Genomic DNA, 48,387 nt, shown 5'->3' on the forward strand with positions numbered 1-48,387 from the left:
AGAAATCGCTATTACGGGAATTTTTGCCCACTTATCGCCGTTTTTGCTCATCATGCCTGTGTGCGGAAAACGGTGAGAATCAGAACCTACAGAGCGAATAATTAATGCGCTTGCACCACCTCTTTCTGCATGTTGCCAACCGATGCGACGTTTTTGATTAGATGGACCATAGCCCGCACCTGTTTGGCTTTTGACCATAGGCTCACCGTCGACAAAGGCGACTTTGCCCTGCAATGTGCCATCTTCAATGGCTGTTAGCGCGTGAATATCTCTAAAGTATACGATAGGAGCATTGATTTCTTTTTTGCTCGGCGCCGCGCCGCCCAAAGCAGAACCGTATAGTGCTTGGTTGTATGGTGATGTTAATGCGATATGTAAATGGCCACGATCCCAAAACGGCATGGTAAACTCTTCAATCCATGCTTTATCAAAACCTAATTCGTTACCTAACTTTACACCCCAGTCACGTGCTCGCTTCTCGGCTTCAGACCCACCTAATCGCGGACCTATTTCTGTTGTTAATGATTCGACGATATTAAATCCAAGATCGCTTTTGAGCGCAGATGCCATCAATTGTTGAGCCGTTGCCTTTTGTTCAGGCGTGATGGGTGACTCGTCAGCGAACAGCGGCATACTTATTACCGATAAGAAAGTGCTCAGTATCACACTATTGAATAATTTCATTATTGCTCCATGAGTGAAATATGTTTTGGGGTACATGTTGGTCCGCAAATCTTAAATCTTTCCAATCATTTACGCCAATGTTTTTGCTATTACTGCGATGAATCGATTGAAAGTTTCAGTTAGCTGTTAGACTTGATATTACTTGGACGTTTTGTAAACGCTTTACTTTCTGTGTTAGCTTGTCATTACCTACATAACGATAATATAAAAGCGTAAAATAACACTATGGCAGGTTTGTTTGTTGTCTTTATTATTTCTTGGTTTTTACTTGTTAAATTAAAAGGTGAGTCAATAGAGGCCATTGGCTTATTGCCGACAAAGCAAAGGTTAGTCGAGTTTTTTGCAGGGATGTTTTTCATGGCATCTATCGCAGTGATTAATTTTGTATGGCAAGCAGACCTAAAAGGCATCAGCTATTCTCTAAATCCTGATTACACCAGCTGGGAGTTACTAAACGGGACTTTTTGGGTCTTCAGAGCGGTAATGTTTGAAGAGCTTGTCTTTAGAGGCGCTTTACTCTATTTGCTCATTTCTCGACTCGGTGTGGTAAAGGCTTGTTTAATTAGCTCGGTCATTTTTGGCGTATATCATTGGTTTAGTTACGATATCTTTGGATCACGCCTGATTTTAATGGCGTATATCTTTTTAGTCACAGGCGCTGGTGGCTGGATGTTTGCGTATGCGTTTGCAAAGACTAAGTCATTATATGCCCCAGTAGGCCTGCATTTAGGTTGGAACTTGGTGACTGCAATCGTGTTTTCATCGGGGCCAATTGGCAATCAACTACTAATTCAGCAAGGTGAGGGGAATTATAGTAGTGAATGGGCGACCTTACTCTTTTTCTCTTTGCAAGCGGTCGTTGCACCGGGGATTGTCACTTGGTATTTGCACCGTAAGCGGAAATCAGCAAACGATTGATGGATTGAAGAAATGACTAAATAAATAGTCATTTCTTCAATTAATACCTTAAAAGCCAAACTTTCCGTTATTGTTTTTCCATGCTGACTTTTCAGGAATATTCTCAATGGTGTCCCAATGTTCAACAATCTTACCGTTATCTATTCGAAATAAATCATAAAATGCGACGTCGTTGTTGAGAAACACTCCTTCACTGATAGCTAAAACAAAGTTACCTTGGCCAAGTACCTTGTGATTACGCTTGTAAATCATTGGCATGCCTTTCTCAGCAAGTGCAGACAATGCTTGTCCTAAGCCAGATAAACCGTCTGCAACCATTGGGTTATGCTGAATATAATCAGCTTTATTTGGGCCGATATATAGGCTAATTTTTTCCATTTCTCCTTTGATTAGAATAGCGTCAACAAAGCTTGAAACCAGGGTTTTATTGGCTTGTGTTTTGTCTAAATCAAGGATTTCAGTTGGTCCATCAAGTTGTGTGCGACCACTTGGGTTCTTGGGTGCTATTTCCTGAAGATTATCCCAGTGTTCGACTATTTTGTTGTTTTCAAACCGAAAAACATCGAAGCCCACTTTTGGACCGAAAAAATTGTATTCGGTATGCAGAACAACAAATTCGCCATCTTGAAACGCACGTTTTACTGTTGCTTTGGCACTACCGGGAGGAAGCATACTCAGTACTTCACCAAAACCGGCTAAGCCATCCGCTACCGCTAAGTTATGTTGAATATATTTATTAGGGTTTATGTAACTAACAGGTTCTGGGTTACCCGTCTCAATGCTTTCAATGAGTGCGACGGCTTTTTCTGTGTGTGTCATGTTTGTTTTTTCCTCTGCAACGGCTGATAAAGCGAACATTGCGCCGAGTAATATGGTCGACTGAGCAATGCGCTTAAAGAGCAATTTTTTCATTACGTTCTCCTCTTGATTCACTAAGTGCTATCTTAGTGAAGCAATGGCAAACGTTGCAGAGTGAATTTAGGCTGAAAAATGGTAAATCTTGAACCCTACAAGTCCTATTGTTTGGTTAAGTTAGCTGTAAGATATTGTTTTCGAAATTGACTTGGGGTCAATTGCGTGTGGTTTTTAAAATACTTCACAAAGTTACTTGCATCTTCAAACCCGTGATCAAATGCAATTTGTTGAGTGGTAACACTACTCACGAGCAATATGCGTTTTAATTCTAAAATCGTATATGCATCTATTAGCTGCTTAGTTGTCAGCCCTGTCGCTAATTTACAGATGTGATTTAGTGTTTTGTAGGTTGTGTTGATCTGAAGTGCATACCAGTTTGCATCCCTGACACTCTGGTAGCGTTCGAAGAGCAACTCGATAAAACGAGCAAACTTAATATTTTGTGATTGCGATAACTTATCAATTTTTAGCGCGGGTCTTAAACGGTGTAAAAGTAATGATAATGTTGAAAACAAATACATGATAATAAGTGGGTCAGAGTTAGGCTCGCAGACTTCGGTTGATATTTGATTGATTAGCGCTTGGCAACGGTCGTGATTATGTTCATCAAGCAAGATGCTCGGCGTATATTCGCTGTTTAAATGGGTTGGGGTATATCTTGGCAACCGCATGTTCGCATGAACTTTATCCAAAAATCCTTGCGTAAATAAAATGACTTTTCCTTTAGGTTTGTTTGTAAAGTCGTATGCATGCACTTGTTCACGCTGAACAAAGATAAAGCTACCTGCTTGAAATGGATATTCTTTAAAGTCCACCATGTGCTTACCGTGACCGTTCGCCACATAAATTAAATTGAAAAATTTTACTTTGTGAGGAACTTCAGGATGACTGTGGCTATATTGACGACTATATAAGTCTTCTAAATCAAAGATCTCAAACTCTTCGTTATTGGTTTTGTTGTAGTCAAAATTAACGTTAGGTATTTTCATCGTACAAGGAGTTTAACTTTTGTTGTTCATGCCGCTGGTTATTTAAGTTAGCGTATAGCTTGATCTGCAAGCAAGCTTTTCGCTTAGGTTATTGTCTAAAAACGAGAAGGCAGCTAATAAAAAAGGAGCCGTTAAGCTCCTTTACTAAGTTGTAGGTGTGCACTAAACACCTACATAGATTGAGTGATGATTAGTCTTTCTTGTAGCTGTCGTGACATGAACCACAAGTTTTACCCATTTTACCTAGGGCTTTTTTTACGTCTGCTTCAGAGCCTGTTAATGCAATTTTGCTTACACGTTCAGAAGCTAGCACCAATGCTTTAATTTTCTCTGCGTAGTCATCTTTGTCTTTCCAGATAGCCGGAAGAGCTTCGGTATCAACATTGAACTTAGATGTGTCAACTTTTGACGTATCTGCGATCATTTTTGCAAGTTGATTGATGTTTGTTGATTTTTCTTTAACAACTTCAGCGTTAAATGGAACTTTGCCTTTTAACATACCACCTAATGGTCCCATGTTGTGACCTAATAATGTGAAGTTAGCTTTGCGCACTTTAGTTGCCCAGCCAGCGTGTTTTTCATTAGCTGCTGGTTGTGCAATAGCGAATGTTGAAGCAACAAGACCAGCTAGTGCTAGTGAAATGACGGTACGTTTCATAACATTTCCTTTTTGTAATAGTAATTTTTCTGTACTTTTATTAGCAGTACATTTGTTAATAGTAATAATATTCTTCGATAACTGGCGCGTTGACAACTACCAGCCAATAAATAAATACGGCGACCAATACCGCAACGACCAATGCAATGAGTAGCTTTGAGTGCTTAATTGACGATGCTTCGGTGACATCTTCTGATGACTTTTTGCCTGTAAACATTGGTTTGACTAAATTAGTTTTTTTCACGACTTTATAAAAAATGATGGCAGCAACGTGCAGTGCGACGAACGCTTGTAACAGCGTAAAGCCAAGATCATGCACACGATTAGCAAGCTTTTGCCAATCTCCTTCTAACACACCATTGTAAGGACCTGATGTAAAAACGTCATCAGTAATAAATAAGCCGCTCACAGCTTGTGCAAGTAATAAGCTCAACATCAAGAAGACCATTATTGCACCCATCGGATTATGACCCGCTACTTTATTATTTTCTTTCGACGATTTTGGGGCTAAGTAATTTTTAACACGTGATAACGTTGGAAAAAAGTTAATAAACTTTGCATGAGTCGTTCCAACAAGCCCCCAAATCACTCTAAAGCCAAGCAAAAACAGCATGAAGTAACCGCAATACATGTGGTATTCCATGTATTCACTACCAAGCTCCGCTGTTAACCAAAGCGCGCCAAAAGTTAACACGAGTAGCCAATGGAATAATCTTAAGGGTAGGTCCCAAATTAAATAATCTTTTTTCATGCCACAAAATCAATACAACAAATAATCCAAACCGTTATATCGCTTTACCCCTTATTGTTCAACCGTAGGATGTAAACAATGCGTTAAACACCTCAATTTTAGAGGTGTAATTCCTTATCGTGAGTCACATGGTCATCCAGTGTAAAGTTGTGTAAATGATAAAATGACTATGCTGAACTGCATAAGCCGTCATAGTGACCGCCCGTCAATAGGAAGTTAATTATTAATATAAAGTTAATTCTGATTTTTAACTTGCCTAGTTTATTTAGTTAATGTTGTGTAATAAGTTTGCGTTATACGATTGTGGCAATACTGCCAACGATCATTTATGGAGCGTATTACATGACTACAGCTAACACATCAGACGTAAAACGTGCGTCATCTTCACTTGAGCAAGCTCGTGAGCTGACATTTCCTTCTCGGAAGGAAATGTTAGAAAGAGCACCTACTGTTGATCGATTTTGGCAGAATAATAGTGGCCTGCTGCAAAATGCATGGCAGCACTGGGAAGCATCTCGAGATGATGAATTGCCCAACCTAGACGAAGTTTTAATTGATAAATCATTGCGTGAGGCGATTAATCGCGCTTGGGTCAACCCGAATAAAGAGGGGGCAGTTAAAGACCTTTGGCATGAAGTAGCGCCAGGGGTTTATAAAGCACAATTTTTTGATGTAGAAGAAATAGCGAAGCTACGTAACTATTTTGATCAAGCATCAGATGCAGGGATTCCATTAAAACCGCCATATGGCATTGTGTTAAATCGCTTTGGTGGCATGTTAGATAAACGTTCTACAGGGTACTTAGCGGCACCAAATTTTCAGGCGTTTTATCAAATGCTTCATGATAAATACATGCGCCCGATCGCACGCTTATTGATGCCTGAAGTTTATGGTTTTGACTCGCAAACGTTTGGCTTTTCGATTAAGTACCAAGCTGGTGTAGATACTTCGCTACGTCTTCACACAGATGCGTCTGCAGCGACAATGAATATAAATATGAACCTGCAAAGAGAGACTTATAAAGGCTCGCAAGTAGATTTTTATGATTCACAATCAGGTCGAGTCAATCGACTTGTTTTTGAGCCTGGAACGGCGATGATCCACCGTGGTAATGTTGCGCATGCAGCACAAGCGATCACCGAAGGAGAGCGATCGAATATTGTGATGTGGTTATACGGTAAAGGCATGACCATCCCTCATCATCAAAATGGTGAGGATATTTCACCCGAACAACGATGGACTGTACCAAACGAAGAGCAAGATGCGTACGCTCCTTTTTAACTGAAATCGACAAAAAAGCCACAAACATAATTGTTTGTGGCTTTTTTATTGGTTAAGTTTTTAAGCATTCAATAACATCTGGTAAAGCATGTCTTTTAATTGAGCACGTTCTTGCTTTAATTGGTGTATCGCGTTGTCACCAATTGGTGAATTAGCTGTTTCTAACGATCTTATTTCTGCATCTAATTGATGATATCTTGCGGCTTTGCTCGCAAACAATTCATTTTCTTGATTGAGTTTGTCTATGGTTTCTTTAAATTGTGGAAAATCACAGACTAACGAATGGTCTTCACCTAACATAATTATCTCACTTATTCATTGTAACGTAATGGGGTAGAGCAGTTAGTTTGATTATTAAACAAAGGGTTCAATAATTTCATCTAGTTGCACTGTTATTGCTTGTGTTTTTTGTGGGTTTAACGCGTCTTGGTGCGGTGGCGAAAACTGTCCAATATCGTTATCAAAGTATCGTCCGTTTGCATGACTAAACTCTTCTGATAGAGCCGCTCTTACTAAAATGTCTGCGCCAATTTGCAAGTCTCCGCCTTTAACGCCATAGGCTTGCTCAACCATTTTACTTCCTAAAAATGACTTAGGATTGATAGCAACGATTACAGGGCCTTTGTTATCGAGTGACTTTGCTAAATCAAAGGACCACATAGTCAATGCAAGTTTACTTTTTGCATAGACCGCGTTGTCTGACAGAACGCTTGTTGATGATAGTTCTGCTGGCGTAACTGATGTTTGTGCCGCTGATGACAAATTAACTACACGGCCATTTTTTGGCATGATGCCAAGTAATTTTTTCGTCAATAAATAAGGGGCTATTGTGTTAACTGCAAACCGTGTATCAAAGTGATCAATGGATCGGGTATCTTGTGTTACAAAGACACCAGCATTGTTAATTAACACATCTAAAGCAGGGTGGTTTTCAAGCACTTTGTTGGCTAAGGCGTTTACTTCTGTTAGTGAAGATAGATCCGCTTGGTAGCTAATTACGTTGCAATCAGGGTTTAATGACTTTAATAAGGCTATCGTTTTTTCAAGCTTATCTTTGTTACGGCCATGAATCAGCAAGTTTACCTGAGGCTTCGCAAGAACTTTTGCGGTTTCCAGGCCAATGCCATCAGTGGCTCCAGTCAATAAGATGGTTTTTTCAATCATAGAATGTCAACCTCTAAAAGGTATAAGGAAAGGTAGTGAGCAATGCGTGATCACTACCTGATTATTTGGGTTAGAGAGATTAGTTAATGTCTTGAACATTCATCACAAGTTCATTCCAATTGCGTTGATTCTCAATGTCATGCTCTAAGCCTTGTTCGTCGGCAATCGTGAATCGTTTTATTGCTGGTGTTTTGCTCGTTGCTTGATATAACCAATAGGCTTCAGCTTTAAGAGCTTCATCAATTGGTTTATCAATTGATTCATAAACGGCTTGTTTACACGCATTAATAGATTCAGCTGGGAATTTTGCGATTCGTTTGGCTAACTTTTCAACGTATGGACCAATTTCATCTGGCGCTAATGCTTTATTAATCGTGCCGTACGCTTCTGCTTCGTCAGCATCAAAATCTCTTGCACTAAGAATAATTTCCAGTGCTCTACCCAAACCTGTTTGTCGTGCCATTCTTGATGCACCACCGCCGCATGGTAAAATCCCCATGCCAACTTCCATTTGCATGAACTTAAATTTACCACGTGCGGCAAATCTCATATCCAATGCAAGAGCAAGCTCATGTCCACCGCCACGGGCAAAACCTTCAAGTTTTGCAATGGTAGCTTGTGGTACTTTGCTGATGCGTTCACACACTGACTGCAAATCTAAAAGCTGTGCATCTTCTCGAGACACCGCTTCTTCAGACATATCTTTTAATAATTCGGTGTCGTAATGACATACCCATATCTCAGGGTTAGCTGATTGGAAAACAACAACTTTTGTGTCACGGTCGCGTTCTAGGCGCATCGCTAAACTGTTGAGGTCAGCAAGCATCTCTTGCCCTTGAACATTGACCGAACCAAAGTCGAAAGTAACCGTCAAAACGCCATTATCTTGGTGTGTTGTAAACGTCTGAAAGCCTGCATATTTCATAATAAACTCTCCTAATCTCGTGTAATTTTTATCATCTCAAAGTGGGACTGTTTAGGTTTGAAACGAGTTACACCTTGGAAATTACATACTAGATTAGTTTTGATAAGTTTATTATTGCCCTCAATGTTTAATTAGTTTTAAATTTTTGTTAATAATTGTTTTATTAATTTTGTTGATGCGATTCAATATTGTTTTTAAGAATGATGGCACCACTTCCCTGCGTTGATAGCTCGTCCTCAGGATTGTAGATAGGGCAACTACTTAACGATAAGCAACCACAGCCAATACAACTGCTAATTGAATCTCGCATAACTTCTAGCGCTTTTATGCGCTCATTGAGTAACTCATGCCAGCGGCTACTCAACTTTTCCCAATCTTTTTTGTCAGGCGTGCGGTTGTTGGGCAAACTCAATAGGGCTGTTTTGATGTCTTCCAAACTCACTCCCATCTTCTGTGCTGCTTTAATTACGGAAATTCGGCGCATGACCTCGGGTTTATAGCGACGTTGATTGCCGTTGTTACGCCAACTTCTGATCAGCCCTTTCTCTTCATAAAAGTGGAGCGTTGATACTTTTATTCCACATCGCTTTGCAACTTTGCCAATACTAAGGTTTGCTTCTTGGGTCATGTTTTCCCCCATTTATAAAGTTTTTTTTAATTTACGTAAAAAAATGCTTTACCTCAAGTTAACTTGAGGTTTTATGCTTGGTTTTAATTAACCGATTGAATAACAAAATGAATGATGAAGGAGACAACAATGATTCAATTAGAACATATCAACCTTATTGTAAAAGACATGGATGAAACGTTAACTTTTTATCAAGCTGCATTTCCACATTGGTGGGTGAGAGGTAATGGCTTTGATGAATGGTACGGCAATCCAAGACAATGGTTGCATTTTGGTGATGATTATCAATATCTAGCTTTTAGCGACAATGGGCAAGGTGAGAATAGAGATTTAAAAACATTGAATCTAGGTTTGGCTCATTTTGCTTTCGTAGTTGGAGATTTGGATGCTTTAGTTACTCGATTAGCCGATGCCGGCTTTAATGTTGATAAGCAGGGCGCTGAAAACCCATATCGTAGAAATTTTTATTATATAGACCCGAACGGATTTGAAATAGAATTTGTTGAGTATTTAACTGATTTACCAAAAGAAAGGAATCACTATCATGACTAACACTGCAATAATTCTCGGTTCGGCGCGCTCAGACGGTAATACTGGACAATTGGTGAAACAAGTTGCACAGAAGCTCAATGCGGATGTGTTTGATTTGAATGTATACAAAGTACTTCCTTATGATTATCAGGGAAATAGTGATGATGACTTTCAAGTGCTTTCAAACCAACTCCTTGATTACGATCGACTTGTTTTTGCCACGCCAATGTATTGGTACAGTGCAAGTGCGCAGATGAAAGCCTTTCTAGATAGACTGACCGACTTATTGCGAGAAGAGAAAGATAAGGGACGACAATTGCGTGGTAAAAATGCTTTTTTACTGGCGACAGGAGCAACAAGTGAACCAGCGTCATGTTTCGTCGACATGTTTACGTTAACCTTTAAATATCTGGGAATGAATGACACAGGAATGCTTTATTGTGATTGTACTAATGGATTTAGCGAGGCCTTGCATAAACCGATTATTGATGAATATTTATCGACGTTAGTTGAAAAGGATGCTTTATATGCATAAATATTCATAAAATATGACGAATTATTTTCAATAGACGTCTAAAAGGCTATTGCAATTGTGTGTTGAATCCGTTTTAATAGCGCACGTTGTTAATGGTCGATACCATTAACTCCAGAAGAGGTGCGATAGCTAGGTATATGGTGCGAAGAACCACAATTCTTTTGACCATCATAGAGGGAGACTATCGCCGAGAGTTTTGCGCCTGTGGGGCAATAGACTCGGTCACTGAAGGTTGAATCCTCAGGACTGTCACCAATATGGTGGAGAGCTTCTGGCTGAAATGTCTCATTTTATAGCCTTTGCTAAGTACGACGGCAAAGCTGCTCATATCAGTCGGCTCTTCCTTGTTTTTATTTAGCATGAATTTAGCAATATGCTATTTAGGGAGACAATATGTTTTTCAAATCAAATCAATATATGTTTGGGTCTAGATATCCAATGGTAGGAGGCGCTAATGGCTAATATCGCTGTAGCTAAGTTTGGTGGAACGTCTGTGGCTAATCATCAAGCCATGTCACGTTGTGCTTCTATCATTAAGAATAAATCAACTGGCAGTTTAGTTGTTGTCTCAGCACCCGCAGGTGTCACTAATCATTTGGTTAGATTGAGCCAAAGCGGTTTAAACCCTCAAGAGCAAAGCGAAACGATTCAAGCAATTCGTGATATTGCGTTTAATATCGTTGATGAGTTAACGGATCGTAGTGCTGCAAATCTGATAGGCGACCATGTCGATACAATTTTGGCTGATTTAACGACCCGTTGCGCAAGTCAGTCAGTACAGTTTGATGCTCAAAATGCTGATAGTATTTTAGCGTGTGGGGAGCAGATTAGCTCTGTGATTTTTGCACAAGTTTTATGTGAACTTGGTGTGCCAGCGAAAAGTTTTGATGTTCGTCAGGTGATGAAGACCAATAGTCTTTATTCAAAAGCGGTCGTTGATATTGAGCAAGTTGCCAGCTTGTCTCAGTCACAATTATTACCATTGCTCGAATCAGATGTAATTGTGACTCAGGGCTTCATTGGCCAGGACGGCTTGGGGAACACGACCACGTTAGGCCGTGGCGGCTCAGATTATAGTGCGGCAATTTTGGCAGAGGCGCTTGAAGCCGAAAATCTTGAGATTTGGACGGACGTTGAAGGGATCTTTACTACAGATCCGAGAATTACTGCACAAGCGAAATCTATTCCAGAAATTAGTTTTGGAGAAGCCGCAGAAATGGCGACTTTTGGTGCAAAAATTTTGCATCCAGCGACACTTATTCCTGCAATGCGTAAAAATATCCCGGTGTTTGTCGGCTCAAGTAAGGCGCCAGAAAAGGGCGGTACACGAATTCAACAAACGGTTGAGTCAAATCCAACGTATCGTTCTATTGCATTGCGTCGAGAGCAATCACTCGTAACGGTTAAATCACCAGAAATGTTACATGCAAGTGGCTTTTTGGCGAAAGTATTCAGTATTTTAGCTAAGCACGAGCTATCGGTGGATTTAATCACGACGAGTGAAATTTCTGTCGCGATGACATTCGACAACCCAACGTCAAATGCTCAAGCACTGATTACTCATGAAGTCGTACGAGAATTGGAGCAATTGTGTGAAGTGAGTGTTGAACATGGATTATCGCTGGTTGCTGTTATTGGTAATGGGCTACATGCAGCAAAAGAGCTTGGAACGAGCATTTTCGAGAAGATTAACGACTTTAATATTCGCCTTATCTGCCACGGTGCAAGTGCAAATAATATTTGCTTTTTAGTACCAGAGAATGATGCTAACTCTGTTGTATCACAGTTGCATAATACTTTATTCGATTAAAGGTAAGTTATTAAAAAGTATACTCTTTGTTTGGCTTTTGAACGAAATGAATAAAAAAACCACCTTAATTGGTGGTTTTTTATTTTTTGATACTCGAGTGTTGATTTTATTTTGATCAACACAAATGGATCATCACAGGTAGTGACTAACCAAGGTGTTAATCTTGGTTATAACTATCATTATGAACACTCATTACAGCACGACCAGAAGGGTCAGCCATTTTCTTGAAGTTTTCATCCCAAGCTAATGCTTGTGGCGTACTACATGCGACTGACTTACCTCCTGGAACACATTCAGCTGCCGATGGGAGCGGGAAGTGCTCTTCAAAGATCTCACGATAGAAATAAGCTTCTTTGGTATCTGGTGTGTTGTGTGGAAACTTAAATTGAGCATTTGCAAGCTGCTGATCACTTACTTGGCTCTCAATGAACTCTTTTAAGCTGTCAATCCATGAGTAGCCAACGCCATCTGAGAACTGCTCTTTTTGACGCCATAAAATTTCTTCAGGTAAGTAACCTTCAAACGCAGAGCGCAATACGCCTTTTTCAATTTTCCCGTTACCACACATTTTGTCTTCAGGGTTGATGCGCATTGCAACATCCATAAAGTTTTTATCCAAAAATGGTACTCGAGCCTCTATGCCCCAAGCAGACATTGACTTGTTCGCACGTAAGCAATCAAACATATGAAGTTTATCAAGTTTGCGTAGCAACTCTTCATGAAACTCTTGGGCGTTAGGTGCTTTATGGAAGTATAAATAACCACCAAAGATTTCATCGGCACCCTCACCAGAGAGTACCATTTTGATACCCATCGCTTTGATTTTTCTTGCCATCAAATACATTGGTGTTGAGGCACGAACTGTGGTTACATCATAAGTTTCAAGGTGATAAATAACCTCTTTTAACGCATCTATACCTTCTTGTTCTGTAAACAAAACACTGTGGTGGATTGTACCAATACTATCCGCTACTTTTTGTGCAGCCTCTAAATCAGGAGAACCTTCTAAACCACAAGCAAAGGAGTGAACTTTTGGCCACCAAGCTTCTGATAAGTCATTCTCTTCAACACGTCGAGATGCAAACTTTTGAGTAATTGCAGACACTAGAGAAGAATCTAAACCACCTGATAGCAACACGCCGTAAGGAACGTCTGTCATTAAGTGTGATTTAACCGAGTCTTCTAATGCTTCACGTAATTTTGTTTTACTTGTAAAGTTGTCTTTTATTGCAGAGTATTGCTGCCAGTTGCGTTGGTAATACTTTTGAATACTGCCAACTTTGCTGTCGAGCATATGACCAGGAGGAAACTCACTAACTGTTTTACACACAGGCATCAACGCTTTCATTTCAGAAGCGACGTAGAAGTTTCCGTGCTCATCGTAGCCAGTGTAAAGTGGAATAATACCGATGTGATCTCGTGCGATAAGGTAACTATTGTCTTCTGCATTGTATAAACAAAATGCAAACATACCTTGTAATTTATCAACGAAGTCAGTGCCGTGTTCTTTGTATAACGGTAGAATAACTTCGCAGTCTGAATGAGTTTTAAACGTGTAATCTACGGTAAGCGTTTCTTCTAACGTTTTATGGTTATATATTTCGCCGTTTACCGCTAAAACGTGAGTTTTGTCTTCGTTATAAAGTGGTTGTGCACCGTTTTCGGTATCAACGATAGCTAGGCGTTCGTGAACGAGGATGGCGTTTTCGTTGTGGTAAACACCTGACCAGTCAGGACCACGATGACGTAATAAGCGAGAACATTCTATCGCCGTTGAACGTAACTCATCGGCGTTGTTTTTTATATCTAAAATACTAAAGATCGAACACATTGAAGCGCTACTCCTTTTTTATTTTCCAAATTGTCAATTAAATCATTGCTGATTTATCCCAAGTTGCGGGCAAATTTCTAGCACCAAAGAATAGGTCATAGAGAGGAAATTTGAATTGAATACTTTACAATTAATTATCACAACTTCGTTACTTACTCTGCCTATAAATATTTAAATTGCAATAGCTTGGCGTAGAATTTTTACTCTAACTTAGATGGGTTTGTTATAAACCTCATAAAATCAGGATGTTAGTTAACATACTTAATATTTAAAATATTTTGTGTATACTGGACTGAACACAATTTAAGAGCCTGTTTACGCTTTGAAAACGCTAACGAAATATTCTTTTGCATGGATTGCTACTTGCTGTTTATTCTCAGTACCTAGTTTTGCAAATTATACCCAATCAACCGTTGAAGAGCTTCGAATCAATAAAGCGAAGCAGAAAATGCCATCTGTAGTTAACCGTTTAAATGCACGTGTTAGTGAGTTCGACGATCAAATCAATAAAGCTCGCAAGTACACCACACTAATGCAGCTGGTATTGCGTCATGGTGATCTGCTTTGGCAAGATGCTGTTACAAGCTACAAGGATAGTGGTGATCAAGACGATAGAGCATTGTATTGGGCGAGATTACAAATGACGTCGTCTTTACGTCAGGCACGCGCGTTTAAGTCCTTGTTGCCAGATCAACAAGCTAAGTTACTCTGGCAATTTGAGCTGCTCTCTCGCGGTCAAGCTGATGTTAAGTTTGATCGAAACACTCAAAAGCGCATATTAGTGACAGGTTTTGATCCTTTCTTTTTAGACAGGCATCTTGACCAATCAAATCCTTCTGGCGCGAACGCATTAGCGCTTGATGATGTAGTAATAAGCGCCAACGGTATTAGCGCAGAGATTGAAACGTTGATCGTGCCTGTGCGATTTAAAGACTTCGATCAAGGAATGATAGAAACCCTTTTAACGCCATACTTTGCAAAGCAAAATGTCGATATGGTCGTAACCGTTAGTATGGGGCGTGAAGATTTTGATCTCGAACATTTTCCTGGTCTACGACGCAGTGCTAAGGCGCCGGATAACTTAAATGTTTTCACGGGTGCTGATGCTGAAACGCCACTCGCACCTTTATTGAACAATAAACCGCTAAATGGTCCTGAGTTTGTTAGGTTTTCTTTACCTTACAAAGCAATGCAAAATGCGACAGGGCAATACAAAGTGAACGATAACCGGTTTGTTCAAACAGTTGCTAAAGGAGAGTTTTATCCGCAGCGCTTAGATGAGTTAAGGAATGAAACTTCAGTGCAGGGCTCAGGCGGTGGTTATTTATCAAATGAAATATCTTACCGAAGTATTTTGTTGCGAAATGATTATGCACCTGTGATGCCTGTAGGTCATATCCACACACCTAGAATTAAGGCTTACGAGCCAGAGAAAACTCAAGCAATCATAGAACAAATTAAGCGTATGTTAGGTCTCGCCATTACTGAGATTTAATCCTACACATCAGGTGATGCAATTAAAGGAGTACTATGCGTCTAACTGTAATCGCACTAACATTGGCTTCGCTCATAGGGTGCAATGCTACACACGTTGAGCCAAGCCAACCTAAACCTCAAATTAGTTTTAACCAAACACTATACCCTACAGCCAATATTGACGTTATTGATGAACAAGCGCTGTTTTCGTTAACGCCTGAGCAACAAGCGTCATTTTTGATCTATGTTGATAACAAGCTCGCAAAAGGCAAACTCAAACATGAAGCGATCAGTGACTTTCTCATTGAGCGTTTGGCAAATTTTACTTATTTTGGCGATACCTTGTCCGCTTCTCAAGCGTTAGCGCAAAATCAAGGTAATTGCATGAGCTTGGCCATATTGACAACCGCGCTTGCTAAACTTATCGGCATCGAATATGCCTATCGAGAAGTCATCACGATGCCTGTTTTTGAAAAACAAAATAATATTTTGTTATCGTCAATTCATGTCCAAACTAAATTATTTAATGAAAGTACTAATGATATGGGCATCCCTGGTATAGTGAGTCGCCCTGGCATTGTAATTGACTACTTTCCTGAGCCAGACAACATAAAAAGTAAATACCTTCGTTACCCGCAATTTCTAGCGATGTACTACAAGAATATTGCATCAGACGCATTGATAGCCAATCAAAGTGATAAAGCGTTTGCTTATGCAAAAAGGGCATTTGAACTAGATGAACACAACCCTGAAATTTTAAACTTGATGGCGATTATTCATCGAAGAGCAGGTGATGAGGCGACGGCAGAGTCTATCTATAAAACTGCGATGTCCCTGGATGACAGTAATATTTCTTTATTATCTAATTATATTGTTTTACTTAACGCACAAGGTCGAAAAACGGAAGCCATGGTGTTGAAAGATCAGTTAACACAATTAGACGATACCAACCCTTATGCTTGGCTAGATTTAGCTTATGTTGCTCATCAAAATGGCGAGCTTAATCGTGCAGAGAAGTTCTATAAAAAAGCGATATTTATCGCGCCATATGTTCGAGCTGCACACATAGGTTTATTCAACATTTACGACGCTCAAGGCCGTGAACAGATGGCTGAAGATGCATTACTTGATGCATTGGAATGGGCGAATGGTAAAAAAGAGCGTAAACAAATTAAATACAAACTATATGGGCGAAACCAAGCAATTGAAGCTAACGTAAACGAAGAATAAATATCATTAAAAAGAAAAGGGAGCATCGAAGTGCTCCCTTTTTACGTAGATTCAATTGTACCTGAGGTTAAATGCTGTTTGTTACATCGACAGATAGTTTGAGCATTTGGCCAGGCTGTAAATAGTCTTTACGACTAATACTATTCCAGCGCTCAATTTCTTTGATGCTGACGTTAAATTTATTCGCGATTCTCGAGAACGAATCACCTTTACGAACACGGTATGTAATATTACGCATTACCGCTTTCTCAGTTTCTAAATGCTTGTTATTTGTTGATTTCTTCCAAATTACGAGCTTTTGTCCTGGTTTGATATAGTCTCTAGGAGCCATACCATTCCATTTTGCAATGCTCTTGGTTGATACCTTAAACTCTTTCGCTATATCCCACAATGTATCGCCAGATTGAACTGTGTAATTGATTTTCGTTCCGGCGCGCGTGCGGTTCTGCTTTGTTGCTAATCGTTGCTCTTGGCTCAGTATGTAGCTATCAAGTGATTGAGTTGCAACGGGAATCAATAAGTATTTACCCGCTCTTATCTGAGAGCCATTGATGTTATTTACTTGTTGAATAAGCGTAACGTTCGTATCAAATTTGTTGGCGATTTTAATTAGGCTATCACCATTTTTGATTTTATAGCGCTGCCAAGCTAAGCGTTCTTTATTTGTTAATTTGGCTAACCCTTTATTAAAGTCTTCAACTTTAGTTTCAGGTAAAAGCAGATAGTGTGGGCCATCAGGATCTGTTGCCCAACGGTTAAACCCAGGGTTTAAGCGCTGCAACTCACCGAGTGACAGATCGGCAAGTTGTGCTGCTTTAGCTAAATCTAGTTGTGAACCTATATCGACTTTAGTTAACACGCTCTTGTTTTCTATTTCATATAGTTTCACGCCAAAATGTTCTGGACGTTTGACAATATCAGCCAATGCCAGCAATTTCGGAACATAAGCACGTGTTTCTTTTGGTAAATCTAGGGACCAAAAATCTGTTGGCTTGTTCTTACGAGCATTGTTACGCATAGCTCGACGAACACGGCCTTCGCCTGAATTATATGCGGCTAAAGCTAATAACCAATCACCATCAAAAAACTTATGTAGATACTTGAGGTAGGCGATAGCACCTTCCGTTGATGCGATAACATCGCGACGGCCGTCATACCACCAGTTTTGCTTCATACCAAAGCGTTTACCTGTACCTGGTACAAATTGCCACATACCTGAAGCACGACCATGAGAATAGGCAAAAGGATCAAATGCGCTTTCAACGATAGGCAGTAATGCTATTTCTATTGGCATATCGTTTTTTTCAAGCTCTTCAACAATATAAAACAAGAATGGCTCAGCTCTTTTCGCCACTCTGTCTAGATAAGAAGGGTGTCTAGCATACCAATTGCGTTGTGCCACAAGTCTTTTATTTTCTTCAACTGGAAATGTTAAGCCTGCTCTTATGCGTTGCCAGATATCGTTGGTAACATCAACATCTTGGTCAGCGATAGAAAATTCAATATCAGCAACAGGGTGAATAACGTTTGCAGTTGGATCGGCTAATATTGCTTGGTTTATTTCGTTAGGGCTAGCAATATCAACTAGTTCATCTTGATGATCAGGTTCATTGCTTGCCGTATTAAATGGTGTTGTTTGACAACCAGTGAGTAACATTGCTGCAGCAATCGTTACTTTTAAAGGGGAATTTAAATACTTCATTGATGTTTTTATCATTGTTTTATCACAGCAAGTGTTACTGATTTGTTTCATGAATTCAAGATGCATAATTTGAATAAAATGCTAAGCATTATCTTTCCATCGCCTAATAGCTGCAAATGCCTCTATTTCATTATTTACTGGATTATTCACGTATTCACTCGCAATGGCATGAATATGAGGTAGATGGCATCGCAAAAACGGGTTAATTTTCTTTTCAAGACCAATGGTTGATGGAATCGTCATTTGATCTTGTTCGCGTAATTCAACAACTTGATTAAAGTAATTGAGTAAATCCACGTTTTCCGGCTCGACCATTAATGCAAAGTGCAGATTAGCCAACGTGTACTCGTGGCTGCAATAAACCTTGGTGGAGTTACTAAGCTTTGTTAATTTAGCGAGTGAGTCACTCATTTGTTCCGGCGAGCCTTCAAAAAGCCGACCACAGCCACCTGAAAATAGTGTGTCACCACAAAATAATACATCGTGGTTGAAATAAGCGATGTGGCCCAAAGTGTGGCCTGGCACATCAATCACTTCAAAGCTTACGTTAAGTTTATCCAAGGTAATAATTTCATTGCCAGATAAAGCCGTTGTAGTGCCAGCAATATTATTTTTAGCGGGTGCGTAGACATTTGTCGTTAACCCAAGAGCCTCGTTATGATCGATTAACTTAGTTAAACCACCGATGTGGTCTGGGTGATGATGAGTGATTAAAATGTCTGTTAGGATGACATTGTGGCGAGCAATATAATCCAAGCAAACGCTGGCGTCGCCAGGGTCGACAATAGCGATATGTTGTTGATTTTTCAGTACCCAAATATAATTATCATTGAAAGCTTTGATAACATCGATACTGTAATTTGGTTGCGACATAAACTATCCTCACACGGTGTAGCACGATATTATACCCAATAATGCTTTTGGGGTAAGGCAAATAAAGTTAAAAGAGATAATTTCAAACATTATGATGAAACCAGCGCTATCATACAGAACGCCTATTCGCCCACATTCATGGCAAGATATGCCAAATGGTGAGACGATTTTGTTTGAAATTAATAAGGCGTTATCGCCTTGGTGGCAGCGTTTTTTTGGTTATCATCTGTTAAAAATAGGTGCATTAAGTGGCGATGTCTCAACCAAGGGGTGTGCAATAAAAAATCAATTGACCGTCAGTCCTACGACAGACAATGCTCAAGTAGTTGGTGACTTAGACGAGTTGCCGTTTGTTCAGCACTCTGTCGATGTCTGTGTGTTAGCGCATGCTTTAGAGTTTAGCGTTGATCCTCATCATGTTGTGCGCGAAGCGTCTCGTGTACTTATCCCTAATGGTTATTTAGTTATCACCGGTTTTAATGCGCTTAGTTTGGCGGGGTTGAATTGCTATTTGCCGGTTAGGCGTCAAAAGTCACCTTGGAATGGTAGGTTTTTCACGCCGATGCGAGTTAAAGACTGGTTAAATTTGATGGGGTTTGAAATCTTGTCAGACGAGCGTATTTTGCATTCTTCACTGGCATCTGAATTAAGTAATCATGGCTTAGCGAAAAAATGGCAACAATTGATGCACTATATTTTGCCAAGTTTTGGTTCAGTCTATGTGATTGTTGCGAAGAAAAGAGAGTGGCCATTAACGCCAATTAAGCCTAAAGTTCGTATTCGGCCAAGCTTTTCTCCAGTGAAAGTTTCGACGATGAACCCACCTCAGTGCAAGAAGTAATCTTCAATAAAAAACGCGAATATTCGCTACGGAGCAAATATTCGCGCAATGGTTTGTCTTTGACTAGTGGTTACACGATTTTCTTCTACAAAGACTGTAATTTCGCCAATGTGAATAAGCCAGAATTGCGGTTGCAACTACGGTAATAATTTTTTCACCTGCCTCACCCAACAAGTCATGACCAAATACTGCCGCCATGACTAGTGTGATGATACCTGTAATGATACCGATCATTACTGTCATGTCTCGATGTTTCTTACAGCCAATAAATGCTGCCGCCAAACTTAATGGCACAATCAATACTACCAGCGCCATATGGAAGGTGTGATCACTGCTTGGTAAAAATGAAAGTACGGGAAATACGGCTAGCGCGATGGGCAGAAAAGCGCAATGTAGGGCACATAATACTGATGCGCCAATTGATAATTTGTCTAAAAACGTTTGTTTATCTATGCTCATGGGATTAACGTAACTTCTTTCTTGATACGTTATAATATAACAATAATTCGCATTCTCATATAGCAAATAAATAATTTATTAGATAAAAAAATAGGGGCTTAAAGTAAGCCCCTATTTTATGGCGTAGCTAAGGATTAAAATTTGTAGCTAGCTTTTAGGTAAGCAAAGCGGCCTTGACCACTATGAACATTAACAGCAAACCCCATGAAGTCATGGTAAGCCATTGGTGGTTCTTCATTAAACAGATTTGTTGCACCTAACGTTAGTACCGTGTTTTCAATACCAAAGTAGTTAATTGCTGCATCTACTGTCGTCATTGAACCAACTTTTGGCATACCCGCAGTTTGTACAGACGCTTCTTGTTCAAAAGAATCAATGTAGTTTACTGCCATCGTTGCATTAAAGTCGTTTTGTGTCCAATCAACTGATGCCGTCCAGCGGAATTCTGGTTGTTCGAAATCGCCTTCTTGCGCGTCGATACGTGTGCCGCCGTTTTCACCAGGGCGTTTATCTTCGTATTCAAGTACGTAGTTAAGCACATAACCAAATCTAAACTCACCGTAATCAGAGTTTAGTAAGTAGCGTAGGTCTAAATCTAAGCCTGACGTATCTAAATCACCAATGTTTTGGAAGCTATCGTTAATTGTTACAACTTGGCCTGGATCGCCTGCGATAGCCGTTGGGATACGAACAACGACATTTGGATCTAAGCCTTGAGTGTCCATTAAGAACTGTGTATCTGAATCAATAATATCTTCAATTGAGTAGCTGTAGTAATCAAGTGAGAAATTAAGGTTATCAGTTACGTTGTAAACGATACCTAAGTTATAGCTTTCAGATTCTTCTGGTTGAAGATCTGGGTTACCTTCAAATATTGCTGTGTATTCTTGTGGTTCACAAGCACGATCTTGGTTACCAATTGCCGCACAACGTAATGTATCAACTAGGTTAGGGGATTCATCAGTTCGGCCAAGACCCATTTGATGTAATGAAGGCGCTCTAAACGCAGTACCCCATGAACCACGAAGGTTTACGTCTTCAGTTGGTGTCCATAAGAAAGACACTTTTGGATTTGTAGTAGAACCAAAGTCTGAGTAATCTTCATAGCGCAATGCCATTTGAACTTCTAGTTCATCAAGCACAGGCACCGCTAATTCACCGAAAATAGACATGTTGTCTCGAGAACCATTGGCTTGGGTAGCCTCAGTACCAAATACTTCACCACGTAAGAATTGGTCGTCTGGGTTATCAGAGATTGATTCTTCACGGTACTCGGCACCAACCGCTAGTAAAAGATCACCATGCGACATCTCCATTAATGGGCCAGTGAATTTTACATCTAGTGTACGGTTTGTTGATTTACCAACACGTGTCGTTGTTGTCTCGATAAAGTCTAATGCTTCTTGAGAATTACTTGATGGCTCAAACGGGTTCCATAAACCAGAATCAATAGCTTCTTGTGTACGACGAGAGTTAGGGAAACCATCTACACCGCGCTCAACCGATTCACTTTTAATGTAACTATATGCCGCTTCCCAGCTCCACTCATTGATTTCACCTTGAAGACCAATAATCGCGCGGTAGTAATCTGTATCAACACGTTTCTCACGGTTACCGATATCAACTGTACGACGACGCATAGTTAAATCTTGTTGGTAAAACTCGTGGCTAGGCATATTGGCAAAAGGATGATTTGGGTTATCACCAGCCATTGTCAATTCATTAAAGCTAGGGCTACCAGCACCACGAATTGTTGTTTTTGAGTTTTGACCGTTTAATTCACCAAAAGCACGTAGTGAGTCATTAATTTCATATTTACCCAAATAGTTGAAGCTAAAACGCTCCGTTGCAGGGATCATAGTCATATGAGGCGCATAATCATAGCGACATAAGTTGTTGGCTGGGTCTGAATCTTCAGGTGAACAAACATCGTTACCAAACGTGTCAATTAATCGGTTTGCGGGATCTGCTGCTAACGCAATCGTACCTGGAATACCTGAAGAGCTTCTGAAGTCTGTTGTGTACGGATCGTTTGGACGAAGCGCTGTTTGGTTAGATGAACGAGAGTAATCACGATCAGCATAAAGGATTTCGTCTCGTGTAAAGTAATCTAAAATAAATGTGTGACTTGCCTTATCATCAGAGGTACCAAATACCATTGAAATATTCTGCTCTTCACCGCCTCCATCAGCTGTATCACCCCACTTACCAGATAACTCAACACCTTCGACGTCGTCACGTAAAATAATGTTGATTACACCAGCGATAGCGTCAGAACCATAGGTTGCAGATGCACCATCTTTAAGAATGTCGACACGCTTGATTGCCGAAATTGGGATGTTGTTGATATCTACGAATGCAGTATCAATACCTTTTGCGAATGGACTTACCGATACACGGCGGTTATTCACTAAGATAAGTGTTGAGTCAGCACCTAAGCCACGTAATGAAACACTAGAACCACCGTTGGCAGTATCATCACTTGAGTTAGCTTGTGTTGAAAATGTTCCTTGACCTGAGATAGGCAGTTTAGCAAATAAGCTAATGAGGTCAGTAACACCAGATTTTTCGATATCATCAGCTGATAAGCTAGTGATAGGTGAAGGGCCTTCCATATTGGTACGCTTAATATGCGAACCAGTTACTTCAATTCGTTCAATCTCTTCTTCTGCAGCATGGGCTACATTGCTTGCCAAAATTGCAGATGAAATAGAAAGAGCTAGCGCGGTCTTTTTAGTAAACCTTAACATGTTATATTCCTTATAATAGTTTTTTTATCCGTCAAATACTGCTATCGATTTATCGATTAGATGACAAAATTGTGCAGTTGCACAATGCATCATGCAGGCAAAATATTAATAAAGTACTTAACAAATGTAAGATTTTATTTTTGTTTTTTGCCTTACATGTATTTTGCGTTATTTATATTACGAATTGCATCGTATTTTTCAAGAGGGTAATTTTATTAAACGTGTTGTTTATCATTCATTTAAGTTAAAATGTCAGCAAATGATTACAAAATAGAGTTAAACATGAAGACTCAAGCACTCGTAAATTATCTTGATGAATTACTACAAGTTTCGCAGATTAAGGACTTTTGCCCAAATGGACTGCAAGTTCAAGGCGAAGAAAATATTAGTAAAATTATTTCTGGAGTTACGGCCTCTCAGGCGTTAATCGATCGAGCAATTGAAAGTAATGCTGATGCTTTACTTGTTCATCACGGCTATTTTTGGAAAAATGAACCTGCACCGTTAACAGGCATGAAGTATCAGCGAATTAAGAAGCTGATCGACAATAATATTAACTTAATTGCCTATCACTTACCTTTAGATATTCATCATGAATTAGGTAATAACGCACAGTTAGCAAAGCTTTTAGGAATCGAAGTAACAGGGCCTTTAGAGTTGGGGAATCCTTTTAGTGTATCTGTGCAAGGCCAATTCGCTAAAGCGATTGATGGTTCGGCGTTAACTAATCAAATTAATAATGTGCTGTCTCGTGACTGTTTACACATTGCGCCGCCGTCTAATAAACCTATTAAGACTGTTGCCTGGTGTACCGGTGGGGGGCAGGGATATATTGAACTAGCTGCTCAACAAGGTATTGATGCATTTATAAGTGGCGAGGTTTCCGAACAGACGACGCATATTTGTCACGAGATGGATATTCACTTTTTTGCTGCCGGTCATCATGCAACTGAGCGTTACGGAGCAAAGGCTTTAGGTGAGCACATTGCACAGAAGTTTGAATTAGATGTGACGTTTGTCGATATCAACAACCCAGTCTAAATACATTGCTCGATTAACGAAAAGTCCTAACAGATAACGTTAGGGCTTTTTTGTCAGTTAACTTTTTAGCCATTGCCATAATTGGCCAAAGCGCTCGTATACCACTCTACTTGTTTTATAAAGTGCGTCAGGCCTTGGCATGTAATATCCCCACGTTTTTTCACCATAAAAGTCTTTGACTAAAAATTGTGTAGGCGCAGGGGTAACTTCAGTACCATATTGACGGAAAAATTTAACAGCTCTTGGCATGTGGCTAGCGCTAGTGACAAGGATTACACCTTTGCCTTTAACTCTAGGACCAATAAGTTGAGCTTCTTCTTCCGTATCTAGTGGATAGTTTTCCGTTAAAATCTTATTTGCTGGCACACCAAGTTCTATTGCCGCTCGTTTGACAATTTGTGCATTTGGTTCAGATTGGCCATGACCAGAGCCAGAGGTGATAATGGTTAAGTTTGGCTTTTGTCTATAAAGCCTAACTGCCTCATTAATGCGAGCAAGTGAGCAGTCTTTTAATTGGCTTAATGCGGGCATCGTTTCGTCAGAAATATGGGCACATCCTAGTACGACAATATATTCGCTATTTCTCGGTATGGTATTTAATGCATCATATTGATTTTCTATAGGGTAGAGCAGGCGGTCGGCAACAGGGGGCATTGATGCAAGCAAAAATAAACAAAAGCTTGATATCAGCCATCCTAAACTTGCTTTTGGTCTCGATTTAAATAGGAAAATGGCCAATAACAGGCCGATAAGAATAAAACCCGTTGGACTAACAAGGATGCCAAAGAGTTTTTTTAAGAAAAATAGAAAATCCATTTTATGATGTCGGAAATAAATAATCAGTAGGCTCAACTATATCAGGGAACATAACTAATTACATAGCCAAATTAGTTGTTCGCCATACTCATTATTAACTAGCAAAGTGAGATTAGTTTTCCTGCTGTTTTGCTTGTTTCATTAATGGCTTCCAGTAAGTCACCCCAAATATCAATGTATTAATTAGTGCCGTACTAAAATTTGGTTCTATTTTTAATAAATTTTTGCGGATAACGACAAACTCTGATGCATGTATCATAACCAATATGGCAGCGGCTAACATGAGTTCCTGTGCATACATCGCAATCGGTTCAATAAAAGTGGCAAAGCCTGCAACTAGGTAGAAAATCACGGTGAGTACTCTGACAATGTTTATTAATAGGTTCATAGCTAATTCCTTGGTAATTATTGTTTTTATAATGGATCTATTGTGCTTAACGTTAGCATGTGTATCAGGATAAAAACATAGCCACTTGTTCAGCATGACGTTGTTTTTTGTAACTTTAGGCGGTTTACCTAGTATGTCATGTAATAATTGCAAATTATTTGAAGGTAGTTAGGGATACTTCACTATTTGCTTTGAGCAACTCTGCTGGAGTCACACCATATTGTTTTTTGAATGCCGTAATAAAGTTCGACGAATGATTATAGCCGGCAATATATGCAGCCTCACCAATCGACAAGCGTTCAATAATAATCTGATGTCGGGCACGCTCAAGCTTTTTTAAGCGAATAAACTCTGCCAGTGTCATGTGATGATGTTTTTTAAAGTAACGTTGAAGTGTACTTACACTCGCGCCAGCTCTGGTTGCTATATCGTTTAAGGATAATTGCTTATCAATTAAAGCAATTATTTTGCTCTCGTAGCGCTCTGGTGAACCTAATGGTGTGCTCAATAGGTTCTGATTATTTGGCTGTGTAGCGACTAATGCCTCATTCATTAAAAGAGGAAAGCATTGATTAAAAATTTCTATTGCGTGTTGCTCAAGTTGAAGTTGATTAACCAAGTTTTTTTGATTGTGTGAAGCGATTGTTTTATGAGCCAATTCCGCTAATTCAATCGGGCAGTTTAGTTGGCTAACGGGAGTCGATACGCATAATATTTTATCAATAGTTTCATGATCTTCACGAGACTGACAGCGTTGCACTAGCCACGATTTAGTTAAGCTGATATTGAGTTTCTTTGTCTGTTCACCCTTGTGTAGAAAGCGCGTAAATACTTGTGGTGAAGGTGTAGACAAGACAAAAAGCATTGGTTTTTCGTTGGTTGCAATTTGATAACGCTGACTACCTAGCGCAAAATCAACGTGACCTTCAATCAACACATTGATACTCAGGCCCGCAGGAATCTCAGCACTACTGGTTGCCTCTTGCGTTTCAATAATATCTGCACAATGAATTGAAATGCCTGAAGGGAGTTTGTTAAAACTCAGCTTACCTTTTAATAAACATTCTGAATGTGCTGCGCTCTCTGTCTGTAGATAATGCTGCCTGCCCGTTGCAGCTAAATAGTTCTCCAAATCTTTCTTAGTTATTGATTCCATTTAAAAAATTCCATGATGACGATTTCGCATAATGGCTTGACGATATCGCAAAGTATTTAACAGAAAACTAACAATACCATACTGATATGATAATGATAATGAGAATGATTCTCATTAATGAAATATTAATTTGCTATAAGGAACTGTTATGCAACCTAAGCGTTTTGCTCGTAGCACCGTCGCTAGTGCTATCGCCGCAATTTTAATAACGCCAACTGCACTAGCTGATGAGCTAGTTGCTGACGATGATATAGAACGTGTTGCTGTGTGGAGCACACAAGTAAAAACGTCATCTTTGTATTTGAAAGGTGAAGATATTACCAATAAGCAAGCCGATCACATTAGTGATTTGCTTAGAACAATTCCCGGCGTTGATGTCGGTGGTGCCCATTCATTAAATCAACGAATTACCATCCGTAGTATGGATGATAAAGACTTAGCGATTTCAATTGATGGTGCAAAGCAAAATACCTATATGTATCACCACATGGGAAATCTTCAGATTCATGCCGATATTTTGAAGTCGGTTGATATTGAAATAGGGACTAATTCAGTTATTGATGGAGGCTTGGGCGGTGCAGTACGTTTTGAAACTAAGCAAGCAAGAGAGCTACTCGACGAAGGTCAGGACTTTGGTGCCCGACTTCAAGTTAGTGTCGGTGACAACTCTGGTAGCAATTACTCTGCTACGGGTTACGGCTTACTGGGTGATGATGTTGATTTTCTTGCTTGCTACAATTATGTCGATCGTGATAATTATGAAGTAGGTGGTGGAGATATCCTTGATGCTACCGGCGACGTGGTTGACGGTACTGATGGCACGGTGCGCGGCCTTGAAGGCGAGTTGGGCGACGCACTTCTTAAGTTAGGCTGGAATGTTACCGATAATCAACGTATCCAATTAAGTTATGAAAATTACCAAGACGAAGGGGATTACAGCTATCGTCCTGACATGGGGTTGGCAACCGACTTAGCAATCACCAATTCGCTTGCAGTGCCACTGCTTTGGCCAACTGAATTTACTAGAGATACCATTACTCTCAATTATGAGCTAACAGCTGATGCTACTTACCTTAAGGCCGCTGCCTACGTAAATACGAGTGAACTATACAGAGATGAATCTGGCTGGGCTGAAAACCCTGCTTACGTTGCGTGGGCTGGGCTGGTATCGGGGGAAGCTAAAAACTCTGGCGTAAACGTTATCGCCGAAACGGCTATTGATAGCGACATCTCTCAAGATATTACTTATGGCTTTGATTATGTAAAACACGATACAAATTATCGAGCTCAATATGCTGCCGGTGTCGAAGTGTCTAGTGAGAAAGCGACAAATCTAGCGATCTTTGTACAGGATAGAATAACAATTAATGAATACGTAACAGCCATCCCAGGTGTGCGATTTGACCGTTATGATATCGAATCTGTGGTTGTTGATGACACCTTTAATGGCACCTCTCTGGCTCTTGCGGTGGAATACCAAGTCAACAATGACTTGCTGTTTAAGTTAGGTGGAACTGAGTTATTTAAAGGTCCTGAAATTAGCGAAGTTTTTGTTGGGGCTGGTTTATATGAAACGGCAAATCCTGATATTACTGAGGAAACCGGCGTCAACTTTGAATTAGCGTTTGCTTATCAAACTGAGTTTAACCATAACGGCAAACTTTCGTTTGGCGCAACGCTGTTTAGAACAGATATTCAAGATTATATTTACGATTATGCGCCACCAGCAACAGGGGTTGATGCCCGTTATTGGAAAGATAATATCGGTGATATGGAAATCGATGGCTTTGAAGCGTATGTCGGCTATGAAAATAATGGATTCAACGGCTCGTTAACTTACTCAAAAGCCGAGAGCGAACTCAATGCATTCGAGCAATACAGTGATTTAGATGGTGCGCGATTAGATCGACAACAAGGTAACACCATCAGTGCAAATGCAGGCTATTTAATTGAGCAATGGCAAATTAGCCTCAATTGGGAAATGCTATATGTAGATGACGTTGATGCCGGTGTCGACTTAGATGGCCCAACACTAGATAACAGCAAAGAAGGTTATACCGTACACAATATTGCAGCTCGTTGGGAGCCTAGCATGTTTGACGGCTTAACGCTGATTTTGGGTGTCGATAACGTGTTTGATGAGTTCTATGCATCACAATCGTCTCGCACAGGTGTCTCTTTTCATCCGAGGTTTGGTGAACTTTACCTTCAAGACTACGAACCAGGTCGCAACATTAAAGCGACAGTAGCTTACCAATTTTAATGGTTAGCGTACGTCTAAAAGAAACCGTTAATATGAACAAGTTAGCGGTTTCGAATCTCACACTCAACATTAGAACTTGGCTTCGCTCTGCGCTAGCCAAGCGTATTTTTAGTGTTTGTCGTTGGCTACATATCTATATTTCTTGTGCGTTATTTTCTCTGTTACTTTTTTTCTGCATTACCGGTATCACTCTCAATCATCCAGATTGGGCAAAGAGTAACGAATCAAAGCTAACGACGATTGAATTGCCGAGTAAATTCACACTCGATGATACTTCTGAGTATCCGCTAAAAGGCTTACAGACCTTCATTGAGAAGAAATCAGGACTAACAACACCCAGAAGCATCGACGTAGCACTCGAGGTGGGTGAAATCACCTTTGATTACCCATTACCGGCAGGCTATGCCTTTGTAACTGTAATGTTAAACGAGCAAATCATTGAGATTGAGCATACTCAGGGCGATACCTTGGCTTTGTTGAATGATTTACATAAAGGTCGACATAGTGGACTTACTTGGTTTTATCTTATTGATGTAACTGCATTTCTTATGGTGCTTTTTACCATCACAGGCATTGTCATTCTACTTCAAAACGCCAAACACCGCCGAAAAGCGCTCGTTTTACTGTTGCTCGGAAGTCTAACGCCAATGGCGGTTTATCTCGCAGCTGTTCCTCGATATTTACTTTAACGGATAACCCAAATGAATAAGTTTTTTCTCATCATATTTATCGGTCTGGGTTCAATGTGTTTCAGCCACATAGCTGGGGCTCAAACAATCAATATGACCGTCGAAATCCCAAAGATTACATCAAATCCTTACCATAAGCCTTACGTAGCTATTTGGCTTGAAACGCCGAAACGCGAGGGTGTGCATACGTTTGCGTTTTGGAAAGAACAACCAGACTGGTTTAAAGATTTACGCCAATGGTGGCGAAAAATAGGGCGAAAACGCTCGCCTAATTACGACGCAGTTACTGGGGCTACTAGAAAACCAGGTGTATATCATCTTATTTGGCATGGTCAGTTAGTTGACGGCCAACGATTACCTCCAGGTGAATACATTCTGCATTTTGAGTCCGTGCGTGAGCAAGGTAGTCGAGAGTATATCCGACAAAAAATTTACTACGGCCAAAATCGAATTCAACACTACGAGCTTCAAGGCAAAACGGAGCTCGGAAAAATCGTTATTTCAGTTAATTAATACAAAGGAATTTACATGAAACTTGTGTTCAAAAACATCGCAACCTTATTGTGTGCTTCATCGCTAATGATGCCAGTATTCACTCAAGCTCACGAGCGCTTTATGTTGCCTTCTCATACTCAGCTTTCTGGCGATAAAGCTCAGTCGGTGAGTATTATCTCAAGTATATCTAATGATATTTTCCATCCTGACAGACCTTTTGGTGATAGTGATACGGGTGCTGATGTTGGTGATCTAAAAACGTTATTCGATATGCTTGAACACCGAGTCATTTCGCCAGATTTAACATTAACAACTGATACGCGATGGCAGGCGTTTAGTCGACTGTCTGTCGCAGACATCAAATTGACGAAGAGCGGTACCTATCGAGTATCACTTGTTCAACCTGATGTTCATATGACGACATTTAAGAAAGACGATGGTACGCACTCACGTCGTTTCGGAAAGCATCCATCACTACCTGACAATGTAACTGACGTAGTTCGCCGAACGACTATGTCTCGAGTTGAAACCTTTGTCACGTTAAATGAACCAAGTAATGCTGCAGTAAAGCCAACAGGCGTTGGCGTTGAACTTAGTGGCGACACTCATCCTAACGACTTGTTTGTCGGTGAAGCAGCTCAATTCAAATTGCTGTTTAACGGTAAAACATTAAAAACACCAGCCAAAGTTAAAGTTATTAAAGGTGGCACTCGTCATCGAAATGAACGAAATGAATTAAACATCGATGTTGCAAACGATGGCTCTTTTTCCTTTACACCGCAGTCCGCTGGCTTCTACTTTCTAGCCGCGTCGACGATGGAAAACATTGAGCAACCAGCAGAAATGGATGTAAAGCACTACAGCTTGTATTTAACCTTGGAAGTCTTTCCACAGTAATCACAAAAGCCGTTTCACTCTTGGCTTGAGTCATCTTAGTGAAACAAACATTAACCATAAAACATAATGAAAACAATGAAATATAATAAAGTAGCAGCGAGCCTATTATTTGCTTTGGGTACAGCATCAAACATGGCTTTAGCAGACGAGATGCCAGACGAAAACATTGAAACGATTGTCGTCACAGGACAAAAAATTGACCGTTCGTTAAAAGATACGCCCAATAGTGTTGCGGTGATGACATCAAGTGAACTTGAAAAGTTAAATGTTCAAAATATGGCGGATATTTACAACTATATTCCTAATGTATCAGGTGAGTTTAATCAAGGCTTCACCATCCGCGGTATTAATGCATTTAATGTATCCGGAGGTGGTAATAGCTTCTTAACCAGCATGTACTTGGACGGTGCTCCGCTACCATATCGTGTAGTACGTGGGGGGGCGCTGTCGGTTTGGGATCTTGCACAAGTAGAAGTTTTTCGCGGTCCTCAGTCTACGCTACAAGGCCGCAATGCACTTGCGGGTGCGATTATGTTGAGAACACAGGATCCAATGTATGAGTATGATGCTAAAGGCAAAATTACGTTGGGTGAAAACGGCCAACAGGAGTTTGCTGTAGCGGGTGGTGGCGCGATTGTTGAAGACATGTTGGCATTTCGTGTTGCTATTGAAGATAAAAGCTTTGATGGTGATATTCAAAATACTACGCGTGATAGCGGTGCAAATTATCAGGAAAGCCAAACGGTTAGAGGAAAACTCTTGTTTGAGCCAACGGATACGTTCGATGCGTTGCTAACCGTTACTAGTACTGATGCAGAATACGGTCCTGAATGGGTATTGTATAACTATGGGGAAGATCCATTTCAGCGCACGGTATGGAATAACACGCATATTTTTGAAAAAACCGAAACTGATCTAATCAATTTAGAGATGTCATGGGAAGTAAATGACACCTGGACGTTTGATTCGATTACCACATACAGTGACAGTGAGTATCGTTATAATTGGGATGGTGATATGACGCCTGAACAAATTGTTGAAGATAATCGTTATGTTCGAAATGACGAGACCATGAGTCAGGAGTTTCGCCTAATTTTTGAGTCGGATAGCCTGCAAGCGGTAACCGGTATTTATTTCTCAACCTTAGATGTAGACGATCAAGCTTACGGAGAACGATTTTTAACCTTTGCTGATCTTGGTTTACCTTCACTAGAGGTCTTATTAACAGCGCCACCACAATTTGGTGGTTTTGGCTTACCTGCGGAATATGCGGCACTCGTTGTTCCGTTATATCCAGACATCGATCCTGTTGTTCTGGGGTTGGATTCTAGCGTCGAACAAGCGGTAGAGACTTTTGCTATTTACACTGATCTAACATGGCAGCTAACCGAGCAATTGGACGTTTTAGCAGGTCTAAGATTTGATAAAGAAACACAAAAAAATAGTTCGTATGCTAATTACACTATTAATAACACCATGCCTAATCCTGCATCGGTTCCTGCACCTCTAGATCAAGTTGTCGCCGGTATTAACGGTACGTTAAATGGCATGGCTGCAGCCGCATCAGGTGTAGAGCCAGAGGCAGAAGCTGATTTTGACGCTTGGCTACCTAAATTAGGATTGAGTTATCATCTTAATGATGATGTTACGACGAGTTTCATTTACCAGCGAGGTTATCGCTCTGGTGGTGTCGGCACAAACATCGCGCAGCAACAAATTTACACCTACGATCCTGAATATACAGACAACTATGAGCTCTCTTTCCGATCAGTTTGGCAGAACGGGAAGGTAATGTTCAACACGAATATTTTCTATACCCAATGGACAGATCAACAAATTTCGATCCAGTTATCTTCAGCAAGTTTCGACAACGAAACGGTTAACGCTGGTGAATCAAATATCAAGGGCTTTGAGTCTGAACTGTTTTATTACCCGAGCGACCAGTTATCTATTGTGGCAGGTGTTGGTCTAGCAAAAACACAATTCGATAAGTTTGAGTATACGGTTCAATCCACGGGAGAAGTGAAAGATCTCGCTGGCCGATCGTTTGCCGACTCTCCTGAGTGGACAGCGAATATAGCTGCAAGCTATGACTTTGGAAATGGTTTTACTATAGGCGCTAATGCGAATTATAAAGGTGAAAGCTTTACTTATCTTGATCCTGAAACGTCGCTTGATTCAGCAAAACTCGCCATTGATAGCGATCCAAAGAATGACAGTCGAATTCTGATTAATGCAAACGCAGGGTATGAGTGGGATAACTATCAAGTTCGTATTGATGCGAGCAATTTACTTGATGAAGAGTATATCACGGGATATTTCTCAGAAGCGGATAGCTTAGGAAATGCCGATAGTTATGGACAACATAATATTGGACGTTCGCGTCATATTAGCGTGTCGTTTTTTGCGCAATTTTAGTAGGAAGTAACTGGTTAAGTATCAAGAGGGTGTGCCGTAGCCAAATGGCTATGGCACATATGATAGACAAGGATTAGATACCGGCAGCGCTTTTTACTTGGTTAAAATGCTCAAGAACTTCTTCTAACTCATCAGCCATTTGTTGACGTGTTTGTTTAGTATCTTGTTGTGTCTTACCAATAACCGCCATGGTCGCTGGGTGAACAAGTAAATCTTTCGCGTGATAGCATTTAGCCGATTTTACGGCAGGTAGCTTACCATCAGCGTGATAGTCCTTTTCAATATCCTCTAGTGACAATGATGTCATCTTGTTTGACGCGCCTAAGGCTGCTGTGAGGTAACCCTTGCAAATAGGGTGTTGCTCAATAAAAGCAGGAATTAATTGAGTAGAAAGTTGAGTTAACTCAATGCTTTGCTTGGTTAATTTATCGAGTGGTGCAGTTTTTACTGTTTTTGAGATGTTGGTTGCCAGCGTTTCATACTGGTCCCAATGATCTGTTTCATGTGCACTAGCTGAATAGCTCGCGCATGCAATAAGTGGAAGTAAAAGCAAAGCAGGTTTTTTCATTGTCTGTCCTTAAATAATTTATTTGCTCTCATTGTTACGACTATGAGTAGCGTTTGAGATTGATACTATAACGATTATTTCAACAAATAAAAACAATTATCATTTGTATTTGATGTGAAGAATTTAAAAAAACAGGAAGTGAGACTAATGACTGATACCACTCAAAATACTCGGGCGAGTGTTTTTACCTCAATTAAAAGCAGGAACATTGCTGGCGTGTTAATGGCCTTTATCACCTGTGTCATTTTAATTCCAGGAATGACAACCTATTTACCGTTTAGTGCTGCGGATCAAATTGCAGTACCTATTTTATTATTTCCATTTATTTGGACAGGGCTATGCCTTTATTGCTACATGGCAGACAAAGCATGGAAACCTTGGGCATTAATGTTAGCACTATGTTTTAGTCATGGTGCGTTGTCATATATAGCGCTAGCAGGTTAATTATGAAAAGTAAGTCGATTAAAAAACTTTATACACTGCATAGTTGGGTCGGTATTATTACCGGAATTTTATTGTTTGTTATTGCATTTACTGGTGCGGTATCAGTCTTTGGTAGACCAGAAATCAAGCTTTGGGCAAATCCAGAGATTCGTGCGCTTGCACCTGTCGATACAGTGAAAATAGAACGTTTAATTGAAGAGTATTCACATAAAGTTCCTGAGCATTACAAAGAAGAAATCTTAGTATTTTTGCCTGGCGTGCGTTCATCAACTCGATTATTCATCATGTTTGAGTCTCACCACGGTGATCCAGTTGATGAGAGTAAACTGGCCGAAGGAGAAAAGCCAAAACGAAACCCACCCGTTGCTACGATTTATGAGTTTGATCCGAATACTTATGAATACGTCTCTGAAAAAACAGGCTTAGTTGAAGAACTATTTGCCAACAGTCAATATGACATGGCTGAATTTATCGTAGGTTTTCATGCTGATTTGCATATGGGGCGACCAATAGGTTTGCTAACGACAGGCGTTTTAGGTCTAACAATGATGCTTTCGATCGTTACTGGGATATTTATCCATCGAAAGATTCTTGCGCAGTTCTTTACTTTTAGACCTCGAAAAAGTTACAGCTTAATGCTTAACGATAGTCACAAAGCTATCGGGGTTTGGGGGTTATTGTTTAACTCTGTTATTGCATTTACTGGTGCCTTTCTTGGCTTAGCTATCGTCGTATTAGTACCTGCGGCGGCATTTGTCAGTTTTGGTGGTGATCAAGATAAATTGATTGAGACTTTTACTGCTGTACCTGAGCCAATTATTCAAAATATTGCTCAACCAACGGCAGTATCAACAGCATTATCACATGCTTTAACAATTGACGAAGAAACTAAGGTAAACACCATTACGATTATGGGGTATGGAGATAAGTCAGCTGCAATGTATTTTGGTGTTACAGGAGGCGACGCTATGGCGGCACAAACGGCTGTATATAATGCGAGCGGTGAATTCCAACAAATCTACAGTAACTTCGCTCGTATTGAAGGGTATACCGGTGCCATATTAGACGTTATGTTTCCACTTCACTTTGGTAATTTTGGCGGTATATTTGTGAAAATTATCTGGGCTGTTCTAGGCCTAGGCACCGCATTACTGCCATTAACAGGTTTGATGTTATGGATGGAACGTGGTGTTAATGCAGCTAATCCAAAATATTCAATGCAAACTTATCAACGATTTAACCGACTCATTGTTGGTGGTTGTGGTGGTATCGTTGTGGCCACATTCTTACTATTCCCTGCCAATGCGTTTTTAAAATACATTATGGTGGTTGACAATGTTGGCTCTGCGATTTGGTGGCCATTCTTTGGTAGCTGGTTATTAACGATATTGTGGGCATTTGTGATGCCATGTGAGAAAAAAGTTGCAAAGCAAATCGCTTATTTAACTTCAGCTATTTTAATGTCGGTTTTCCCAATTGATATATTGATGACGGGAAGTGCTCTATTTACCCAATTAACTGAAGGGCAAATGATTGCATTAGGTATTGATTTAGGGTGTTTTGCAATGGGTTTTTACTTAATAAAAGTAGTGAAAAAGTTTGATAAGGTAAAGTCAGAAAAAACAGTTGAACCAAGCACTACGACAATTGTACAGGAGAGTGTATAAATGATTTTGCTATCAATTGTAATTTCGTTATTAGGTGTTTACTTAATGCAAGATCATGGTGAGTTAACAACTAATAAGATCAAGCAGTTCTCTGCAACAGTAGCATTTATTGTATGTGGAATCGTATTGAGTATTGAATACGGCACACTACGTGGGGTATTCATTTTACTTGGATTAGTTAGTTTGGTTGGTACCATGTTCACACTTTTAAGGTACAAATTTGCTAAGTAACTTCACTTAACATTACTTGTCAAAAAGCCCCGATAATTCGGGGCTTTTTATTAGCTAACATAAAATAATTGTAGTGGTATTTCAAAAAGCTATGCAGGGTAAAGCGGTACCTTCTAATTTGGCTATACTTTAATGACCTAATTAGACTGGAGGTACCATGAAAACAAAATTTTTAGCCTTAAGTGTAATGATTTGTTCATCTGTGATTGCTGGTGATGATGTCCATCAAACTCACGACAACCATAAACATGCTCATGTAAAAAACTGTGGTCATGCAGCGGAGTGGCATATTGATCATTTTGATTACAACCATGATGGGCATGATCATCATAGTCATTCAGGTCATATTCATGAAGCAACTATAGATGTACACGATAACCACAAACATGGTCACAGTTTAGAGTGTGGTCACAAGAGTCGAGTCGTGAACGGGAGAACTGAATATCTACATGATGGTCATTGGCACCACCAACATGGTACACACTTCCACGAGACACACGATTAATTAAGTTAGGTGATAGGCCAAAGTACTTACCATCTCTTCAATTTATTTTGGCTTGTACTTGTAATTTAATAGACGATCGGTCTATTATGTTTGTATGAATGATGTACAAAGTAAACCTCGTCGTGGACGACCACCTAAATCTGCCCAAAGTAGAGATACTAGAGCGGAGTTAATTCGCAGTGGGCTAGAGCACTTAACCGAAATAGGTTTTGCGTCGGCGGGTATTGAAAAAATACTGAAGAAAGTAGGGGTACCTAAGGGCTCCTTCTACTTTTATTTTTCGAACAAAGAAGCGTTTGGGCATGCGGTGCTTGATAACTATGCCGCATATTTTGCAAAGAAGCTTGATAGCTGTTTGCTCAATACAAGTTATTCCCCATTAGAGCGAATTCATCACTTTGTTGAAGACGCAAAGCAAGGCATGGCTAGACATGAATTTAAGCGAGGTTGTTTAGTCGGCAATCTAGGACAGGAAGTCGAAATGCTACCAGAGAGCTTTCGTAGTCGGTTAATAGAAATTTTTGAGTCATGGCAAAGTCGTGTGGCTGCTTGCTTAGAAGAAGCTAAGCGACAGGGTGAGTTGTCTCAAGCAGCCGACAGTGCCTTGTTAGCCGAATTTTTCTGGACAGGTTGGGAAGGCGCAGTAAGTAGAGCAAAGTTAGAGCGAAGCGTGAAACCACTGGATAATTACTATCACTTTTTTATTCAAGGTTTAGCCAAGTAAAATTTTTTAACTAATAATAGACGATCGGTCTATATTCGGAGAACATATGTTTAAAGGTTTATTAATCGAGAAAGATGAGCAAAATTACCATGCTAATGTGAAAGAGTTAGACGATAGTTTTCTCATGGATGGTGATACCACGGTTAAGGTGTCATACAGCACGATCAATTATAAAGATGCTTTGGCTATAACAGGTAAATCACCAGTGGTTAGAAAGTTTCCGATGATCCCTGGAATTGACTTAGTTGGAACAGTCGAGCACTGCGAATCAGGCAAGTTTAATCAAGGTGATGAAGTTGTTTTAAATGGCTTTGGTGTTGGTGAAGTACATTGCGGCGGTCTTGCTGAAAAGGCCAGACTTAATAGTGACTGGCTTATTGCCTTACCTCAATCGCTTTCAGGAAAACAAGCGATGGCAATTGGCACGGCAGGTTATACTGCGATGTTATGTGTGATCGCATTGGAAAAGCATGGTGTAACCCCTGATAGCGGTGAGATCTTAGTGACAGGTGCAAACGGTGGTGTTGGCAGCTATGCCATCGCTATCCTTGCAAAGTTAGGTTATACCGTGGTGGCGTCAACAGGTCGTGTATCCGAAAGTAGTTATTTGAAGTCTCTTGGTGCATCAGAAGTCATCGATCGGAGTGAGCTATGTGAGCCGGGAAGACCATTAGCAAAAGAGCGTTGGGCAGGAGTGATTGACTCAGTGGGAAGTCACACATTAGTCAATGCGTGTGCGAGCACCAGATATGGTGGGATTGTCGCTGCGTGTGGGTTAGCTCAAGGTATGGATTTGCCGGGAACGGTGGCGCCATTTATTTTGCGAGGAATAACCCTAGCCGGTATCGATAGTGTAATGCGACCATTAGCTGACAGAGAAGAAGCGTGGCAACGAATCGCTGATATTTTAGATGACGATATCTATCAAGGCGTAGCAAAAGAAATTGGTTTGAATGACGTTTGTGACATGGCTGAAGCGCTGATTAATGGCAAGGTCCAAGGCAGGGTGGTTGTTAAGATCGGCTAATGAACAAGTTAAACATGATGGCTGAGCATGCAATGTTCGGCCACCATGTTTAGTCAATAACACATTATTATTTGGCCATTTTAATCATCTTGGCTACGGTTTTTGGGTTTTGCTTGTGTCGTCGCAACGCCTGCACCAATAGCGACACCCACTCCAATGCCTAAAGCGATGCTTTCAAGTGCAGCACCAAGCGCTACACCAATCGCAAGACCAACACCGATACCCGTTGCTAAAGGTTGCTCAAGCTTACCGTGTTGCTTTGATTTACTTTGCTTCATAATTCCGGCTCCTTATTGTGCTGATGATTATTAGCAATCACTTTCATTAGCAAACATTATCGTTTACATCGTAACAGCGTTATAGGATTTGTCGACTACGCTTGGTGAAATATCATTGTTTCGATGGTAGCCAACAATGCGGCTAAAATTGAGTTTTTCATTTCTAATGAAGTCAATGAATTGCTTGCTATAACTCGGCAACATCTTGGCAATAGTATTATCTTGAGCTACTTCTAAGAAATCAGCCTGATAGATAATGCCACCTTGCTGAAAATAGGCGAAGCTTTGTCGTTTAGTTCGTGCATTTTCTAATACATAAAACTGTACATTGTTCTTTGTTTGCTTATGTTTTATTTCTTCAAATTTGAAATGTTCAATATCGTTAGCAAAGCGAGGAAAGGCTTTTATTGCGTTGATTGTATATCCATTTGCATAGATAGTTGCGCCAATTTCTACGAAAGGTAGTAGCCCCGCAATATGATCACTGTAAGGATGGGTAACAAAAATTCCTTTGATCTTTGGCTTAGAAAAGTCTTGGTTAATTTTTTCAATAAGCTGTTGTGACGATTTTTTACTACGTGGCACGCCAAAAACGGTAATCTCGTCGTTGATTACTTGCATTAATATGTTGTTGTTTGCTGATGAATCCGTTAGCAAATACAAATCTTGGGCGACTTTTGTTGATATGAGTGCTTTGCTTTTACTGGACTTTTCATGGTAATAACCACTTGGTATGCTCAACTTATCTTGGTCTATTTGGCTGATAACTTCAAACTTTTCGAGACGTGTAATAAAGCTAGGCTTTTTGTCGCCGTTATACTTTTTGATTAGCGAGTGGGCAAAAAAATAGCCGCCGTTATGTCTGTAATCATCATAAAGGTAGATACGCTTTCTGGTTTTATCATTAATTGAGATTAAACGCAGTGGCTTTTTCTTAAATACATACTCCATCGTTTTCTTTTGAGATGGGTTGTGTATCAGGGTTATCGTGCTGTCGCTGAGATTAACGGTGTATTCTATGGTCTCTTCAATGTTAGTTTCTGCTAGCAGCGGCTTTACAGCGAAAAAATCAAGATTCATCAACGTCAAGTTCTTGTACCGGTCAAAGCTATTCATTTTCTGCTTGATGACACGCTTACCTAAAGAAATGCCGTTGCGTTCATAACGCAAGCTTTCTTCGCGATTTTGAAAATGTACTTCGTCAAAATAAAGTCCTCCTGTGTAGTGGTGGACAACGTTTTGATAATACTGCTTGGTGGTTGTGTCTATTTCAGTCACTTTAAATGCTTGATAACGCGTTGGTGATTGATAATCCCATGATTGGTAGGGATCGCTTCGGCCAAGGTAGCTGTGCGTTAGTGAAAATGCATTAATGTTGGATGTTTTGGCATAGTGGGTTTTGAGTATATCGATAAACGACTTAGCGTCGTTCGCCCAAACGTTAGATGACATAGCTAGGTAACTGAATATCAACATAAATGATTTAATCGTACGTTTCAAAACTAATTCCTTTTCTTGTTCTTTTTAAAGTCAACTTTTTACTTACCACTTTAATACAAATATTTTTTCTTTACTTGTATAAGGGCTTATGTATTATGTTTCATAAGTGCTTATACATCAAGATTACAAATGAAAAGAACATTGGGAACCACGCTTAGACACCTTATTGAATTGCTAGATGGTGGTGTAGAACAGGTCTACGTTGATTTTGATTTGGACTACAAGCCAAGGTTTACGCCTATTATGCGTACATTGTCTAAAAATGGTACGGGTACCATAAGCGAGTTAGCAAAAGAGGCCGGTATTACTCAACCCGCAGCAACACAAACGGTACAAGCCATGCTTAAAAAGGGCTTAGTGGTTGTAAGCGTTTGTGAACGCGATAGCCGACAAAAGGTTGTGACTTTATCAGATAAAGGTAAAACGATGCTCAGCCAATTAGAGCAATGCTGGCGGGCAACCGCAATGGCGGCAGAATCGCTGGATAATGAATTACAAACACCGCTGAGCGCATTGGCTGAAGAAGCGATAGCAGCGCTAGAAAAGACACCTTTTAAAGCGCGAATAAAAAATGCGCATAACCAACTAAAATCGACAGGAAATACGATATGACGATAATGGATTACAAAAAAATCACTCGCGTAATAACACCGGTTTGTGCAGGGCTTATGTGTTCGTTTAGTTCACATGCAGTGTCTGATGCAGATGATATGCCCTCAATTGACTGTACTGACAAGAAAGTCCAACTTGAAGTGTTAGGTGCTTTGGCAAATCAGTTAACTGAGCAATATATTTTTTTGGATAAAGCAAAAGCGTTTACGAATTATGTTAGCGAGCTACCAGCAAAGAGTGAATTTTCTCAGGTTAAAGACTGCCAAGGCTTTACTCGTGTGATTAACGATACATTATTGTCAATTACTTCAGATAAACATCTTCATATTAATTTCAGCCCTTATGTGATTCCAGAAGATACACCTGAGTCAAAACAGGCCTTTGCAAAACGTGAGCAAGCTTTTATGCAATCGCTTAATTTTGGTTTCGAAAAGGTTGAGCGCTTACCTTTTAATATAGGTTATATCAATATGACGCTTTTTGCGCCGACAGAGCATGGTGCACATCAACTAGAATCCGCAATGAATTTGTTAGGTTATACCAATGCGCTAATTATTGATTTAAGAGAAAGCCGCGGTGGAGCGCCAGCGATGGTTGATTTATTGACGAGTTACTTTGTTGATGGTCGAACGAACACCAGCAATATTTACTACAGAAACCGAGATTATACCGAAGAGCGCTATACAACAACTGACGTTAATGGAAAGCATTACGGTCAAGAGCGCCCACTCTATATTTTAACCAGTAATGCGACTTTCTCTGCGGCGGAAGACTTAGCTTATACGCTAAAGCATTTGGGTAGAGCGACAATTATTGGTGAGGTGACTGGAGGAGGCGCGCACCCTGGTGAAGTGTTCAGGTTAACCGCTCATTTTGATGGTTTTATTCCAAATGGACGCTCTATTAATCCTGTGACAAATACTAATTGGGAAGGCGTGGGTGTTCAACCAGATATTGAAACTGAGGTTGATAAAGCGTTGAATGTGGCACAACAAAAGATATTGGCTAGTTTTAAGAATAAAGAACCTAACCTAGCGAGAGCTAACAGAATGCAAAAACGCATTGAGCGTTTAAAGGGCTAATTATATATTGCCATTATTAAAAAGCCCCTAAACAGGGGCTTTTTATTTATTAGAATACGCTTTATTTGTCTTTAAGCGCTTTTCGCTCTTTTTCATAATCTTCATAAGATTTCTGCGTGGAATTTACGCACTTTGCATGTTCCTCTGCATTTTGAGCGTCATTAATACATTGGCTCTTTTGGTAATCTTGGCCCATACCGTAAAGGGTTTTATTGCTGCAACCTGCTAAAGCCAACAATCCAATGACAACGCATACTGTTTTATACATATATCACTCCATAATTAACACTAAAGCTATGATGCCTGCTGGCGATTAAAGTTCAACTTCACTTTTATACGCGTGATATAAATCTGACTTTAACACTGATGCGTACAAGTTACATTGACAATAATTTGGAGCCCATATGTTCGGTATTTTTAAATCAAACCCACTCAAAAAGTTAGAGAAACAACACGCGTCAAAGCTTGAACAAGCAATGATGGCGCAACGTAATGGTGACATTAGGCTGTATTCTCAGTTAACCGTAGAAGCTGAAGATTTATATGCGAAAATCAAGCAGCTAGAGAACAAAGCTTAACGTTTAGTTGCGATATCAGTGGGCGACAACCTTATTTATACGCCTGTTTTAAATGATACTAAATAAGGTTGCGCTTTTTTGCCGTTGACGTCTCTAAAGCCACCCTTGTTTTTCGAATTAATACTGAATGCATAAACGGTGTTTGCTTTCAATTTAACTGGAATAACAAAGGTACGATCGTCCTTGAAATAAACGTCGTGGGTAATGTCGGGAAAGTTGCCATGTTCGACTTTTACCACTGACCACATTTTGTTGGTCATCATCTCTTTACTAAACTGAATGGTTATTTCTTTTGTTGACGGGGAAACTGTTGAGGTTCCTGCCATTGGTGAGCTTGCGACAACAACGGGCTTAATGTCTATTAAACTAACGGGTTTAGCAGAGGCAAATGTTGTCGTAACAGCCAATGATAATAGTACGATACTTTTAAGTTGTTTCATTTGGTTCATCCTTGATGTAATAGCAGTGCTAGTCAGTATATGTGGTGACTAAAGCGTGAACAAGTGCTCGTTTATTCGTTGTTGGTAGTGGGTCATTATAAGCAATTAGGTCATCCCTGCTTCTTGATGTAACGCTAGGCTACCTAGTACACAAAGCATAAACCCAGGAACCGCATGACACAGTAGCGCAGGGCATGATTTGACATGTCGGTAAGTTGGAATAAAAAAGTAAGGATCAACACGCTGCAACTTGTGATAAATGGGTAAAAATAGAGGCTTTAACCACGTATTAAAGTAGTAACCCAATACAGCAATTAATTGAACTTCCAGCAGCATTAGAAACATCTCTAACCCAATAGCGTCAATAAATACAGCAAGGGCCATTAGCTCGGGATTAATAACCAAAAAGCTAATACAGACTAACGTTAATATTTTCCAAAACCACTTTTTAAGCATATTGCATTCCTTATTTCATTTGCGGATGGGTGGAGTTCATTCACAACCACCAGCGTCTCCTATATCAGTAGAAAGAGAGCAAAGTGGAATATAGCCATCACAAAAAATTAAAATAGCAATTTTTGACTATGAAGCCAATCCATGACTTTAATAGAGCCTTGAGAGCAGCGAAGCTTATCTTGATAGCTGATGAAATCTATTTCTTCTATTTCTTCATCGGGGCACAGTTGCCCATCATAGTCAGCAAAATAGCAGGTTAATTTTACTATCGTGTTATCAGCCTTGCCATCCGCTGGTGCTTTAAAGGTCTCTACATACTTGATTGAACTTGGGACTAAATCGACAGAAATCTCTTCTTTTATCTCCCTGATTAATGCTTGTTCGTCGGATTCTCCCAACTCTCTTTTGCCGCCTGGAATGTAAAACAGGGACTTATTTTTTGAACGAGCACTTAGTAGTTTTCCATCTTGGATAAACAACCAAGCTAATTTATCTATTTCTTTTGTCATGACTACTCCAGAATATACGTGAGTTATAACTAGTACTTTAAATAGGGCACAGTAAACCCTGAGGTTTATACTGGTTTTGGTATTTGGTAAATATCGCGACTTAAACCATCGTTAAAGGCTTGTCGTCTAACTTTTTGCCCACCTAATTTTTCAACAAGGGCTCGGGCTGCTGTGTTTTCATCATTCATGTAAGTTTCAACAACGTCCCATTTAAAGATGTTGTAAGCGTGAGATAATGCGGCAATGGAAGCTTCCGTAGCTACACCTTGGCCCCGTCCTTCAGGCGATACCCACCACGTGAGTTCTTTTGGCCATTCATCGCCTTGCCAGAATCCACAGGTACCAATATAGCGATCGTCAGACTTTCGTTGGATTACCCATACGCCAAAACCGAGCAAATACCACGAGCCAAGGTCGGCTTTTAGCCTTGCCCATGCTTGTTCCTCGCTGATCGGGCCGCCATAGGCCTTTGAAGCATCAGCATTGGTATAAAAAGCTTTATAAGATTGAAAACAAGCGCTGCTTGGCGGCACTAATCGTAGCCTTTTGGTTTCAATTGTAGGTATCATATTGTTTTGATTGGTTTACGACCACATTGGTCTACGTGTTTTTGATGCAACCATGCTGAACGGTTTTGGAGGCTAAATGCGATTGACTCTACGCAGCCAGTTCTTTCTACTTGATTGCAATGTGCACTTGGATTTCATCCCCGTTGGGGTAATATTCGAAATCAGTTGTAAACAAACGTTCATGCTCACAAGTATCACTTGTAAAATACTCCCAGACTTGAGTCCATGCATTAATCGCGATTTGCGGCATGTCACCTTGATGACTAAATACAAGGTACTTTCCTGCAGGGATAACTATATTTTCAAGCGTTACATTAGGTGGAAATGTTTGACCATCAAAGCCCGCAAGTACAGTAAACATGCCGTTATGATCCGACTCATAGTCATAATAAAGGCCATACACACGTTCCCCATTTTTGTAGTCAACGGGTACACATGCATCAAATGATTGCCATAAGGCGGGGATTTTTCCATGTGGGCTCATTTCAGCTTCATTATTGGTTCTGGCAGAAATGCCGTGTATCGTTTTTTCAGAAACGATCTTTACTTCCATTATTATTTCCTTTGTTGACCGCTATACGGGCTGTGAAGACTTGCTATTCCTGTTTTATCGAATGCCAAAATAACGGTTTTGGAGATAACAGTTTTCTAGTCGATTAATCTTTTGATAACTCTGATACTTCAAATTCGAAGCCACCAACGAATCGTTGAATAAAATTGTAGAACAAACAACCAATTGCCACAGAAATATAACCAAAAATCAGATACATAAATGGTGCAACGAAAATGAAAAAGGTTGGGAATTCAACGGGGTTACCAAATTGATCATGTTGTGGGGCTGTAAAAGCGAACATGAACATCATAGGTAACAAGAAGGGGAGTGTGATCAATGCCATTAAAATACCAAAAACTTTGCCGTTTTGGTGTGGTGAAAGTTTTGTAATTTGTTTTTTCATTGTGATTCCTTTCTCAGTATTTTTTAGGTTAACCAATTGTTTGTTATTAGTCTACGGCTGAAAGCGTACGATTAATTTCTGAGCTGAACGCATCAAAATTCTTTTGAATAGCGTGTGTTATGCTCGTTACGTTGTCAAAGTCAGGTGAAGAGAGTAACACTACTTCAAAAATAGAATATGTCGGCATTTCATTGCTAGTTATCCATTTTGTTGAGGCTAATTTTTCCCAGTATTCTTTTTGAGCACTTTTCGTTTGACCTAATAACCATAATTCGAATTGAGCTTTCTGGTGGTTCAGCACAATAGCCAGTTTGAGTTTTTTCTTTTTTAAATAGTCGGTTTGGATATAAAAGTACGTAAAATCTATATAACCGTGCATTACGCTTCCAATCGTCAATTCACCCGTGTACTTTTTATGGAAATCGGCTCTCAAGTTCTGAACCACTTTGACGAGGCCTTGATGGGTCGATTGAAATAATCCGCTTGCAAACACGTCTTTATAGGCTTGAATTTGAGCGTTTAGATTCTTGTCAGACACTTTCTGATCCCATTGTGAATTAATATCATAACCTGTTTTATTGTATGGAACGATAACCTTGAAAGGCAACAAAATGACGTTAGCAATCGCTCCCGGAATCGGACGCAATCGAGGCTGCAATCACCCCCACAGTGGCATCGTCACAGGGCTTATTACTGGCTCTCGCAACGTTAAATTTCTGGTTTTCAATTCGATTTACCGCGCCACAAAAAGGGCAGGTAATTTCATTTGATTCAGCAGAAAACGGTAATTCATTTTGACATTTACTACATTGCTTAAATTCCATTGCAATCACTCCTTTTGGATATAAAACTAATAATTGACTGATTTTGAGTTAGTCATTTATTGGTTATTCAGACTTATTGGCTTGTATTATGTATTGATTCGTTATTTAGCGAGGAATGGTGAATTAGCCAGTACAAGCCTACAATCAATACGCCGCCCAACAATACAGTTAACATCCAAAAAAATGGACCAACAAATTTTAACGAGTTGGGATTGGAGGACTTTAGGTTTGTTGCGTCATTCATAACGGCTACGCCGAAGGCAATATGAATAAAGGCTGTAACTGTAGCCACAACAATTGACCAATACATTATGGTCTCGGTACTAAACATCATGATGTCATCCTTGATTATTTTTGTTGATGCAATAATTCCACTGCACAAAACATTAGTTATTAACTAAGCGACATTGTTTTTATCAAACTTCGCAACCTTATGCTAGTACTTGAAAAATTATTGTGAGCAATAATTTCGTTGCATTAAACAAGCGACTTTCGTGAGTAACTGAACATGAACACAATCAAGGTAGGCAATAAACAATACCAATGATGCGTATGATTAATATAAACGTAACGTTTCATTGAGCATGTTCGTTTTTGAACGACGAACGCCATTTATTGGGCGATGTATCATAACGTTTATTAAAGTGCTTTCTAAAGATCTGCTCTGAGCTGAACCCTGCGTTGTGTGCAACCTGTGAAATTGAAAGGTTGGTTGATTCCAGTAATTCTTGGCTGTATTTTAATCGTGCATTTATTAGCCAAGTTGTAAAGCTAATACCGTTTGTGGCTTTAAAGCTGCGACTAAAATTACGCACGCTCATCATACAATAGTCCGCGGCTGACGCTAAAGTGTAGGGAGCAGCTATGTTGTTTAATACGTTATCTAGAAGTTTGGCTATTCTTTCATCTTGCGGCCGGGAAAGAGTAGGGCTTTCAATATACTGATTTTGCCCACCACTTCGCTCAGGCGAAGAAACCATGACACGTGCAATTTTATTGGCCGTTTTTACGCCGTAATAATGTTTAACAATATGTAAACAACAGTCAATCGCTGCTGCACTGCCAGCTGATGTTGTCACATTATCGTCTTCAACAAACAACAAGTTTATGTCGCAATCTATTGCTGGAAACTTGGCTTGGAAATCATCACCATACTTCCAATGTGTTGTTGCCCGTTTGTGGTTAAGCAATCCCGCATAACCCAGTGCGTACGCACCCAAGCAAAGCCCAACAATACGTTTATTGTTGTCATGGGCAAATTTTAAAGCATCTAATAACGGCTTATTTGGCGTTTGGTTTGGGAGCCAACTAGGAATAATCACAATATCCGCGGATCGTATTGCTGAAATATCGCTTTCAATGTCTATAGAAATACCGCTTGCTGTGATGATTTTTCCTGTTGCTTCGCCGCATACTTTTATTTTAAAAAGAGCGTGTTCACTTGGCGCTGCATCTTTAAAAATAGCAATGGGAACAGATAAATGAAATAAGCTAATGCCTTCAAACGCGACTATCGCTACATTAATCATAGTGTTTGGCCGAATAGTATTGTTATATGCCATTATAGCCATATTCAGCGATAAATAACTGACTAAAATGTACCTTGCAATGATTAATTAGAGGTTGAATTTATGGAAGTGGTGTTGAGTTATCCGTTAGTTGAAGAGGTTTTAGCAAGCTACCGTGATGTGATAAAAACTGATTTTGATGGTTACAGAAACCATGTGACACGCATGCTTAATTTTTGTCATTTTTTAAAGCCAGACATGAGCGACGAGCAAAGTCAAAAGGTTCAAATTGCAGCTGCTTTTCATGATATTGCTTTATGGACCCATGACCGAGTGGATTATCTCATACCTTCCTATCAAGAATGTCATCAGTGGTTGGACAAACAAGGTTTATCAGATTGGAAAGATGAAGTGCAGGTTATCATTGATATGCATCATTTGATGTTTGAATACAAAGGTCCATATGAGGAGCTAGCTGAGATTTTCAGAAGGGCAGATTTAGTGGACTTCTCATTAGGCTTGGTGAGCAATGGTGTTGCAAGAGACTTTATAAAAGCAGTTAAAAAAGCAATGCCAAATGCTGGTTTTCACAAAACATTAATGCGCTTTACTTTTATCCAATTGGGGCGTAACCCATTGAAACCAGCACCAATGATGCGTATCAAAAATATTTATAAAGAGTAGAAGATGCTCGCACCGCAATTTAGATACAATAAATCTATTTTGTCCGTTTTTTTAAATGATTTAAATGTTTAGATATTGAGAAGTATTGGTGGACGCTTTTTTTGAGACAGG

At 39.9% G+C, this 48,387-nt stretch carries 55 protein-coding genes and 1 riboswitch (1 of these 56 cut by a window edge); of the genes, 24 read left to right on the top strand and 31 right to left on the bottom strand.

The annotated features are described in order from the left end of the window. Window positions 1-684 carry the beginning of a M20/M25/M40 family metallo-hydrolase gene (locus QQK05_RS15460; RefSeq protein ID WP_284300210.1) on the bottom strand. The gene continues 723 nt to the left of window position 1, outside the view, so 684 of the gene's 1,407 nt are visible here — the first part of the coding sequence; it begins with the start codon at window positions 682-684; its stop codon lies off the left edge, out of view. A gap of 225 nt (window positions 685-909) precedes the next feature. Between QQK05_RS15460 and QQK05_RS15465 the strand changes: the two genes are divergently transcribed. Beyond that, window positions 910-1,602, top strand: coding sequence for a CPBP family intramembrane glutamic endopeptidase (locus QQK05_RS15465; protein ID WP_284300212.1), 693 nt, complete (start codon window positions 910-912; stop codon window positions 1,600-1,602). A 48-nt stretch (window positions 1,603-1,650) separates the two neighbouring features. Here QQK05_RS15465 and QQK05_RS15470 read toward each other — a convergent pair whose 3' ends face one another. The 4 genes from QQK05_RS15470 to QQK05_RS15485 form a co-directional block, all read right to left on the bottom strand. Continuing rightward, window positions 1,651-2,514, bottom strand: coding sequence for a nuclear transport factor 2 family protein (locus QQK05_RS15470; RefSeq protein ID WP_407704898.1), 864 nt, complete (start codon window positions 2,512-2,514; stop codon window positions 1,651-1,653). A gap of 104 nt (window positions 2,515-2,618) precedes the next feature. Then, window positions 2,619-3,506 (bottom strand): helix-turn-helix domain-containing protein, encoded by an 888-nt coding sequence (locus QQK05_RS15475; RefSeq protein ID WP_284300213.1) that lies wholly within the window; start codon window positions 3,504-3,506, stop codon window positions 2,619-2,621. A 190-nt stretch (window positions 3,507-3,696) separates the two neighbouring features. Next, entirely contained in the window at window positions 3,697-4,164 is a 468-nt protein-coding gene (locus QQK05_RS15480) for a c-type cytochrome (RefSeq protein ID WP_284300215.1), read from the bottom strand. A 55-nt stretch (window positions 4,165-4,219) separates the two neighbouring features. Next, complete coding sequence (locus QQK05_RS15485) at window positions 4,220-4,915, bottom strand: cytochrome b/b6 domain-containing protein (protein ID WP_284300217.1); 696 nt, start codon at window positions 4,913-4,915, stop codon at window positions 4,220-4,222. A 342-nt stretch (window positions 4,916-5,257) separates the two neighbouring features. Here QQK05_RS15485 and QQK05_RS15490 point away from each other — a divergent pair, with 342 nt between their 5' ends. Then, entirely contained in the window at window positions 5,258-6,196 is a 939-nt protein-coding gene (locus tag QQK05_RS15490; protein ID WP_284300219.1) for a 2OG-Fe(II) oxygenase, read from the top strand. Window positions 6,197-6,256: 60 nt separating this feature from the next. Here the strand turns inward: QQK05_RS15490 and QQK05_RS15495 are convergent, their stop codons facing one another. The 4 genes from QQK05_RS15495 to soxR form a co-directional block, all read right to left on the bottom strand. Next, window positions 6,257-6,496 carry a YdcH family protein gene (locus QQK05_RS15495; RefSeq protein ID WP_284300221.1) on the bottom strand — a complete coding sequence of 80 codons (240 nt, stop codon included), beginning with the start codon at window positions 6,494-6,496 and terminating at the stop codon, window positions 6,257-6,259. Window positions 6,497-6,550: 54 nt separating this feature from the next. Then, window positions 6,551-7,357 carry an SDR family NAD(P)-dependent oxidoreductase gene (locus QQK05_RS15500; RefSeq protein WP_284300326.1) on the bottom strand — a complete coding sequence of 269 codons (807 nt, stop codon included), beginning with the start codon at window positions 7,355-7,357 and terminating at the stop codon, window positions 6,551-6,553. Window positions 7,358-7,439: 82 nt separating this feature from the next. After that, window positions 7,440-8,285, bottom strand: coding sequence for an enoyl-CoA hydratase/isomerase family protein (locus QQK05_RS15505; protein ID WP_284300223.1), 846 nt, complete (start codon window positions 8,283-8,285; stop codon window positions 7,440-7,442). A gap of 163 nt (window positions 8,286-8,448) precedes the next feature. Further along, complete coding sequence (soxR, locus tag QQK05_RS15510) at window positions 8,449-8,913, bottom strand: redox-sensitive transcriptional activator SoxR (protein ID WP_284300225.1); 465 nt, start codon at window positions 8,911-8,913, stop codon at window positions 8,449-8,451. 129 nt (window positions 8,914-9,042) lie between these two features. Between soxR and QQK05_RS15515 the strand changes: the two genes are divergently transcribed. The 3 genes from QQK05_RS15515 (at window position 9,043) to lysC (ending at window position 11,789) form a co-directional block, all read left to right on the top strand. Further along, window positions 9,043-9,465, top strand: coding sequence for a VOC family protein (locus QQK05_RS15515; RefSeq protein WP_284300228.1), 423 nt, complete (start codon window positions 9,043-9,045; stop codon window positions 9,463-9,465). After that, complete coding sequence (locus QQK05_RS15520) at window positions 9,458-9,979, top strand: flavodoxin family protein (RefSeq protein WP_284300229.1); 522 nt, start codon at window positions 9,458-9,460, stop codon at window positions 9,977-9,979. Before QQK05_RS15515 ends, QQK05_RS15520 begins: the two co-directional genes overlap by 8 nt. Window positions 9,980-10,086: 107 nt before the next feature. After that, window positions 10,087-10,258: riboswitch (Lysine riboswitch) on the top strand. 175 nt (window positions 10,259-10,433) lie between these two features. Then, the gene (lysC, locus tag QQK05_RS15525) at window positions 10,434-11,789 is read left to right on the top strand and encodes a lysine-sensitive aspartokinase 3 (protein WP_284300231.1); all 1,356 of its coding nucleotides are present in this window, start codon (window positions 10,434-10,436) and stop codon (window positions 11,787-11,789) included. Between the two features lie 157 nt (window positions 11,790-11,946). On the opposite strand, the gene asnB is transcribed toward lysC, so the two are convergent. Then, entirely contained in the window at window positions 11,947-13,620 is a 1,674-nt protein-coding gene (asnB, locus tag QQK05_RS15530) for an asparagine synthase B (RefSeq protein ID WP_284300233.1), read from the bottom strand. Between the two features lie 322 nt (window positions 13,621-13,942). Between asnB and QQK05_RS15535 the strand changes: the two genes are divergently transcribed. Together QQK05_RS15535 and QQK05_RS15540 are read left to right on the top strand one after the other, a co-directional pair. After that, window positions 13,943-15,115 (top strand): hypothetical protein, encoded by a 1,173-nt coding sequence (locus QQK05_RS15535; RefSeq protein ID WP_284300235.1) that lies wholly within the window; start codon window positions 13,943-13,945, stop codon window positions 15,113-15,115. A gap of 35 nt (window positions 15,116-15,150) precedes the next feature. Next, window positions 15,151-16,326 carry a tetratricopeptide repeat protein gene (locus tag QQK05_RS15540; protein ID WP_284300237.1) on the top strand — a complete coding sequence of 392 codons (1,176 nt, stop codon included), beginning with the start codon at window positions 15,151-15,153 and terminating at the stop codon, window positions 16,324-16,326. A gap of 67 nt (window positions 16,327-16,393) precedes the next feature. On the opposite strand, the gene QQK05_RS15545 is transcribed toward QQK05_RS15540, so the two are convergent. After that, entirely contained in the window at window positions 16,394-18,028 is a 1,635-nt protein-coding gene (locus tag QQK05_RS15545) for a LysM peptidoglycan-binding domain-containing protein (protein WP_284300239.1), read from the bottom strand. Between the two features lie 81 nt (window positions 18,029-18,109). Further along, the gene (gene gloB / locus QQK05_RS15550; protein ID WP_284300241.1) at window positions 18,110-18,901 is read right to left on the bottom strand and encodes a hydroxyacylglutathione hydrolase; all 792 of its coding nucleotides are present in this window, start codon (window positions 18,899-18,901) and stop codon (window positions 18,110-18,112) included. Between the two features lie 91 nt (window positions 18,902-18,992). Here gloB and QQK05_RS15555 point away from each other — a divergent pair, with 91 nt between their 5' ends. Continuing rightward, entirely contained in the window at window positions 18,993-19,742 is a 750-nt protein-coding gene (locus tag QQK05_RS15555; RefSeq protein WP_284300243.1) for a class I SAM-dependent methyltransferase, read from the top strand. 63 nt (window positions 19,743-19,805) lie between these two features. Here the strand turns inward: QQK05_RS15555 and QQK05_RS15560 are convergent, their stop codons facing one another. Both QQK05_RS15560 and QQK05_RS15565 read right to left on the bottom strand, forming a co-directional pair. Beyond that, on the bottom strand, window positions 19,806-20,201 hold the full coding sequence (locus tag QQK05_RS15560) for a MerC domain-containing protein (protein ID WP_284300245.1): 396 nt from the start codon (window positions 20,199-20,201) through the stop codon (window positions 19,806-19,808). A 134-nt stretch (window positions 20,202-20,335) separates the two neighbouring features. Next, window positions 20,336-22,951 carry a TonB-dependent receptor plug domain-containing protein gene (locus tag QQK05_RS15565; protein ID WP_284300248.1) on the bottom strand — a complete coding sequence of 872 codons (2,616 nt, stop codon included), beginning with the start codon at window positions 22,949-22,951 and terminating at the stop codon, window positions 20,336-20,338. 282 nt (window positions 22,952-23,233) lie between these two features. On the opposite strand from QQK05_RS15565, the gene QQK05_RS15570 reads away from it, so the two are divergent. Next, window positions 23,234-23,992 carry a Nif3-like dinuclear metal center hexameric protein gene (locus QQK05_RS15570; RefSeq protein WP_284300251.1) on the top strand — a complete coding sequence of 253 codons (759 nt, stop codon included), beginning with the start codon at window positions 23,234-23,236 and terminating at the stop codon, window positions 23,990-23,992. 57 nt (window positions 23,993-24,049) lie between these two features. Here QQK05_RS15570 and QQK05_RS15575 read toward each other — a convergent pair whose 3' ends face one another. The 3 genes from QQK05_RS15575 to QQK05_RS15585 form a co-directional block, all read right to left on the bottom strand. After that, window positions 24,050-24,808, bottom strand: coding sequence for an ElyC/SanA/YdcF family protein (locus tag QQK05_RS15575; protein WP_284300254.1), 759 nt, complete (start codon window positions 24,806-24,808; stop codon window positions 24,050-24,052). Between the two features lie 112 nt (window positions 24,809-24,920). After that, window positions 24,921-25,196 carry a hypothetical protein gene (locus tag QQK05_RS15580; protein WP_284300256.1) on the bottom strand — a complete coding sequence of 92 codons (276 nt, stop codon included), beginning with the start codon at window positions 25,194-25,196 and terminating at the stop codon, window positions 24,921-24,923. A 154-nt stretch (window positions 25,197-25,350) separates the two neighbouring features. Next, complete coding sequence (locus QQK05_RS15585; protein WP_284300258.1) at window positions 25,351-26,352, bottom strand: helix-turn-helix domain-containing protein; 1,002 nt, start codon at window positions 26,350-26,352, stop codon at window positions 25,351-25,353. 148 nt (window positions 26,353-26,500) lie between these two features. Here QQK05_RS15585 and QQK05_RS15590 point away from each other — a divergent pair, with 148 nt between their 5' ends. From QQK05_RS15590 to QQK05_RS15610, 5 genes are all read left to right on the top strand, one after another. Beyond that, window positions 26,501-28,615 carry a TonB-dependent receptor domain-containing protein gene (locus QQK05_RS15590; protein ID WP_284300260.1) on the top strand — a complete coding sequence of 705 codons (2,115 nt, stop codon included), beginning with the start codon at window positions 26,501-26,503 and terminating at the stop codon, window positions 28,613-28,615. A gap of 32 nt (window positions 28,616-28,647) precedes the next feature. Beyond that, a complete protein-coding gene (locus QQK05_RS15595; RefSeq protein ID WP_284300261.1) occupies window positions 28,648-29,304 on the top strand; it encodes a PepSY-associated TM helix domain-containing protein in 657 nt (218 codons plus the stop codon). Between the two features lie 12 nt (window positions 29,305-29,316). Further along, window positions 29,317-29,817, top strand: coding sequence for a DUF2271 domain-containing protein (locus tag QQK05_RS15600; RefSeq protein ID WP_284300263.1), 501 nt, complete (start codon window positions 29,317-29,319; stop codon window positions 29,815-29,817). Window positions 29,818-29,832: 15 nt separating this feature from the next. Continuing rightward, window positions 29,833-30,696, top strand: coding sequence for a DUF4198 domain-containing protein (locus QQK05_RS15605; protein WP_284300265.1), 864 nt, complete (start codon window positions 29,833-29,835; stop codon window positions 30,694-30,696). A gap of 75 nt (window positions 30,697-30,771) precedes the next feature. Then, on the top strand, window positions 30,772-33,114 hold the full coding sequence (locus QQK05_RS15610; RefSeq protein WP_284300267.1) for a TonB-dependent receptor: 2,343 nt from the start codon (window positions 30,772-30,774) through the stop codon (window positions 33,112-33,114). Between the two features lie 73 nt (window positions 33,115-33,187). On the opposite strand, the gene QQK05_RS15615 is transcribed toward QQK05_RS15610, so the two are convergent. Then, complete coding sequence (locus tag QQK05_RS15615; protein ID WP_284300269.1) at window positions 33,188-33,682, bottom strand: hypothetical protein; 495 nt, start codon at window positions 33,680-33,682, stop codon at window positions 33,188-33,190. 147 nt (window positions 33,683-33,829) lie between these two features. On the opposite strand from QQK05_RS15615, the gene QQK05_RS15620 reads away from it, so the two are divergent. The 6 genes from QQK05_RS15620 to acuI all read left to right on the top strand — a co-directional run bounded on the left by QQK05_RS15620 (window position 33,830) and on the right by acuI (window position 38,280). After that, the gene (locus QQK05_RS15620) at window positions 33,830-34,126 is read left to right on the top strand and encodes a hypothetical protein (protein ID WP_284300270.1); all 297 of its coding nucleotides are present in this window, start codon (window positions 33,830-33,832) and stop codon (window positions 34,124-34,126) included. Window positions 34,127-34,128: 2 nt separating this feature from the next. Further along, a complete protein-coding gene (locus QQK05_RS15625; protein ID WP_284300272.1) occupies window positions 34,129-35,793 on the top strand; it encodes a PepSY-associated TM helix domain-containing protein in 1,665 nt (554 codons plus the stop codon). After that, window positions 35,794-36,024 carry a hypothetical protein gene (locus QQK05_RS15630; RefSeq protein ID WP_284300274.1) on the top strand — a complete coding sequence of 77 codons (231 nt, stop codon included), beginning with the start codon at window positions 35,794-35,796 and terminating at the stop codon, window positions 36,022-36,024. Between the two features lie 157 nt (window positions 36,025-36,181). Next, window positions 36,182-36,529: a hypothetical protein gene (locus QQK05_RS15635; protein ID WP_284300275.1), complete on the top strand. Its 348-nt coding sequence runs from the start codon at window positions 36,182-36,184 to the stop codon at window positions 36,527-36,529. A gap of 94 nt (window positions 36,530-36,623) precedes the next feature. Further along, window positions 36,624-37,253, top strand: a complete 630-nt coding sequence (gene acuR, locus QQK05_RS15640; protein ID WP_284300277.1) for an acrylate utilization transcriptional regulator AcuR — start codon at window positions 36,624-36,626, stop codon at window positions 37,251-37,253. Window positions 37,254-37,299: 46 nt separating this feature from the next. Then, window positions 37,300-38,280, top strand: coding sequence for an acrylyl-CoA reductase (NADPH) (gene acuI, locus QQK05_RS15645; RefSeq protein WP_284300279.1), 981 nt, complete (start codon window positions 37,300-37,302; stop codon window positions 38,278-38,280). An 80-nt stretch (window positions 38,281-38,360) separates the two neighbouring features. Here the strand turns inward: acuI and QQK05_RS15650 are convergent, their stop codons facing one another. Together QQK05_RS15650 and QQK05_RS15655 are read right to left on the bottom strand one after the other, a co-directional pair. Then, on the bottom strand, window positions 38,361-38,558 hold the full coding sequence (locus tag QQK05_RS15650) for a hypothetical protein (RefSeq protein WP_284300281.1): 198 nt from the start codon (window positions 38,556-38,558) through the stop codon (window positions 38,361-38,363). A 63-nt stretch (window positions 38,559-38,621) separates the two neighbouring features. After that, entirely contained in the window at window positions 38,622-40,058 is a 1,437-nt protein-coding gene (locus QQK05_RS15655; RefSeq protein ID WP_284300283.1) for an MBL fold metallo-hydrolase, read from the bottom strand. A 129-nt stretch (window positions 40,059-40,187) separates the two neighbouring features. Here QQK05_RS15655 and QQK05_RS15660 point away from each other — a divergent pair, with 129 nt between their 5' ends. Beyond that, entirely contained in the window at window positions 40,188-40,670 is a 483-nt protein-coding gene (locus tag QQK05_RS15660; protein ID WP_284300285.1) for a MarR family winged helix-turn-helix transcriptional regulator, read from the top strand. Continuing rightward, window positions 40,667-41,752, top strand: coding sequence for a S41 family peptidase (locus QQK05_RS15665; protein ID WP_284300287.1), 1,086 nt, complete (start codon window positions 40,667-40,669; stop codon window positions 41,750-41,752). The genes QQK05_RS15660 and QQK05_RS15665 overlap by 4 nt, the downstream gene beginning before the upstream one ends. Window positions 41,753-41,813: 61 nt before the next feature. On the opposite strand, the gene QQK05_RS15670 is transcribed toward QQK05_RS15665, so the two are convergent. Next, a complete protein-coding gene (locus tag QQK05_RS15670; protein WP_284300290.1) occupies window positions 41,814-42,020 on the bottom strand; it encodes a hypothetical protein in 207 nt (68 codons plus the stop codon). A 136-nt stretch (window positions 42,021-42,156) separates the two neighbouring features. Here QQK05_RS15670 and QQK05_RS15675 point away from each other — a divergent pair, with 136 nt between their 5' ends. Beyond that, complete coding sequence (locus QQK05_RS15675) at window positions 42,157-42,330, top strand: DUF6435 family protein (protein WP_284300292.1); 174 nt, start codon at window positions 42,157-42,159, stop codon at window positions 42,328-42,330. 35 nt (window positions 42,331-42,365) lie between these two features. Here QQK05_RS15675 and QQK05_RS15680 read toward each other — a convergent pair whose 3' ends face one another. The 10 genes from QQK05_RS15680 to QQK05_RS15725 all read right to left on the bottom strand — a co-directional run bounded on the left by QQK05_RS15680 (window position 42,366) and on the right by QQK05_RS15725 (window position 47,646). Next, window positions 42,366-42,770, bottom strand: a complete 405-nt coding sequence (locus QQK05_RS15680; RefSeq protein ID WP_284300294.1) for an Ig-like domain-containing protein — start codon at window positions 42,768-42,770, stop codon at window positions 42,366-42,368. 105 nt (window positions 42,771-42,875) lie between these two features. Beyond that, a complete protein-coding gene (locus QQK05_RS15685; RefSeq protein WP_284300296.1) occupies window positions 42,876-43,226 on the bottom strand; it encodes a hypothetical protein in 351 nt (116 codons plus the stop codon). 107 nt (window positions 43,227-43,333) lie between these two features. Next, entirely contained in the window at window positions 43,334-43,735 is a 402-nt protein-coding gene (locus tag QQK05_RS15690; protein ID WP_284300298.1) for an NUDIX hydrolase, read from the bottom strand. Between the two features lie 65 nt (window positions 43,736-43,800). Continuing rightward, complete coding sequence (locus tag QQK05_RS15695; RefSeq protein WP_284300300.1) at window positions 43,801-44,304, bottom strand: GNAT family N-acetyltransferase; 504 nt, start codon at window positions 44,302-44,304, stop codon at window positions 43,801-43,803. 106 nt (window positions 44,305-44,410) lie between these two features. Next, the gene (locus QQK05_RS15700) at window positions 44,411-44,857 is read right to left on the bottom strand and encodes a GyrI-like domain-containing protein (RefSeq protein WP_284300302.1); all 447 of its coding nucleotides are present in this window, start codon (window positions 44,855-44,857) and stop codon (window positions 44,411-44,413) included. Window positions 44,858-44,960: 103 nt separating this feature from the next. Next, on the bottom strand, window positions 44,961-45,260 hold the full coding sequence (locus QQK05_RS15705) for a hypothetical protein (RefSeq protein ID WP_284300304.1): 300 nt from the start codon (window positions 45,258-45,260) through the stop codon (window positions 44,961-44,963). A 46-nt stretch (window positions 45,261-45,306) separates the two neighbouring features. Beyond that, window positions 45,307-45,906 carry a DUF7000 family protein gene (locus tag QQK05_RS15710; protein ID WP_284300306.1) on the bottom strand — a complete coding sequence of 200 codons (600 nt, stop codon included), beginning with the start codon at window positions 45,904-45,906 and terminating at the stop codon, window positions 45,307-45,309. Beyond that, a complete protein-coding gene (locus QQK05_RS15715) occupies window positions 45,878-46,084 on the bottom strand; it encodes a hypothetical protein (RefSeq protein ID WP_284300308.1) in 207 nt (68 codons plus the stop codon). Before QQK05_RS15715 ends, QQK05_RS15710 begins: the two co-directional genes overlap by 29 nt. Window positions 46,085-46,157: 73 nt before the next feature. Next, on the bottom strand, window positions 46,158-46,418 hold the full coding sequence (locus QQK05_RS15720) for a hypothetical protein (protein WP_284300310.1): 261 nt from the start codon (window positions 46,416-46,418) through the stop codon (window positions 46,158-46,160). A gap of 241 nt (window positions 46,419-46,659) precedes the next feature. Beyond that, window positions 46,660-47,646 (bottom strand): GlxA family transcriptional regulator, encoded by a 987-nt coding sequence (locus tag QQK05_RS15725; protein ID WP_284300312.1) that lies wholly within the window; start codon window positions 47,644-47,646, stop codon window positions 46,660-46,662. Between the two features lie 69 nt (window positions 47,647-47,715). Here QQK05_RS15725 and QQK05_RS15730 point away from each other — a divergent pair, with 69 nt between their 5' ends. Further along, window positions 47,716-48,276: an HD domain-containing protein gene (locus QQK05_RS15730; RefSeq protein WP_284300314.1), complete on the top strand. Its 561-nt coding sequence runs from the start codon at window positions 47,716-47,718 to the stop codon at window positions 48,274-48,276. The last annotated feature ends 111 nt before the right edge of the window (window positions 48,277-48,387 follow it).

This window comes from Thalassotalea loyana (genome assembly GCF_030161435.1).
In the GTDB taxonomy this organism is placed as follows: Bacteria; Pseudomonadota; Gammaproteobacteria; order Enterobacterales; family Alteromonadaceae; genus Thalassotalea_G; species Thalassotalea_G loyana.

Bases quoted from the DNA above. Each gene is read 5' to 3' on its own strand.
- QQK05_RS15680 (WP_284300294.1), bottom strand. From the start codon at position 42,770: ATGAAACAACTTAAAAGTATCGTACTATTATCATTGGCTGTTACGACA.
- QQK05_RS15665 (WP_284300287.1), top strand. From the start codon at position 40,667: ATGACGATAATGGATTACAAAAAAATCACTCGCGTAATAACACCGGTT.
- asnB (WP_284300233.1), bottom strand. From the start codon at position 13,620: ATGTGTTCGATCTTTAGTATTTTAGATATAAAAAACAACGCCGATGAG.
- QQK05_RS15545 (WP_284300239.1), bottom strand. From the start codon at position 18,028: ATGAAGTATTTAAATTCCCCTTTAAAAGTAACGATTGCTGCAGCAATG.
- QQK05_RS15685 (WP_284300296.1), bottom strand. From the start codon at position 43,226: ATGCTTAAAAAGTGGTTTTGGAAAATATTAACGTTAGTCTGTATTAGC.
- QQK05_RS15575 (WP_284300254.1), bottom strand. From the start codon at position 24,808: ATGGATTTTCTATTTTTCTTAAAAAAACTCTTTGGCATCCTTGTTAGT.
- QQK05_RS15615 (WP_284300269.1), bottom strand. From the start codon at position 33,682: ATGAAAAAACCTGCTTTGCTTTTACTTCCACTTATTGCATGCGCGAGC.
- QQK05_RS15635 (WP_284300275.1), top strand. From the start codon at position 36,182: ATGAAAACAAAATTTTTAGCCTTAAGTGTAATGATTTGTTCATCTGTG.
- QQK05_RS15725 (WP_284300312.1), bottom strand. From the start codon at position 47,646: ATGGCATATAACAATACTATTCGGCCAAACACTATGATTAATGTAGCG.
- QQK05_RS15520 (WP_284300229.1), top strand. From the start codon at position 9,458: ATGACTAACACTGCAATAATTCTCGGTTCGGCGCGCTCAGACGGTAAT.
- QQK05_RS15705 (WP_284300304.1), bottom strand. From the start codon at position 45,260: ATGAAAAAACAAATTACAAAACTTTCACCACACCAAAACGGCAAAGTT.
- QQK05_RS15670 (WP_284300290.1), bottom strand. From the start codon at position 42,020: ATGTATAAAACAGTATGCGTTGTCATTGGATTGTTGGCTTTAGCAGGT.
- QQK05_RS15700 (WP_284300302.1), bottom strand. From the start codon at position 44,857: ATGGAAGTAAAGATCGTTTCTGAAAAAACGATACACGGCATTTCTGCC.
- QQK05_RS15625 (WP_284300272.1), top strand. From the start codon at position 34,129: ATGAAAAGTAAGTCGATTAAAAAACTTTATACACTGCATAGTTGGGTC.
- gloB (WP_284300241.1), bottom strand. From the start codon at position 18,901: ATGTCGCAACCAAATTACAGTATCGATGTTATCAAAGCTTTCAATGAT.
- QQK05_RS15565 (WP_284300248.1), bottom strand. From the start codon at position 22,951: ATGTTAAGGTTTACTAAAAAGACCGCGCTAGCTCTTTCTATTTCATCT.
- QQK05_RS15610 (WP_284300267.1), top strand. From the start codon at position 30,772: ATGAAATATAATAAAGTAGCAGCGAGCCTATTATTTGCTTTGGGTACA.
- QQK05_RS15560 (WP_284300245.1), bottom strand. From the start codon at position 20,201: ATGAGCATAGATAAACAAACGTTTTTAGACAAATTATCAATTGGCGCA.
- QQK05_RS15475 (WP_284300213.1), bottom strand. From the start codon at position 3,506: ATGAAAATACCTAACGTTAATTTTGACTACAACAAAACCAATAACGAA.
- QQK05_RS15470 (WP_407704898.1), bottom strand. From the start codon at position 2,514: ATGAAAAAATTGCTCTTTAAGCGCATTGCTCAGTCGACCATATTACTC.
- QQK05_RS15585 (WP_284300258.1), bottom strand. From the start codon at position 26,352: ATGGAATCAATAACTAAGAAAGATTTGGAGAACTATTTAGCTGCAACG.
- QQK05_RS15620 (WP_284300270.1), top strand. From the start codon at position 33,830: ATGACTGATACCACTCAAAATACTCGGGCGAGTGTTTTTACCTCAATT.
- QQK05_RS15600 (WP_284300263.1), top strand. From the start codon at position 29,317: ATGAATAAGTTTTTTCTCATCATATTTATCGGTCTGGGTTCAATGTGT.
- QQK05_RS15515 (WP_284300228.1), top strand. From the start codon at position 9,043: ATGATTCAATTAGAACATATCAACCTTATTGTAAAAGACATGGATGAA.
- QQK05_RS15715 (WP_284300308.1), bottom strand. From the start codon at position 46,084: ATGGAATTTAAGCAATGTAGTAAATGTCAAAATGAATTACCGTTTTCT.
- QQK05_RS15490 (WP_284300219.1), top strand. From the start codon at position 5,258: ATGACTACAGCTAACACATCAGACGTAAAACGTGCGTCATCTTCACTT.
- QQK05_RS15595 (WP_284300261.1), top strand. From the start codon at position 28,648: ATGAACAAGTTAGCGGTTTCGAATCTCACACTCAACATTAGAACTTGG.
- QQK05_RS15730 (WP_284300314.1), top strand. From the start codon at position 47,716: ATGGAAGTGGTGTTGAGTTATCCGTTAGTTGAAGAGGTTTTAGCAAGC.
- QQK05_RS15660 (WP_284300285.1), top strand. From the start codon at position 40,188: ATGAAAAGAACATTGGGAACCACGCTTAGACACCTTATTGAATTGCTA.
- QQK05_RS15480 (WP_284300215.1), bottom strand. From the start codon at position 4,164: ATGAAACGTACCGTCATTTCACTAGCACTAGCTGGTCTTGTTGCTTCA.
- QQK05_RS15590 (WP_284300260.1), top strand. From the start codon at position 26,501: ATGCAACCTAAGCGTTTTGCTCGTAGCACCGTCGCTAGTGCTATCGCC.
- QQK05_RS15555 (WP_284300243.1), top strand. From the start codon at position 18,993: ATGATGAAACCAGCGCTATCATACAGAACGCCTATTCGCCCACATTCA.
- QQK05_RS15720 (WP_284300310.1), bottom strand. From the start codon at position 46,418: ATGATGTTTAGTACCGAGACCATAATGTATTGGTCAATTGTTGTGGCT.
- QQK05_RS15675 (WP_284300292.1), top strand. From the start codon at position 42,157: ATGTTCGGTATTTTTAAATCAAACCCACTCAAAAAGTTAGAGAAACAA.
- lysC (WP_284300231.1), top strand. From the start codon at position 10,434: ATGGCTAATATCGCTGTAGCTAAGTTTGGTGGAACGTCTGTGGCTAAT.
- QQK05_RS15485 (WP_284300217.1), bottom strand. From the start codon at position 4,915: ATGAAAAAAGATTATTTAATTTGGGACCTACCCTTAAGATTATTCCAT.
- QQK05_RS15570 (WP_284300251.1), top strand. From the start codon at position 23,234: ATGAAGACTCAAGCACTCGTAAATTATCTTGATGAATTACTACAAGTT.
- acuR (WP_284300277.1), top strand. From the start codon at position 36,624: ATGAATGATGTACAAAGTAAACCTCGTCGTGGACGACCACCTAAATCT.
- QQK05_RS15630 (WP_284300274.1), top strand. From the start codon at position 35,794: ATGATTTTGCTATCAATTGTAATTTCGTTATTAGGTGTTTACTTAATG.
- QQK05_RS15540 (WP_284300237.1), top strand. From the start codon at position 15,151: ATGCGTCTAACTGTAATCGCACTAACATTGGCTTCGCTCATAGGGTGC.
- soxR (WP_284300225.1), bottom strand. From the start codon at position 8,913: ATGACCCAAGAAGCAAACCTTAGTATTGGCAAAGTTGCAAAGCGATGT.
- QQK05_RS15695 (WP_284300300.1), bottom strand. From the start codon at position 44,304: ATGATACCTACAATTGAAACCAAAAGGCTACGATTAGTGCCGCCAAGC.
- QQK05_RS15650 (WP_284300281.1), bottom strand. From the start codon at position 38,558: ATGAAGCAAAGTAAATCAAAGCAACACGGTAAGCTTGAGCAACCTTTA.
- QQK05_RS15495 (WP_284300221.1), bottom strand. From the start codon at position 6,496: ATGTTAGGTGAAGACCATTCGTTAGTCTGTGATTTTCCACAATTTAAA.
- QQK05_RS15690 (WP_284300298.1), bottom strand. From the start codon at position 43,735: ATGACAAAAGAAATAGATAAATTAGCTTGGTTGTTTATCCAAGATGGA.
- acuI (WP_284300279.1), top strand. From the start codon at position 37,300: ATGTTTAAAGGTTTATTAATCGAGAAAGATGAGCAAAATTACCATGCT.
- QQK05_RS15605 (WP_284300265.1), top strand. From the start codon at position 29,833: ATGAAACTTGTGTTCAAAAACATCGCAACCTTATTGTGTGCTTCATCG.
- QQK05_RS15505 (WP_284300223.1), bottom strand. From the start codon at position 8,285: ATGAAATATGCAGGCTTTCAGACGTTTACAACACACCAAGATAATGGC.
- QQK05_RS15580 (WP_284300256.1), bottom strand. From the start codon at position 25,196: ATGAACCTATTAATAAACATTGTCAGAGTACTCACCGTGATTTTCTAC.
- QQK05_RS15465 (WP_284300212.1), top strand. From the start codon at position 910: ATGGCAGGTTTGTTTGTTGTCTTTATTATTTCTTGGTTTTTACTTGTT.